The following is a 56,603-nucleotide window of genomic DNA, read 5'->3' as shown; positions in this document are numbered from 1 at the left end:
CTGAGCGATGCTTACCGCATTACCGACAAGCAGGAACGTTACGCGCAGATTGATGCTATCAAATCTGACGTTATCGCGACCCTGATTGCCGAAGACGACACCCTGGACGCTAACGACCTGGGCGACATCCTGCACGGTATCGAGAAAACCGCTGTACGTAGCCGCGTACTGGCAGGCGAACCGCGTATCGATGGTCGTGAGAAAGACATGATCCGTGGTCTGGACGTGCGCACCGGCGTACTGCCACGTACTCACGGTTCCGCACTGTTCACCCGTGGTGAAACTCAGGCGCTGGTAACGGCGACTCTGGGTACCGCACGTGACGCACAGAACATCGACGAGCTGATGGGCGATCGCACCGACAGCTTCCTGTTCCACTACAACTTCCCTCCGTACTCCGTGGGCGAAACCGGTATGGTTGGCTCACCGAAGCGTCGTGAAATTGGTCATGGCCGTCTGGCGAAGCGTGGCGTGCTGGCAGTGATGCCTACCACCGACGAATTCCCGTACACCGTTCGTGTGGTTTCTGAAATCACCGAATCTAACGGTTCTTCTTCCATGGCTTCCGTATGTGGTGCTTCTCTGGCACTGATGGATGCAGGCGTACCGATTAAATCTGCAGTAGCAGGTATCGCGATGGGTCTGGTGAAAGAAGGCGAGAACTTCGTGGTTCTGTCCGACATTCTCGGCGACGAAGATCACTTGGGCGATATGGACTTCAAAGTTGCGGGTTCCCGCGAAGGTATCTCTGCACTGCAGATGGATATCAAAATTGAAGGCATCACCAAAGAAATCATGCAGGTTGCTCTGAACCAGGCCAAAGGTGCGCGTCTGCACATTCTGGGCGTGATGGAACAGGCTATCAACGCACCGCGTGGTGACATCTCTGAATTCGCACCGCGTATTCACACCATCAAGATCAGCCCGGACAAGATCAAAGACGTTATCGGTAAAGGTGGTTCTGTTATCCGTGCGCTGACCGAAGAAACCGGCACCACCATCGAAATCGAAGATGACGGTACCGTGAAAATCGCAGCGACCGACGGTGACAAAGCGCAGTACGCTATTCGCCGTATCGAAGAGATCACCGCTGAAATCGAAGTGGGCCGCATCTACAACGGTAAAGTCACTCGTATCGTAGACTTCGGTGCATTCGTTGCTATCGGTGGCGGTAAAGAAGGTCTGGTCCACATTTCTCAGATTGCCGACAAGCGTGTTGAGAAAGTGACTGACTATCTGCAGATGGGTCAGGAAGTACCGGTTAAAGTTCTGGAAGTTGATCGCCAGGGCCGCGTACGTCTGAGCATTAAAGAAGCGACTGAGCAGACTCAGCCAGCCGCCGCGCCAGAAGCGCCGGCAGCGGAACAGGGCGAGTAAGGTTGCCATTAGCCCTCCGCTTTTACGGAGGGCGCATTCCGGGCAGGACGCTTGTTAGCAGCCGGGGAACAGGACGTTCATCCAATTGTTGTCTTCGGGAGTGGGAAATGAAGCCTTTTTTGCGCTGGTGTTTCGTTGCGACAGCACTCACGCTGGCAGGATGCAGTAATTCTGCCTGGCGCAAGAGTGAAGTCCTGGCGGTGCCATTGCAACCGACTTTACAGCAAGAAGTGATTCTGGCACGTATGGAACAAATTCTTGCCAGTCGGGCTTTAACCGATGATGAACGCGCACAGCTTTTATATGAGCGCGGAGTGTTGTATGATAGTCTCGGTTTGAGAGCATTAGCGCGTAACGATTTCTCGCAAGCGTTGGCAATCAGACCCGATATGCCTGAAGTATTCAATTACTTAGGCATTTATTTAACGCAGGCAGGCAATTTTGATGCTGCCTATGAAGCGTTTGATTCTGTACTTGAGCTTGATCCAACTTACAATTACGCATATCTGAACCGCGGCATCGCGCTTTATTACGGTGGTCGCGCAAAGTTAGCGCAAGATGATCTGCTGGCGTTTTATCAAGACGATCCCAATGATCCTTTCCGTAGTCTGTGGCTTTATATCGTTGAGCGGAAGCTCGATGAGAAGCAGGCTGTCGTAGCACTCAAGCAGCGCTATGAAAAATCGGACAAAGAGCAATGGGGATGGAACATTGTCGAGTTCTACCTCGGTGACATTAGCGAAGCAACGCTGATGGAAAGACTGAAGGCAGACGCAACGGATAACACCTCGCTCGCTGAGCATCTCAGTGAAACAAACTTCTATTTAGGTAAGTACTACCTAAGTCTGGGGGACAAGGACAGCGCTACGGCACTGTTCAAACTGGCGGTTGCTAACAACGTTCATAACTTTGTTGAGCACCGATACGCATTGTTGGAATTAGCGCTCTTGGGCCAGGAGCAAGACGACCTGGCAGAATCGGACCAGCAATAGCTGACGAACAACTCAGCCCATAATCTTTTTTGATTGCCATCATCTTTACGGGTGAGGGCTTTATTGTTCGTTAATTCACCAAATTTGAGCCGGTTCACACTTTTCAATGAAAATTGCAGGTCAATTTCACGATGAGTTATGTAGACTGGCCGCCATCTACGAGGCACGTGTACTACATGACTGATACCATCGAGACTACTACTATCGAAACTACTTTTTCTGATCTGGGGCTGAACGTCTCCATCCTTAAAGCCCTGAACGATCTGGGTTACGAAAAACCTTCTCCAATCCAGGCAGAGTGTATCCCACATCTGCTCGGTGGCCGTGACGTACTGGGTATGGCCCAGACCGGTAGCGGCAAAACTGCAGCGTTCTCTTTACCGCTGCTGCATAACCTTGATCCAGAGCTGAAAGCACCACAGATTCTGGTGCTGGCACCGACCCGCGAACTGGCGGTTCAGGTTGCTGAAGCCATGACGGATTTCTCTAAACACATGCACGGCGTAAACGTGGTTGCCCTTTACGGTGGCCAGCGTTATGACGTACAGCTGCGCGCCCTGCGTCAGGGTCCACAAATTGTCGTGGGTACCCCGGGCCGTCTGCTCGATCACTTAAAACGTGGCACGCTGAACCTGTCCAGCCTGAAAGGTCTGGTCCTGGATGAAGCGGATGAAATGCTGCGTATGGGCTTCATCGAAGACGTTGAAACCATTATGGCGCAGATCCCAGAAGGTCATCAGACCGCGCTGTTCTCTGCGACCATGCCAGAAGCGATTCGTCGTATTACCCGTCGCTTCATGAAAGAACCACAGGAAGTCCGCATTCAGTCAAGCGTGACGACCCGTCCTGACATCAGCCAGAGCTACTGGACTGTATGGGGCATGCGTAAAAACGAAGCACTGGTTCGTTTCCTGGAAGCGGAAGATTTTGATGCGGCGATTATCTTCGTACGTACCAAAAACGCGACTCTGGAAGTGGCTGAAGCGCTGGAACAAAGCGGCTATAACAGCGCAGCGCTGAACGGCGACATGAACCAGTCCCTGCGTGAGCAGACTCTGGATCGTCTGAAAGATGGTCGTCTGGACATCCTGATTGCTACCGACGTTGCGGCCCGTGGCCTGGACGTTGAGCGTATTAGTCTGGTTGTTAACTACGACATCCCGATGGATTCAGAATCCTACGTTCACCGTATTGGCCGTACCGGTCGTGCGGGTCGTGCGGGTCGTGCGCTGCTGTTCGTTGAGAACCGCGAGCGTCGTCTGCTGCGCAACATCGAACGCACTATGAAGCTGACCATTCCAGAAGTTGAACTGCCAACCCGTGAACTGCTGAGTGAGCGTCGTCTGGCTAAGTTCTCCGCTAAAATCCAGCAGCAGCTGGAAAGCAGCGACCTGGACATCTACCGCGGCCTGCTGGCAAAAATTCAGCCTTCTGCTGAAGAAGAGCTGGATATGGAAACCCTGGCTGCAGCACTGTTGAAAATGGCTCAGGGCGAACGTCCACTGATTCTGCCACCAGATGCACCGATGCGTCCTAAGCGTGAGTTCCGCGATCGTGACGAGCGTTTCGACCGCAATGACCGTGCACCTCGCGGTGACCGTAACGACCGTGGCCCACGTGGCGACCGTCCAGAGCGCAGCGGCGAAGACCGTCCACGTCGCGAACGCCGTGACGTTGGTGATATGCAGCTGTACCGCATTGAAGTGGGCCGTGATGATGGCGTTGAAGTTCGTCACATCGTTGGCGCTATCGCTAACGAAGGCGACATCAGCAGCCGTTACATCGGTAACATCAAGCTGTTCGGTACCCACTCGACTATCGAGCTGCCGAAAGGTATGCCGGGCGAAGTGCTTCAGCACTTCACTCGTACCCGCATCCTGAACAAACCGATGAACATGCAGCTGGTCGGTGATGCCGTGCCGCACACCGGTGGTGGCGAGCGTCGTGGCGGCCCTGCTGGTGGTCGTGGTGGTTTCGGCGAGCGTCGTGAAGGCGGTCGTAGCGAAGGTCGTCGTTTCAGCGGCGAACGTCGTGAAGGTGGTGCAGGCCGTTTCAGCGGTGAGCGTCGCGAAGGTGGCCGTGCGCCGCGTCGTGATGATGCGCCAGTACGTCGTCGTCCTACCGAAGCGTAATTGCCGAGTTTAAAACTACGGTTATGTACGTAAAGTAAACGATACAGCCCCGGTATTTATTATCGGGGCTTTTTTTATTTCAATTGTACTCGTGTACTGGTACAGTGCTGCGCATTAACACGGATATGAATTCTTTTTCTGGAGAGCAGGCGCTATGGCGACATTGACCACCACAGCAACCCGGCCGTCATTGATTGGCGGAGTGGTGATTATCGGCGGAACGATTATCGGGGCGGGAATGTTCTCGCTGCCAGTGGTAATGTCCGGGGCGTGGTTCTTCTGGTCGCTGGCGGCGCTGGTGTTTACCTGGTTCTGTATGCTGCATTCCGGGCTGATGATCCTTGAGGCGAACCTCAACTACCGGATTGGTTCCAGTTTTGACACTATCACCAAAGATTTACTGGGCAAGCGCTGGAATATCATTAACGGACTGTCGATTGCCTTCGTACTCTACATTCTGACCTACGCCTATATCTCGGCGAGCGGGTCAATTCTGCATCACACCTTCAGCGAAATGTCCCTGAACGTGCCCCCGCGTCTGGCGGGACTGGGCTTCGCGTTGCTGGTAGCGTTTGTGGTATGGCTCAGCACCAAAGCGGTCAGCCGCATGACGGCTATCGTGCTGGGGGCGAAGGTCATCACCTTCTTCCTGACGTTTGGCAGCCTGCTCGGGCATGTGGGATCCCCAACGTTGTTTAACGTGGCTGAACAACACGCGACGTACCTGCCGTATTTACTGATGACGCTGCCATTCTGTCTGGCGTCGTTTGGCTATCACGGCAACGTGCCGAGCCTGATGAAATACTACGGTAAAGATCCGCGCACCATCGTGAAGTGCCTGGTCTACGGCACGTTGCTGGCGCTGGGTCTGTACGTTATCTGGTTGTTGGGCACGATGGGCAATATTCCACGTCCCGAATTTGTCGGGATCGCGCAGAAGGGCGGGAACATTGATGTGCTGGTGCAGGCGTTAAGCGGGGTGTTGAACAGCCGTAGTCTCGATCTTCTGCTGGTAGTGTTCTCAAACTTTGCGGTGGCGAGCTCTTTCCTTGGCGTAACGTTGGGCCTGTTCGATTACCTGGCCGATCTGTTTAAGTTCGATGATGCGCCGCTCGGGCGTTTTAAAACTGCGCTGCTGACGTTTGTGCCGCCGGTGGTGGGGGGCTTACTGTGGCCAAACGGTTTCCTGTATGCAATTGGTTATGCTGGCCTGGCAGCCACGATCTGGGCGGCGATTGTTCCGGCGCTGCTGGCACGTAAGTCTCGCAAACGCTTTGGCAGCCCGCAGTTCCGCGTCTGGGGTGGCAAACCGATGATTGCCCTGATCCTGATATTCGGGGTGGGTAACGCGGTGGTGCATTTCCTGTCGAGCTTTAATGTATTGCCGGTGTATCAGTAATCGTTTATGCCCGGCAGTCCACACAATGCTGGCCGGGCCTACGTGGCAATAAATCGGTAGGCCGGGCAAACGAAATGCCGGCGGGCAACAAACAAAAATTACCCCAACAGTTCCTCTTTCACCTGCATCGCTAAATCAAACGAATGCAGGCGTGCCTGATGATCAAAGATCTGCCCGTTAACCATGATTTCGTCAGCCTGCGTTTCACGTAGCACCGATTCCAGCCCATGACGGACTTTCGCTTTGTCACCCACCAGAGACATGCCCAGCGCCTGATCGACCCCGTATTTTTCCGACGGAGACCAGAAGTGGTCCATATTCTCAATCGGCGGCGGCAGCTGCCCGGTTTCGCCCCGGCGCAGTTTGGCGAATGCCTGTTGCATTGAGGTGAACAGAAACTCCGCGTCGCGGTTGCTGTCGGCGGCAATGATGTTGATGCACACCATCGCGTGCGGTTTGGCCAGACGCTCCGACGGCTTGAACTGGGTGCGATACAGTTGCAGTGCCTGGAACAGCATATCCGGTGCGAAGTGTGAGGCAAATGCGAACGGCAGGCCTAACTGCGCAGCTAACTGAGCGCTGTACAGGCTTGAACCCAGCAGCCATACCGGGATTTTCTCTCCGTAGCCCGGCACAGGACGTACCTGCGGATTCGGGTCACGCGCATCGAACCAGTCAACCAACTCCGCCACGTCGCGCGGGAAATTATCGATATCCCCGCCCATATGACGGCGCAGGGCACGCATCGTCGGCTGATCGCTACCCGGCGCACGGCCCAACCCCAAATCGATACGGCCAGGGTAAAGCGTATTGAGGGTGCCGAACTGCTCAGCAATGACCAGCGGGGAGTGATTCGGTAACATCACTCCACCGGAACCGAGGTGCAGGGTAGTGGTATTGGCCGCGAGATAGCCAATCAGCACCGACGTTGCGGCGCTGGCAATGCCGGTCATGTTGTGGTGCTCGGCCAGCCAATAGCGATGATAGCCACGCTTCTCTGCGAGGCGGGCGAGATCGAGCGAATGAGAAAAGGCCTCTTTGGCTGAGGAACCTTGAGGGATCGGGGCCAGGTCCAGCACCGAGAAAGCAATATTTTTGTCAGTCATAACGGCTCACTTTGCTACAGCATCGTCATCAGATTGAAGGTCTTCTTCCAGTCTGGCGCAGGATATTCGCGCCAGCCAGAAAAGCTGCAACTTTCATAGTGCATGACAAAGGGATAACTGCTGTTAACAAAGTGAGCTTTTTTTAAGCCTGCAGCTCAAGCCCGGCCAGACGTTTCCAGTAGCCGTTGCAATCGCTATGCGCTTCGAGCGTGAGCGGCGCAGTCCCGTTTTCATTCGCCCGGAAGGCATCAATCATCGCAAAGGTTTCTGTGCCCAGCGGCGACAGGCGCACGATATCAACCAGGCCCGCCATAGACTGAAGCTCGTTGCCAAGGTTGTAAACGTAGCCGCTCATGGTCTGGATGCCGTTGAGAACAAACACCTGCTGATTTTCCTGTGACAGCATGTTGCGCCCGTTCGGGTATTTAATGCAGCAGGTTTCGCATTCGTCTTTTGGTTTATCTTCCGAACGCGCGGTGAAGCAGCGAGCGGAGTAGGCCAGCGGCAGATGGCCGTAGCTCAGCACTTCCACTTCGAATTTATCGCGAATACCTAATTCTTCGCACTGATTCAGCAGATTTACCAGCCAGTCGCGGGAAAGTTCCACCGGCATACACCAACGCATCATGCCCTGTTTTTGCAGGAGGCGAAGCGTCACGGCGTTGTAGCAGTTCAGCGCGTGCCCGGCGACAAACGGTAATTTGCGATCGGCGCAGAGGTTCACCACGCCCAGATCGCTGGCTTCCAGCAGGAAATCCCCATTTTCAACATAGCGCTTCAGCTCGTTGAGTTCGGAAGAGGCCTGCACCAGCGCCAGCGTCGAAAGCACTACCTGCTTGCCGCTTCCGGCCAATGACTTCGCCATATCCAGCCAGTCGCCGACTTTAGTGGCGCGACGTTTACTGCACACGGCTTCACCGAGATAAATCACGTCGGCGCTGCTGTGGGCCGCCTGCTGATAAAAATCTTCCAGCGTCTCTTTTGACCAGTAGTAAAGCACTGGCCCTAATGAATATTTCATCACGTTCCTTACTGCCATTTACGGTGATACGCGCCAAGCGTGGTTTGGGTGCCTTCGGACATCGCGCCCAGCGTGTCCATCCATGCGGCCTGTGGCACGAAGTTCTGCGGATCCGCCATGCAGCGATCGATCGCCTGACGCCACACTTTCGCCACCTGGCTGACATACGCCGGGCTACGCTGGCGGCCTTCGATTTTTACCGAGGCAATATTTGCGGCGAGCAGTTCCGGTAGCAGTTCCAGGGTGTTCAGGCTGGTCGGCTCTTCGAGCACGTGGAAACGCTGGTCATCGACCAGATACCGCCCTTTACACAGCGTCGGATATCCGGCGTTTTCGCCGTCCTGATAACGGTCGATCAACACTTCATTCAGGCGCGACTCCAGTCCCTGCGGCGTTTGCTGCCAGCGCACGTATTTCGCCGGTGAACAGGCTCCTACCGTATTCGGCGATTCTCCCGTTAACCAGGAAGAGAGAAAACAGCGGCCTTCAGCCATAATGCACAGGCTGCCGAAAGCAAAAACTTCCAGTGGAACTGGCGTGGTGCGCGCCAGTTGCTTAACCTGATGAATAGAAAGTACGCGAGGCAGCACCACGCGCGCGACGTCAAAGTGACGATGATAGAAGCGAATGGCTTCTTCATTGGTCGCGGAGGCCTGCACGGAGACATGACGTTCAATGTGCGGGTAGCGCTCGGCGGCGTACTCCAGCATTGCGATGTCAGCGAGGATCAGCGCATCGGCACCGAGCTGAGCCGCCATATCCACCGCGCGTTGCCAGCGGGCGTAACCGTCCGGGTGAGCAAAAGTATTGATGGCGATATGTAGCTTACGGCGATGCTGATGAACAAAGCTGACCGCTTCCTGCAGTTTCTTTTCGGTGAAGTTAAGGCCGGCAAAGTGACGGGCGTTGGTGTCATCTTTCAGTCCGATGTATACCGCGTCGGCACCGTTTTCGATGGCCGCCTTAAGCGCCGGGAGGTTTCCGGCAGGACAGAGCAGCTCCATAATATTTCCTGAGGCAGCGACCCACAGGGCCGCGATTGTTAACGAACTGGGATTTTAGTTAACCCAACGTCGACAATTTTTGATTTGAGGCAGTTAAAAGCGCATTGAGCGTGCCAATAATGCGGCACAGCCTCTTACAGAATTGTTGATTTACGCCGCTATGTTGTTCAACGGATGTGGCAGAATAACCAGACTATTGCATTGAGGGAGTAAAGCTCGTGTTGGATAAACTGCGTTCACGCCTGGTACAGATGGGCCCGACTCTGATGAGCGTCCCGGTGAAAGTCGCGCCGTTCGCGTTAAAACGTCAGGTACTGGAACAGGTGCTAAGCTGGCAGTTCCGCCAGGCACTGGCGGAAGGAGAACTGGATTTTCTGCAAGGCCGCTGGTTAAGCATTGACGTGCGCGACATTGGCCTGCGTTGGTTCACTTCCGTCGAGAATGACCGCCTGATTGTCAGTGATTCCGCAGATGCCGATGTGAGCTTCAGCGCAGATGCCAGCGATTTACTGATGATTGCGGCTCGCAAGCAGGATCCGGATACGCTCTTTTTCCAGCGTCGTTTAGTGATCGAAGGCGACACGGAATTGGGGCTATACGTCAAAAACCTGATGGACGCCATTGAGCTTGAGCAGATGCCGAAAGCGCTGCGTATCATGCTGATGCAACTGGCGGACTTTGTTGAGGCCGGATTACAGAATCCGCCACAAACCAGACACACATCGGTAGGTGAGCCATGCTGATTCGAGTGGAGATTGGGATAGATGCGCCGGGGATTGATGCCCTGCTGCGCCGTTCGTTTGACAGCGAAGGCGAAGCGGATTTGGTGCACTCCCTGCGTGAAGACGGGCTGATTACCCTGGGCCTGGTCGCTACAGATGACGAAGGACAGGTGGTCGGCTATGTGGCCTTCAGCCCGGTTAGCGTCGAAGGCGAAGAGTTGCAGTGGGTCGGACTGGCCCCGCTGGCGGTGGATAAAGCCTGGCAGGGGCAGGGTATTGGCCGTCAGTTGGTGTATGAAGGGCTCGATTCACTCAATGAGTTCGGTTACGCCGCTGTGGTGACGCTGGGCGATCCGGCGCTGTACGGTAAACTGGGCTTCGAACCGGCTGCTCGCTTTGATTTACGCTGCCGCTGGCAGGGTACCGAGGCTGCATTCCAGGTGCGTCCGCTGGCCGATGATGCGCTCAATGGCGTGCATGGTCTGGTGGAATACTGCGACCATTTCAACCGTCTCTGAGGCCCGCTAACATCGCGTCAAATGACGCATCTCCGGCGACGAGGCGCTCTTTCTGGCGCTTCGTCAGCTGCTTGATTTGATATTCCAGTCGCAACGCAAGTGAGCGTTCACCAACTTCACGGGAAAATGCCAGCGTGAGCTCTCCCTTTCCCCGTAACGCCTTCGCCCCCTTCCCGCACTGATGCTGGCACAGACGACGCTCAACGTCGGTTGTAATGCCCGTATAAAGACGGTTATCAGGGCTTCGAATCATATAGACAAACCAGCACACGTTCCGGCTCCTGTGTTAAGGTGACCGCACCATAGCACGCGGGAGAGTAAAAATGGAGTCACTGGCCGCCATCAGTCGATGGCTGGAAAAACAGCACGTTGTCAGCTGGAGTGTGGCAAAAGAAGGCGAGCTGTGGGCCGCCTGCGCATTTTATCTCTACGACCGTGAAAACGTGGCCTTCTACCTGCTCACCGAAGAAACCACCCGCCATGCGCAAATGAGCGGTCCACGGGCCGTTGTTGCCGGCACGGTCAACGGGCAGCCGAAAACGGTAGCCCTGATCCGCGGGGTGCAGTTCCGGGGGCAAATACGGCGAATGGAAGAAAATGAGAGTGCGGCGATACGCGAACGCTACTATCGCCGCTTTCCGATGGCCAGAATGTTGCCGGCCCCCCTGTGGGAAATACGGATTGATGAACTGAAATTCACCGACAACACGCTGGGTTTTGGTAAGAAAATGATTTGGTTGCGAGAATCAGGCATCGAGCAGGCGTAACGCTTCGCGATTAAACGCCGGAAGGTCGTCCGGGGTCCGGCTGGTCACCAGTTGATCTTTATCCACCACCACTTCCTGATCGTAAAACTCACCGCCCGCATTTTTAACGTCTACCACTATCGGCTTCACGGCAGTCAGTTTGCGTCCGCGCAGGACATCGGCGCTAATTAACAACTGCGGGCCGTGGCAGATGGCGAACACCGGTTTACCGCTGTTGATAAAATCACGAGTAAAGGTAACGAAACGCTCGTCACCCCGCAGCTGGTCCGGGGAGTAGCCGCCGGGGAGCAGCAGGGCGTCAAATTCGGCAGGACTGACGTCATCAATGGCTTTATCGATAGCGACACGGGTCTCGCCTTTTTTGCCTTTGACCGTTTTGCCCGCCTGTTTTTCAATGGTAATCACCTGGTGGCCCGCTTTCTTAAATTCAGCGGCGGGAGAGGCAAACTCTGAATCTTCAAACTCGTCGGTTAACAAGACCGCTATTTTCTTGCTCATGGTTCCTCCGTGGTTCTGGCTTCAGAAAGGTAAATTCTCCAGAAAGGGTTAATACTCATTCAGACTATTAAGCCTGGTTCATTCTGGGGCAGTGATCACACGGAAAATTCTGTAAAGGAGACGCTAATGACACATGTACTGATTACCGGGGCAACTGGATTGGTTGGTGGGCACTTACTACGAATGATGGTTCAGGAGCCGCGCATCATCCATATTACCGCCGCTACCCGGCGTCCGTTGCAGGATATTCCCGCCAAGGTCAGCAATCCTTACGACCCGCAACTGACCGACGCGCTGGCGCAGGTGACAGCGCCTGTCGATATCGTTTTCTGCTGTCTTGGCACCACGCGGCGAGAGGCGGGCAGCAAAGAGGCGTTTGTGCATGCCGACTATACGTTGGTGGTGGATACCGCGCTCACCGGTCAGCGTCTCGGAGCCAGCCAGATGCTGGTAGTTAGCGCGATGGGAGCCAATGCCCGTTCGCCATTTTTCTATAATCGGGTGAAAGGCGAAATGGAAGAAGCGTTGATAGCCCAGCAGTGGCCCCGGCTGACGATTGCCCGTCCGTCGATGCTGCTGGGCGATCGTGAAAATCGCCGATTGAACGAGTCGCTGCTGGCACCACTGTTTGGTTTCTTACCGGGGAACTGGAAATCCATCGACGCACGTGACGTGGCGCGTGCGATGCTGAACGATGCGCTTGCCCCTGCGACACAGGGCGTAAACATCCTCTCCTCAGCAAAATTACGTGAAATGGCGGCGAGGCAGGCGTAACATCCTGCCTCACAACATTTTTCTTCTCCGGAGCCTGGTATGACTGGTCAGTCTTCCTCTCGGGCAGCAACCCCACTGACGTGGTGGAAACCTGCACTTTTCTTTCTCGTGGTTATCGTTGGTCTGTGGTACGTGAAGTGGCAGCCGTATTACGGCAAAGCGTTCACCGCGGCGGACACCCACAGCATCGGCAAATCCATTCTGGCGCAGGCGGCTGATAATCCGTGGCGGGCGGCGCTGGACTACGCGATGGTCTATTTTCTCGCGGTCTGGAAAGCCGCAGTGCTGGGGGTCCTGCTGGGATCGCTGATCCAGGTACTGATCCCCCGCGACTGGCTGCTGCGTACCCTTGGACAACCGCGCTTTCGCGGCACCCTGCTCGGCACCTTATTTTCACTGCCCGGCATGATGTGTACCTGCTGTGCGGCTCCGGTGGCGGCGGGTATGCGTCGCCAGCAGGTGTCGATGGGCGGCGCGCTGGCCTTCTGGTTGGGAAATCCCCTGTTAAACCCGGCCACGCTGGTATTCATGGGCTTTGTGCTCGGCTGGCAGTTCACACTGATTCGGCTGGTTGCGGGGTTAGCGACGGTGCTGCTGGTGGCGACGCTGGTGCAAAAATGGGTGCAAGAGCCCACCAGTACCCAGCCTGTTCCGGTGGATACGCCCGTTGATTCGAACGATTCCACGTTCTTTGCCCGTTGGGGGAAAACGCTGTGGACCCTGTTCTGGAACACGATCCCGGTGTATATCGTCGCGGTGCTGGTTCTCGGAGCCGCGCGCGTCTGGCTTTTCCCCCATGCCGATGGTGCTGTGGGCAACACGCTGTTTTGGGTGATCGCGATGGCGGTGGCGGGGGCATTATTTGTCATCCCGACTGCCGCAGAGATCCCGATTGTTCAGACCATGATGCTCGCAGGAATGGGAATGGCTCCTGGTCTGGCGCTGCTGATCACGCTCCCGGCGCTCAGCTTGCCGTCGCTGTTTATGCTGCGCAAAGCGTTTCCGGCTAAAGCGTTGTGGCTCTCAGGGGGATTAGTGGTGGTCTGTGGCGTGATAACCGGCGGAGTGGGTTTGTACGTTTTGTAGGCCCGGCAGGCTTGCGCCGCCGGGCAGGGCGCTTACTTGAGGAAGGTAAAGGCGGTGGTGACGTGTTTCACCCCGCTGACGCGGCTGGCGATATCCGCCGCGGCTTTGCCTTCACGTTCGGTCAGGGAGCCCATCAGGAACACTTCAGCGTTTTCGGTGGTGACTTTCACCGCAGAGGATTTCACCTGATCGCTACCCAGCAGCTGTGAGCGAACTTTGGTGGTTATCCAGGTATCGGAAGACGCGGTGCCCAGCCCAATCGGCTGGCCCTGACGGATTTCGTTAAACACTTCGGACGTGCCTTCGACACCCATTGCGATTTGTTTGGCCTGTGAAGCCAGTTCGGTAGACGGTGCCTGGCCGGTCAGCAGGACTTTACCTTGCCATGCCATGACGTTTACACGCGCTTCTTTCTTCAGTTGTTCATCTTTGTTCAGGGCGCTGTTCACACGCAGTTCAAGCGTGCTGTCATCGACTTGCGTACCCACGGTACGTGGATCGGTGGCCGCTTTGGTGCCGACCGCTGCGGTGCCGACAACGGCTGCCGCGACACATCCCTGAAGCAGCAGCGCGGAAATAAGGACCGCGAGGGGCGAAAATGCCTTCATGAGTACTCCTTAATCGTCCTGGTGTGGGAAAAGGGTGTTATCAATCAGATCGCATAAGCAGTTTACCGTCAGCATATGCATCTCCTGAATGCGTGCGCCACGGTGCGAGGGAATGCGGATTTCCACATCCTGAGGGCCCAACAGGCCAGCCAGCTCACCCCCGTCATAACCCGTCAGCGCCACAATGGTCATATCACGCGTAACGGCAGCTTCAACGGCTTTCACGATATCGCGGCTGTTTCCCCGGGTGGAGATAGCCAGCAGCACGTCGCCCGCATGACCCAGCGCACGGACCTGTTTGGCATACACTTCATCGTGCAAGCGATCGTTGGCAATCGCCGTTAAGACCACATTATCGGTATTAAGTGCAATCGCAGGTAAACCAGGGCGTTCTGTTTCAAAACGGTTGATCATGCAGGCAGCAAAATGCTGTGCGTTGGCGGCTGATGTGCCATTGCCACAACAGAGGATTTTGTTGCCGTTAAGTAAGGACTGCACCAGCGTCATGGCGGCCCGGGAAATAGCGTCCGGAAGCGCTTCTGCTGCTGCGATTTGGGTCTGAATGCTTTCCGTAAAGCAGGCTTTAATTCTGTCGAGCACGATTTCCCTTAAATTCTTGAGTGACGCTATTCGCCAAAGGCGTTTGTTAACCATTCTACCTGACTGCCGGTGAAGGCTACCACATCGAACCGGCAATCCGTAGTCTCAAAGCTCCCATTGTGGCGGGCAAGCCACAAGCGGGCGGTGTGTAATAATTTTACTTGTTTGCTGCGTGTCACACTGGCGGCTGCGCCACCGTAGCGTGCGGAGGTCCGGTAACGAACCTCAACAAATACCGTTACCGCACCCTCTTTCATGATCAGGTCGATTTCGCCGCTGCGCGTCGTGACGTTCGCGGCGATGAAACGCAGTCCTTTGCTTTCGAGCCAGCGACGCGCTTTTAGCTCCCACGCATCGCCGGTCTTTTTACGGCTTAGTTTGCTGCAACCATCTGTCCCTGCTGGTATTTGAGCCATGACAACTTCCTGTTGATCACACAATCCTGAGTGGCGGTCAGATCGCCGGTGTTGCCGTTCAGCTCAAAGCCCGGCACCTGACGCATTTGCGAGAAGTGATTTGCCAGCGTCCAGGCATCCACGCCCATGGCATACAGCCGTGCCAGCGAATAATCGTTACGCACCGCGCTCAGCGCCTGCTGCATCAGGGCCGGATTGCTGCCCGCCAGCATAGGGATTTCGCTGAACTGCAATCCGTCCATTTCGAGACGGAAATCCGGGCCTGCGGTACCCTGCGCACTGCGTGAACTTGCATAAAGGGTCGCGCCACTCTGACTGCCGTTGCGCATTGCAATCATCGGTTTGATGTAGGCTATCTCTTCCGGGGTGGCGACAATATAGGCGGCATCGACTTTACCGCCGCCGGAGATTTGCGCTTCGCTCGGCGGAGCCGGGATAGTCAGGCCGCCAATCGTGACGGCTTCCTGCTGCGGCAGGCTGGCGCTGATTGGACTACCGGTCAGGGCGATCCCGCCCCCGCCATTGACGTTACCACGCAACTCATTCACTGAGCCAAATTTCTGTTCCAGCACCACGCCGCCACCGAGTTTCTGCCACTCTTGCGCAAAGGCGTTCGCTACGCGGTCGCCGAACCCGTTACGCGGGATCAGCACCAGCGGAGCCTGCTTACCCTGATCGTGAATATGGTGCGCCGCATCGCGGGCCTCATCTTCCGGGGAGAGCGCGAAATAGCAGACGTTAGCTTTATTCTGCACGTTTTCTGGCTGGTTGAGCGCCAGCACGTTCAGGCTGGTGTTGCTCTTAACCAGTGACTCGACGTCCGGCTTCAGCAGAGGGCCCACGACCAGGGACACGCCGTCCTGCTGCGCCTGATTCAGGATTTGATCCAGAGGGGCAGCGGTGGTGTCGTAAACCTTTACGTTAGCCGATGGATTGGCGGGAACGGCGGCGACGGCGGGCTGAACAGCAGGGGCTGGAGTTGCCGTTTGCTGAGGTGCCGTAACAGGTGCAACTGTCTGCGTTGCCGCCGGTTCAGTCCCAGGAGCCGTAACCGGCTGGGCCTGCGTGCCGACAGCAGGCTGGCTGGTGGCGGTCAGGTCATTGATTTCAGCCTCAGACGGGCTAACGACAGTATTGTCCTGCACGGTTGCCGCCTGGGCGGTTTGTTCCGGCACAGCGCTGCCGCTTACCGCGCCTGCGCTGCCATTTTTCGCGGCTTCAAAGCCTTGCTGAATGGTGCGCCCGAAGACTGCGGCCTGGCCGTTCAACGGCAGGAGAAGGGCGATTTTTGCCGTGGACGCGGGTTTAAAGCTCTGCACGTTGACTAATTGGGTCGGCAGCATTTTCGCCCCTGGATTCTGCGGATAGCGCGTTTTCCAGTCCTGGATCCCGGCTTTCATCATGTCCGGATCGTTGCGGTTATCGAACCAGACACGTTGCAGATCCAGCCAGCCCTGTAAGACGTTTTCATCCGCGTTGATCACCAGCGCGTTGGCCTGATCTTTGGTCATGGAGGACAGCGCCTGCCAGGTGGCATCGATATTTTTCTGTTTATCTTGCGGCGCGGTCAGCAGCGGTTCCTGCGCAATCAGGGCACGCAGCAGCGGCAGCGACGGCTGGCCGTTCATCGCCACAATCACATCCTGCCAGTAACGGGCCTGCTGATTGCTATCAAGGTCGCCGACCTCAATGTTAGCGAGTAGCGCCTGCGCCCCGGCAAAATCTTTCTGCGACAGCTTGATTTCTACGTCCAGCAGCGACTGTTCCTTACGCTGAGAGACAGTCAAATCCTGCGGCAGTTGACCGTAGAGTTCCTGCGCCTGCTGGCTCTGGCCTTCTTTCAGCAGTGCACGAATGGCGAGTAATTGCCAGTTGGTCTTGCTATCATCTGAACTTTGCTGCATCTGCTGCAGGTAGTAACCGGAATCGGCCTGCGCGCTACCTTCGAGGTGCGCGACACTCTGGTCTGCGCTTTGCTGGGTGCCACAGCCGGCAAAAAGTAACGCAGCCAGCATAACAGGCAGACAGCGCGCGGCTTTAGAACGAAGAAATGTTGACGGTACCATACGTATCCAGTGATATTTTTTTAGCTCAATGCTCAATATTAAATCGGCAATACGGACTAAACAATGAAACAACGCGAAACAGCGGACAATTCTCAGGGTCAGCTCTATATAGTGCCCACGCCAATCGGTAATCTTGGCGACATCACCCAACGTGCGCTGGAAGTGCTGCAAGCTGTTGATCTCATTGCCGCGGAAGACACGCGTCATACCGGTTTATTGCTCCAGCATTTTGCCATTAATGCCCGTATGTTTGCCCTGCACGATCATAACGAGCAGCAAAAGGCCGAAACCCTGCTGGCGAAGCTGAAAGAAGGGCAGAACATCGCGCTGGTTTCCGATGCCGGAACCCCGCTAATCAACGATCCGGGCTATCACCTGGTGCGTACCTGCCGTGAAGCGGGGATCCGCGTGGTGCCGCTCCCAGGCCCGTGTGCGGCTATCGCGGCGCTGAGTGCGGCGGGGCTGCCGTCCGATAAATTCTGCTATGAAGGTTTTCTGCCTGCGAAATCGAAAGGCCGCCGGGATGCGTTACGCGCCCTGGAAAACGAACCGCGTACCCTGATTTTCTACGAATCCACGCACCGTCTGCTGGAAAGCCTGGAAGACATCACCGCCGTGCTCGGCGAATCGCGCTACGTGGTACTCGCCCGCGAACTGACCAAAACCTGGGAAACCATCACCGGCGCGCCGGTCGGTGAACTGCTGGCGTGGGTAAAAGAAGACGAAAACCGTCGCAAAGGCGAAATGGTGCTGATCGTGGAAGGTTTCAAAGTGCAGAGCGACGATGCGCTGCCCGCTGAAGCCCTGCGCACGCTGGCCCTGTTGCAAGCCGAACTGCCCCTTAAGAAAGCCGCCGCCCTCGCCGCCGAAATTCACGGCGTGAAGAAAAACGCGCTATACAAGCACGCCCTGGAGCAGCAAGGGGAGTGATGTTTTGAGCCGCTACCCTTGGTTGGGTAGCGACTCAATTATTCCTTGATCTTGTCACCGAACCAATCAAACCGTCTTTAACTCCACACCTGTTTTTTCGAGGGCTGCAATGTCTTGTTTGCTGATGCTGCTGTCAGTAATGACACAGTTAATCTTGTCCATCGGCAGGACTTGATTGAATCCCCGACGGTTGAATTTGGTGGCGTCCAGTACGGCGACAACGTGGTGTGCGGCTGATGCCATCACGCCGCTTATCGAGTAACCCTCGTTAAAGGTAGTAATCCCGTTGGTGGCATCAATGCCGTCTGCACCAACAAACATGAGGTCGGCACTAATACCTTGTAATGATTGTTCCGCGATAGTGCCGTGCATCGAGTGGGTTTTGTGTCGGACGGTGCCACCACACACCACCAGCGTGATGTCTTTATTTTCAGCCAGAGTAAAGGCGGCGGGTAAACTGTTGGTGATCACCGTGATATTGGTTTTCTTAACCAGCTCTTCGGCAATCAGTAGTGTCGTACTTCCACTGTCGAGGATCACCGTCATGCCTTCGGCGATCATTTTTGCTGCGGCCTGCGCGATGCGCTTTTTAGGATCGCTTGCCAGTTTGTAACGCTCTTCCAACACAACTTCCTGGCTGTCGGCTTCGGCTAAATTGCTGCCTGGCTTTGCCGCACCACCATGGAAACGCGTGACTAAGCCTTTATCTTCCAGTAAACGTAGGTCTGCGCGAATGGTTACCTCTGAAGTACCAAAGGCATTCGAAAGATCCAGAACCAATACGCTTCCCTGGGAGTGAACCAGTTCGACTATTTTGTTCCTTCGTTCAAATGAGTTCATCTTGATATGCCTGACAATTAATTGTGGCTAGTGTAATCGAAGGATAATGAAAGTTGAACGATAAATTTCGAAAGTAGAGGGGAGCCAGCCAGGTCTGCTGGCTCATATTTTTAAGGCAAGCTGAGCAGTATTTTTCCCTGCATGGGTGCGCCGTTTAACGCTTCAACTGCAGTGGCAAAGCTTTGCATATCACCGCGATGGGCGATCAACGGTTCCAGCTGTAGTCGATTTTCCGTTAATAGACGTGCGGCGGTTTCCCATTCTGTTCCAGGCCAAGGGCTGGAGTAGTTCATCCAGCTGCCGAGCAGGGTTAACTCTTTTCTCAGAATTTGCCCGAACACGTTAGCGTTCAGCGTCAGATCCTGATGAAGCGTACCTACCAGCGCCAGCTGAGCGCGGGGGCCAGCGATTTCAATCGCCAGGGCTACGGTTTGCGGCGCGCCTGCTGTTTCCAGAATGAGTTGATCAAATTGACGTTCAGCCAGGGCGGACTGGATCTCTGCCGCACTCATTTCCCGACTGTTTAATGCGTGAGTCGCCCCCAGCGTCCTGGCGAGTGCTAGTTTTTCAGGATTAATATCCACCGCCGTGACGCTTATCGCACCCAGTTCTCGTGCGCACTGCATAGCCAGCAAGCCAATGGTCCCTGCGCCAACGATAATGACGTTTTTGTCCTTGCAGCCCTGAGCAAGATTGAAAGCATGAAGCCCTACGGTGATGGGTTCGATAAATGCCCCATCCTCAATGGGCATCGTCGAAGGTAAACGAAAAAGATTGGCGCGTTTCACGACTACATATTCTGCGTTTCCCCCTTCGCTGCGTGAGCCGACAAATTGATAGGATTTACAGAGTGAGAAGAAGCCGCGCTTACACTGAGGGCAACTAAAGCAGGGGAGCAGAGGCACGCAGGCGACGGCATCGCCGGGTTGCAGATCGGTCACCTCGTTGCCATAGGATTCGACATAGCCGCTAAATTCATGGCCCAGCGTAATCGGATAGTAATGCGCGCCATGACTGAAAATACGCGGAATATCTGATCCGCACAGCCCTGCACTGACGACTTTTACCAGCACGTCATCATCGGTTTTTAATTGTGGAATAGGGCGTTCTTCAACGTGCACTTTTCCCTCAGCGTGGATAACCACTGATTTCATAAGATTCTCCAGAAATGAGCAGGGGAGCGAGGGCTCCCCTGCTATTAAGAAAGGCTTTCCGCCTGCTGAATAGATGCCGCTTTTTCGGCGGCGACAAAGTTACGCGCCCGACGCCAGGTCAGCAGTACGCCCGTCAGATAAACCACGGCGATAATGAGGAAGCCAGTGATGTTCTTCCAGGTGAACAGTTGGATGAGCAACCAGGTAATCGGTGAGCCGCCCTGGTCCATTGATGCGACCATTCCACCGGCCTTTAATGCACCCGCATTTTCGGCAAGCTGGGTATGTAAGCCAATGGTTTGCGTGGCGATCCAGAGAGTGATACCCATGATGATGACGCCTGAAATTAGGGTGCGGAACAGATTGCCTTGGTGCACCGCAACCGCCATCGCGACGAAGAAGCCGATGGTTGCCAGGTCACCAAACGGCAGGACCTGGTTACCCGGAACCAGCACGGCAACCAGAATGGTCAGCGGAATGAAAATCAGGCTCGCAGAGACCACCGAGGTGTGCCCCAACAGCAGAGCGGGATCCAGACCAATCAGGAATTCCTGACCGCCAAACTTCGCTTGCAGGCGCTTACGTGCATGTTTTGCTATCGGTGTTAGGCCATCCATAATCGGTTTGATGACGCGCGGCATCAGCAGCATGACGGCTGCTGTTTTTACCGCCAGTTGCAGAACGGCTTTGATGTCATATCCCGCCAGCAGGCCAATCACCAACCCCATCACAAAGCCAACGGTGACCGGTTCGCCGAAGGGACCAAAGCGTTTCTGTACGTCATCGGCACTGAAGTGGACGCGGTTAAGTCCGGGGATTTTCTCAATGATGGTGTCAACCAGCACGGCTATTGGCCCCAGGTAGGCTGATGAACCATGCGGGATAGCGATGCCTTCCAGCCCGAAAAAGTCGCGGGTGTCTTTCGCAAACCAGTCGCCAAGTTTGTAGACAAAGGCGGCGTGAAGGACGACCCCGAGAATACCAATCCAGTACGAACCCGTGGCAAGGTGCAGCATCGCGCCGGTAAAGGTCATATGCCAGATATTCCAGATATCGACGTTAACGACGCGGGTCATCCGGGTGACCAGCATGACGATGTTCACCCCAATCGCAATCGGAATGGCGACCAGCGCAATTTGCGAGGCCCAGGTCATTGGGGAAGATCCCGGCCAGCCGATATCGACTACATGCAGGTTAATCTGGAACTGTTCGGCCATAGCTTTAGCGGCAGGGCCAATGGAATCCAGCATCAGACCAATCACCAGACCGATGCCGACAAAACCAATGCCGATATGTAACCCTGATTTAAAGCAGTCGCCGAGCTTCATCCCCAGTGCTTTAGAGAAAACGATGATCACCAGAGGCAGCATCACCGTTGGGCCCAAGTCGAGGATATAACGCATTATTTCGCTAAACATGGCGTTACCCCACGAGGATGTTCAGGATTTTTTGCTGCAGAGCTTCGATACCCACGCCGGATACAAACGGCATACCGTGAACCACGGGGATATCACCAAAGGTACGATCGACGCGGGCCGTGGTGCAGATGAGGTCCGCGCCATCCATATAGGTTTCGATTTCTGTCACCCGACACTGCACTAAATCGAGTGTGATGTTGTTCGCTTCACAGAGCTCTTTGATTTCTTCAGCGGCCATAGTGGAGGTTGCTACCGCCCCACCGCAGGCCACAATGATTTTACGTTTCATAGGGTATTCCTTTTATTATTGGTTTCTTATTAATTCTGAATGCAAGGTTGAGGGTCGAGAACGGTTTCCCGGAACAGTGTGGCCAGTTCGGAATCAGGGGCGTTAAGCAAGGCGGCAATGGTCTCCGGATTTTGTAACTCACCAAAAAGACGACGCAGCAGCTTCAACTGCGCAGTCGGATTTTCAACGATCAGGGCAATGATTAACGACGCTTCTATCTCTGTATCATCGTCCGCCTGTTGAAATTTCACCGCACGAGTGGGGCGAATCAGATAAAGCGCGGGTGATCTCGCATGGATGGCTTCGCAGTGCGGGATCGCGACAGCATGATGCTCAAGTGCAATCCCGGTAGGAAATACAGCTTCCCGCTCGAGTAATGCCGCTGGATAGGTGTCATGCACGACACCTTTTGCCAGCATTTCTTCACCAATGTGGGCCAGCACCTGCTGGCGTGAACTGAAGTCAATTCCGGTACGAACAAAGAGTTGGCTCATAGAATCTCCGGGGTCAGGCTGCCTGGGCTGTGCAGCCAAAACGATAGGCCCTGAGCACGTCCTGAATTTTGTCAATAATCAGGTTGTGCGGGGTGGGGGCGAGGGAATTATCGGCCAGGCGCTCAAACTGAACCGGCATAAACTGACTGATTAATCCCAACGGTAATGACACCTCATTCAGATTGGCGATAAGTTTCTCCACGCTTTGTCTGATACGAGGATGAGGCCAGTAATAGCGGATTCGGTCAGAGAGACTGAAATGAATATCAACCATGGCCTGGCTCCATGTAGGGTGATAATACTTCTTCCAGTAACCCGGTTCGTTGAGCATCACCTCATCAATCACGTCGAGCACGTGACTGCGGTTTTCCGGGGAGATCAGTTCGTTTTCCATCTGTGCCAGCGCAAAAATAGCTTCTCGCAGCGCGAAGGTCAGCGCCGGGCCGACTTTCAGAATGGCGTAGTGATCGCGCACCAGGGCGTGGTAAGCCTGACGGGTTTGATAGTCGGTGGAATGGGCCTCGTAGACCATTGGGGTTTGCTTGATCCAGCCAGACAGTGCTTCAGCCGCGTGCGGTTGGTAGTGAATAATCTGCGTATGATCGAATTCAACGCCGGGCTGGACAACGATCGCAATCACTCGCGTTAATGCTTCTTCCAGATCTAAGGCTCGGAATGCAATTTGATGCGTTTCTAGTGTGCGCGCGGCATCTTTTTCTCGGGTGACGTGCACCGTACCAATCGTGCTGGCTTCACCTCCGGGAACGGGAACCTCCGTTCCGATGACGTAGGTGAGTAAACGTTTCTGTGCTTCTGTCGCTGTGGCTTCCGCTGCCTGGCAGAGTACGGCTGCGCGTTCGGCGACGACAGTAGGATCAAGCGGTGTAGGGTCGTCAGCACAGGACATCGAGGCATCGAGATGGATTTTGCTGAACCCCGCGGCGACATAGGCTTTGATGAGATCGACGGATTTTTTCATCGCCACGGCTGCAGATTCATGTTGCCAGCAGTTTGGTCCGAGATGATCACCGCCAAGAATGAGTCTGTCGAGCGGGAAGCCAACATCCTGAGCAATCTGATGCACAAAATCGCGAAAATCCGCCGGTTTCATTCCGGTGTAGCCGCCATCCTGGTTGACCTGATTAGAGGTGGCTTCGATCAATACTTTATTGTCGCTATTCAGATCGAAGCGTAATGCGGCTTCTATGACCAACGGATGCGCCGAACAGACGGAGCAAATCCCCAAATGTTCCCCGCGTTTATGACGGGCGATTATCTCTTTCACGTTACTCTCCGATAGTGTTGCACTACTGCTAATGGTTTAAATTTCAAAATGGATCGAGCAGGCCTTGACGTGGCTGAGCTAGAGTTTTCCTTCGCTGCCACAATCCAATATGACTTTCCTGACGACCTGCTTCATCGCGGCTTTGGCGGGGATCATGTAATGCCGGGGATCGTTGGCATCGGGATGAAGGCTCAAATAGTCTTTGAGCGCATTGGCGAACGCGATTTTAAGTTCGGTTGCGACGTTAACTTTGCAAATGCCCAGCCCGATCGCCCGGCGGATGTCTTCTGTAGCAAGTCCTGACGCACCGTGCAGCACCAGCGGAACCTCGACGTGCTGACGAATTTCCGCCAGACGGTCAAAATCAAGTTTGGGTTCTCCAACGTACAGCCCATGAGCGGTGCCAATCGCGACGGCCAACGAGTCGATGCCTGTTTTTTCGACGAACTCGCGAGCCTGAAGGGGATGGGTATAAAGGGCGTCTTTAGCGTCAACGGTCAGGTCATCTTCTTGCCCGCCCAGGCGTCCCAGCTCGGCCTCCACGCTCACGTCGTAGCGATGGCAGTTGTCAGTCACTCTTTTAACCAGGGCGATGTTCTCGGCAAATACGTGATGCGAACCATCAATCATGACTGAACGCACACCGGCTTTTACTTTTTGCTCGATGTCAGTCGAACTTTCATGATGGTCGAGGTGAATGGCCAGAGGATGGTTGTAGCTTCTGGCTAGTTCAGCGGCAATTGCCACAACATTCCCCGTACCGGCATAGCTGAATGTTCCCGGCGTTCCCGCCACAATCAGCGGAGAGTGAAGCTCTGACGCGGTTTCTACCACGACCTGTAGCGTTTCAAGGTTGTGAATATTGAAGGCTGGGACGGCATAACCTTCACGTTGAGCCTTCTTTAGCATCGCTTTGGTCGAAATGATGAACATTCTTCCTCCGAATTCTTTCGTTTATCATCTTCGAAATAAACTATAGGCTTTCGGAATGTTGTTTTGTGATTTGGATCGAATAAACAAAATAATCGAAAGAAATAGAAGGGTTGTGAAAGTTTGGCGCTGAGCTTCCGTTACAGGCTCTGATTCACCAGCCAGCGGGAAAAATCATCCATGGCCGGGGTTTGGGGGCGGGATTGCAGCCGCGTCAGCCAATAGCTGCCGAGGTGAATGTGGTCATCAAACGGTTGGACGATGCGCTCGCTATTAAGCAGGTGAGTGAACATGTTCACCGGGGCGATGGCGATGCCCATTCCCGCCTGCGCGGCTTCCAGCATGGTGACCGAGGAATCAAAGACCATCACCTCATGGGTCGGGGAAGGCGGCTGTGCCCCGACGGCCTCAAACCAGGTATTCCATTCATCGGGGCGATACGAGCGCAGCAGCGTGAAGCGTAGTATGTCGGCTGGCGTGTGGAGTTCAGCGGCCAGCGCCGGGCTGCACAGCGGCCCCAGCGGCGCAGGGCATAAAAATGTCGCATCGGTCCCGTGCCAGGCACCGTTGCCATAGCGAAGCGTGTAATCCAGCCCTTCAGCCGCCGGGTCGACGCGGTTGTTATGGGTGGAAAGATGTAAATCGATATAGGGGTAGCTGCGGCGAAAATCCGCCAGCCGGGGCAGCAGAAAGCCGGTAGCGAATGTCCCCACGACACCAACCTTCAGTTTCTCCCGCTCGTGCGAGACCGCAAATCGGTCCAGCATCCCCGCGATCCGGTCAAACGAATCGTTCAATACCGGCAGCAGGCTTTCGCCTTCCGTCGTCAGCCGCAGCCCGCGTGAAACACGGACAAACAGCTGGCAGTTCAGGTGATCCTCAAGGGCTTTGACCTGCTGGCTGATAGCCGAGTGCGTGACGTTAAGCTCAATGGCAGCATGCGTGAAACTAAGATGTCGGGCCGCCGCTTCGAAGGCACGTAGCGAATTAAGGGGGATGTAACTCCGGGTCATGGGCTATCCGTTAGAAAATCTTAAGGCTACTGCTAAATTTAACCGTTTGTGACCGGCAGTCAAATCCCGCAGACTGAGCTTGTCTGAAGGGCCCGGACATTCAATCGTGTGACTTATGGAAGAATTTCAATGATGAAAAAAACACTCTGCTGTGCGCTGGTTCTCAGCGCGTCGTTTTCCGGTTTTGCTGCACAAAAAACATTAAATGACAAACAGTTAGAAGACGCTGTTAATCAAACCCTGAAGCCGCTAATCAACGCTCAGGCTATCCCCGGTATGGCAGTGGCGGTGATCTATCAGGGTAAGCCGCACTACTTTACCTATGGCGTGGCTGATGTCTCCAAAAAACAGCCGGTGACGACGCAGACAATTTTTGAGCTGGGTTCCATCAGTAAAACTTTCACCGGTGTGCTGGGCGGTAATGCGCTGGCACGTGGTGAAGTGAAGCTTAGCGATCCGGCCACAAAATACTGGCCTGAGTTAACCGGCAAGCAGTGGCAGGGGATTACGCTGCTGGATCTGGCTACCTACACGGCGGGTGGATTGCCATTGCAGGTTCCCGACGAGGTCAACGATCAAGCGGCGCTGCTGAAGTTCTACCAGAACTGGCAGCCGGAATGGGCACCGGGCACCCGCCGGGTGTATGCCAACTCGAGCATCGGTCTGTTTGGTGCGCTAATGGTCAAACCGTCCGGTATGGGCTTTGAAGAGGCAATGACGAAGCGCGTATTACAGCCGCTAAACCTCAACCATACCTGGATTAACGTTCCGGCCAGTGAAGAAAAACAGTACGCCTGGGGCTATCGTGATGGCAAGCCGATGCACGTCGGGCCTGGGATGCTGGATGCCGAGTCCTACGGCGTGAAATCGACCGTGGAAGACATTGCGAGCTGGGTGCAGGCCAACATGAATCCGCAGCAGGTGAGCGACCCGATGCTGAAACAGGGCATCGAACAGGCACAATCTCGCTACTGGCGCAGCGGCAGCATGTATCAGGGGCTGGGCTGGGAAATGCTCAACTGGCCGGTAGCCACCACCACCGTGATTAACGGCAGCGACAATAAGGTCGCGTTGGCGGCACAGCCAGTCTCGGCGATTGAACCACCGGTGCCGGCAGTGAAGGCATCGTGGGTGCACAAAACTGGATCGACCAATGGCTTTGGTGCCTACGTGGCCTTTATCCCGGAGAAGCAGATTGGTATTGTGATGCTGGCTAACAAGATGTATCCCAATACAGAGCGCGTAAAAGCGGCGTACACCATCCTCGACAAGCTGTAGGTCAAGGGTGACAAAGCGGCGCGAACCCTCTATACTTCGCGCCGAAGCTGACCAGACAGTCGCCGCTTCGTCGTCGTCCTCTTTCGGGGGGAGACGGGCGAAGGGGAGGAAAGTCCGGGCTCCATAGGGCAGGGTGCCAGGTAACGCCTGGGGGGGAAACCCACGACCAGTGCAACAGAGAGCAAACCGCCGATGGCCCGCGCAAGCGGGATCAGGTAAGGGTGAAAGGGTGCGGTAAGAGCGCACCGCGCGACTGGCAACAGTTCGTGGCACGGTAAACTCCACCCGGAGCAAGGCCAAATAGGGGTTCACAAGGTACGGCCCGTACTGAACCCGGGTAGGCTGCTTGAGCCAGTGAGCGATTGCTGGCCTAGATGAATGACTGTCCACGACAGAACCCGGCTTATCGGTCAGCTTCAACTTCTTCTAAAACCCCGCCTCGGCGGGGTTTTTGCTTTTAAGAGCAGGAATTATATATATCATCGTATGCCCGGCAAGCTTGCGCCGCCGGGCAAAAAACTCGGCACCCTATTTTTAATAATAAACAACTTAGAAATAGCGCCTCGCCGACCCTGTGTTATTCTTTCATGCTGAAATATAGTTATTACTCTTACGCAGTTCATCCCTCTGTTCGGTTTGTTATCTCTTTATCTGCTCATGATCTGCCTTAAACAATAGCGCTGCCTGGTGCCTTATTATGTTACGTTTTTTTAAAACATCTTCTTGCTCTCTGACCGGAGCTATCAGGACTTTATTCATTGCATTTTATTGCATGGTATTCGCTATTGTTTCAACGGTTGTCTATCTGGATAGACAGAGTCTACTGGATACCATGAGCCACAACTTGTTTGTCTCTAAAACAAGTATGCTGAAAGCCTCCGTTGAGAACTATATTAATATCCCACGGCAGGCTGACTCCGTGTTAAGGGATGAATTAGAACATACTAAAACCGATAACATTCCGGTGAGTGAAGTATATGCCGACATCATTAACACGATGAATGATGTCTACAAGGGCAGCATCAATCTGAACCTGTTGCAGTTTGGCAATCTACAGGGTGACTATATTGGTGTTAGCCACCACAGCACAGGCGCAAAAGAGGAATACCTGACCCTTAAAGATGCGTCTACCCATCACATTCTCACCTCGTATGCCGGACTCTCAACGCGTTCAACGGTGTCGATGCAGAACCCGCATTACGACATCATGCACCGACCGTGGTATCAGTCGCCCAATGAAAATAGGAAACCGTTCTGGACTCCCGTTTATCGTGATCTCAATACCGGCAGAGAGTTGGGCATTGCCTACAGCGTGCCAGCTTACAATAGCAAGGGTCATTACATTGGTGTGATTGCCAGTGAACTGCATTTACAGAATCTGAACAAAATGCTCATAGACTTACTCCCTTATCGGGACAGCCATTTGCTGATAATGGATGAGCATCATCAGATTATTGCTTCTTCAGTACGTGCTCTGAGGACACCGGCAAAGTCGGACATGGCGTTACCATCGTTGACGAAAAACACCTCTCCGGTGATTACAAATATCGGTAAAATGCTGCTGGATGCCGCCCCAAATGAAGTTATCAATACCCCTCTCAGGGACGCTCGTTATTATGCCAGTCGTATTCCGATAACCGATGATTCAGGCCAATTGAAATGGCAGGCGGTGCTAATAGTTCCGGCTTCGTCGATCGTCAGCAGTGTGAATCTGCATGATAATTTTATGATTGTGGGGCTAATCCTGACGTTCATGCTCAGTGCGACATTGGTTCACGTGGTGCTGGCGCGGATAACCGCCCCGCTGAGCCATATGGTGCAGCGCACCAAAGTAATGGAGTCCGGTCAGTGGCCTCAAGGACCTGCCTCTTATCAATTTAAGGAAATAGCCGAGCTGGAATCCAGTTTTACCCATTTGTCGCAGCGACTCTCAGACAGTTTCGAGCAGATGCGTAAAAAAATAGAATATGACCCGGTGAGCGGGCTGTATACACGCAGTGGTTTATTGAATGATGAGCGTATTTATCAGCATCATAACCTTATTGCGCTAGTCCATGTGACCAATATGAAATCAATCATGAACACCTTGGGCAATAAGTATGCCGACGAGTTTATGACTGAATTTATGCAGCAGGCACAAACCGTGCTTCCAACGAATATCATTGTTGCACGCGACAATATTGATAAATTCATTATTGTCTTTCCTGGTATGAATCAGAAAAGTGATTATGAAAAATATATCGGGATTATTAATTCATTATTTTCTTTAAACCGTCAGTCGGGGAAAAATGAGAATACGAACATCCTGTTCACCGGTAATGCCGGGATGGTACTTCGGGAAATAACACCGGACTCGATTACCGACATCTTAATGCATGCCTGGATAGCGCTGCGCCATGCTGAGAAAATAGGCAATGCGCAAACTCGGTTGTATACCCCCGAAATGCTGGAAACCGAGCTGACGAATATCCATCTGCACGACTCGTTCAGCGGGGCGATGGCCAGCAATGAGATCTATTTGGTTATCCAGCCTATCGTGGGGAAAGACGACAGTACCTCCTGTAACGAAGGGGAGTGTCTTGTACGCTGGCGTTCGGAAAAACTGGGTGACATTCCTCCAGATGTGTTCATCCCGGTGGCGGAAGAAAGCGGGTTAATTATTCCACTGGGGCGCTGGATTATTGAAGAGGCCTGTCGGGAACTGGCGGCAATGATCCACCGCGGAGCCCCGGCGAATTTCCGATTGCACATCAATATCTCGGCTATCCAGCTGTTACAGCAGGGTTTTGCCTGGCATTTATTGGACACCATCCAGCTGAACGGGCTAACTAACGAAAATATCTGTATTGAGATTACCGAGAGCGTGCTGGACCGCGATATGCATCAGGCCGGCCAGGTGCTGAACTACCTACGTCGCCATCATATTCTTATTTGTCTGGATGACTTCGGCGCAGGTTTCTCGAGTCTGTCCTATCTGCATAATATTCATTTCGACATGATTAAAATCTCAAGGCATCTCATTTCTAATCGCCTCAAGAATGAGAAAAGCCTGTCTGTTTTCAATTCATTGCTGATTCTGGCCAAAGGTTTTCAGGTGCCGTTAATCGCTATGGGTATTGAGGATGCTGCAATGCGAGAACATTATTTCACCCTCGGCTGCGAACGGGTTCAGGGATACCACCTCGCCAACCCAGTGCCGTTTTCCTCCTGGTTTAATGACATCACCCGCCAGGAGGCTCCTGATGTTCCGCGAGTTTAAGCAACACCCGATTTCTTTTGCCAAAACCTTAATCAGCCTGCTACTGGTCTGCACTATCGTGATGATTGCGCTGTTTTTCTTTCTCCAGCGTCAGGAGACCAGCGGCTGGTATACCGAAATGACTGAAAAAACGCTTTGCGAGAGAAGTCAGTACATCACTCACCGGATAGAAATGTATCTGGATAAGCCGCGACAGGCCGGAATGCTAATGGCCGACCTGGTGAAGGCGTATGGGGACATCCATTCTCCGGATGTCGAAACACAGCTGAAAGAGGTGTTGAGCAATGATTTTTCGCACCCGGATTCTATTTCGCGCCTCGGGCTGGCGACTGCAGAAGGGAAGTATGTCGCCTTTGAAAGGGATAACCGTTCCGGCAACCTGTTCCTGATAAAAACCTCGCCGACAGTTAATGACCAGTTAAATATTTACCGCACCGCGTCCGAGCATTCAGAGGTGGTCAATCATGTGGCAAATTATAACATTTTCTCGCGCGGCTGGTTTATTCAGGCGATGACCAAAGACACCCCTTTCTGGACCCGAAATTATTACCATATGTCGACCAATCAGGGACAGGTGATGAGCTGGCGGCTGCCGTTATATAACAATAGCCGGAGGTTTTTGGGGGTTATTTTCTCCGACATCAATCCGGCGGTGATGAGCCAGTTACTGGCAACGTTTGCACCTACTAAAGACAGCACGTTGCTGTTGATTGATTCTGGACGAAATATCATTGCCTCCTCCCGTCCTGAATATGAGGTTCCAGCCACAGATGTGCATCAAGGCCAGTATGTCAGCCTGCCGAACATAGACACCTTCCCGGCGTTAAAAACAATGCTACAGGGGATGAACGAGCAATCACGCTCCACTCAGTTAGTCACTTATCACGATGAAGATTATTTTGTGACAGTGCACCCGGTGCGCGATGGGGCCGGGTTGTTTAACGGCACAATGGTGATGATCGCCCCGAATGTGCATCCTTTTAGCCTGTTCAAAACCAGACACTCTTTGGCGCTCATTTTGATGCCAGCTCTGGCGCTGCTCTTTATGTTACTGATGATTATGCTGGTGCGGCAGTTTTTCCACCCGCTGCATCAACTGGTGCAGAAAACGCAACTGCTTGGGAAGCAATCGTGGAAGCCTGTGGAAAAAGACACGTTGTTTACAGAGATAGCAGTACTTGAAAAGGAACTCAGCAGCGCATCGGGTTTGATAACCGTGATGCTGAATGAACAAAAGCAGCGAATTGAGAAAGATAAAGATACCGGGCTACTCACCCGCGAAGGCTTTTTGCATGAGCCAATGCTGCTCGACGATCGCAATTTATTGTTGATGATCCACGTAACCAATTTCCACGATATGCGCAGTACGTTGGGCCAACGGTACGCCACGAAATTCATCCGTTTTTTTGCAGAGAGTCTGGTTCAACTGGCCCCGACGGGGAGCGTTTTCTGCCGTTACTCTGAAGACTTCGTCATCGTGGTGTTCCCGGGCCATAATGAGCAAAAAGATCTCGATACTTATTGGGGGCTGGTTTCTTCACTGTTCCAGGATACGCCCGCCAGACATCTTTATGATGAACAGCAAGAGACATTTCACGTTTTCACCGGTTATGCCGGAGCAGTCCTCGAGACCATCACCGCGGAAAACCTGCTGGAGTGCATGATGAACGCGGGGCTGGCGTTACAACAAATTCGTACCGGGTCCAACCGCGAATATGTCTTGTTCCAGCCAGAAATGCGCGAAAACGAACTCAATAATATCCGCATGTTCCAGGCCCTGCGTGAGGATTTGGTAAACGACGGTTTTCATCTGGTGCTTCAACCGATTGTTGATCTGGATTATGCGCAGACCTTTACGGAAGGGGAATGCCTTATCCGCTGGCAATCCGCAGAGCTGGGCTTTGTACCGCCAGACGTGTTTATCGGGCTTGCGGAGCGCACTGGCACCATCATCAAACTGGGGCGCTGGATTATTGAAGAAGCGTGCCGTGAGCTTGCCGCGTTTATCGCTCGTGGTGCGCCCGACAACTTTAAGCTTCACATCAATATTTCCGCCGTGCAGTTACAACAGCCCGATTTCTCTGAACATTTGCTGGCAAGCATTCAGCGTAACGAGCTGATTAACAGCAATATCTGCCTGGAAATTACCGAAAGTGTTTTACTGCAAAACAGTCATGAGGTGATTGACACCCTCAACTATCTGCGTCGTCTTGGGCTGTCCGTAGCGATTGACGATTTTGGTAGCGGTTATTCCAGTTTGTCGTATCTCCATCTTTTGCCGTTCGATTGTCTGAAAATCGACCGCGATTTTGTGAGTGGCATCATTGATGACCAAAAGAGTGAAGCCATTATTGCCTCGGTGATTATGTTGTCGCAGTCCTTTGGCGTGCCGCTGGTGGCAGAAGGGGTTGAGAGCGCAGAGATGGGCGAAAAATTGCAGGGTATGGGCTGCGAAAAAGCCCAGGGCTATCACTACTCCCGCCCTCAGCCTTTCACGGCCTGGGAACCTAACGACGGTACAATTACGGTGAACGCCAAATGAAGAATACACATCAGCTAAAATCAGAAAAGAAAATTTTTGTGATCGTGCTTTTGGTGATGTTGGTCATCGTCAATGCGTTTACGCTTTTTATTGCATTCTCAAGTGCTAAAACCAATATTGAACTGGTGACTTCGCGGGTGGTTGACGTAATTAATCAGGATACGCAAAACAACCGCAGTATTGCCTCTGATTTGGGAGCCATGCTGCAACTGCCGGATCGTTTATTGAACCAAAATCTGGGCATTGATATCAAAAGATTAATCGGATCGCTTAATGAGACCCCGGGTGACCGCGAGTTTCCGGTCTGGAAGGCAGATATCGATATGTTGCACCGCAAGAAATTCACCATTCTGCGTACCTTCTGGCGCAATTTTAGCAATGCTAATAAGTCGCGATTCACCACTTATTATACCGACGGCGATACCGGTTACTACTACATGTTTAACGGCGAGAAAGCGGTAAAAATTAAAGGGAGCAATCCCCATTTCCGTATAACAGGATATATCGATACCACCTCTAAGATGCTAAAAAATAATCATGGATTTGTGATTCCGGAGCTGTTTTATAGCAATGTGTATGAGGATGCGATCACCCATTTACCGACCATCACCATTGGTAGTCCAGTGGTAATTAATAATTTCAGCGTGCAGAGCAGCAAAATGTCGGGGATTATCGCTACCGATTACACTCGCCCCGATCTTTCGGGTTTATTCCGGGATGCCTTTACACAACTCAATTTACAACATGCGGGCTACGATATTGGTGTTCACAGTCAGAAAGGAAATGATGTGCCGATGAATATCTTTCCTGATAACACGTCGTGGCTGAGCTTTGCTCTCGGCGATATCAAACTCATGAATGGCTTTTGCCTGAGCGCCCGGGTTCACTTTACTGAACTGCTAAGGATCAAGCTTTCAGGACTGATTATCGCCAATATGGTCATGCTGTTTTTCTTCCTGATCTTCATTCGATCGCACAAACGTATCGAATCGATGATGGTTAAGCTGACGACTGACACCTTAACACAGGCACTGTCACGGGAAGGGGGCAAGATAGTGACCGATAATATCTCCAATGGGCGCAACACGATTCTGGTGACGATGGATTTGAATGATTTTAAAGTCATTAATGACACCTGGGGCCACCATGCGGGGGATGAAGCGCTGGTCTTCTTTGCCAATTATCTTTTGCAATCAGTCCGTCAAGGCGATTACTTAATCCGAATGGGGGGGGATGAGTTTGTCCTGTTATTACAACATACGACGCTCGAACAGGCGCGTCGGTTAATGGACCAACGTATGGCTGAGCTGCGCGCTTTCCCGTTTGAAGATACTTCTATCCCGTTATCTTTCTCTTACGGCATCAGCGAATGGCAACATGATTTTACTGAGAGCTTTAAAAAAGCGGATGAAAACCTGTATCAAATGAAGAAGCAGCGAAAGCAGAAAAATAATGAATCATACGCTTGAATGCAGAGCAGCCACATTGCTGCGGCCTTTTTCGTTTACATTCAAATATCTATACATACTCTTTCATACATCTTTATCTCATATTGACGAATAATACCTCGTCTACTTTTAAGGAAATGAACAATGAACAAAATGACGCGTATTGCCCTGCTGACAGCTTCCCTGATTGGCTTCACCGGTATTGCTCAGGCCGCCAATACTGATGTGGCTCCTGCACCTGCCCAGGATCCGATTGTTCAGCACCTGAAGCTGAGCAACGACCAGGTAACCAAAATCAAAAGCCTGCACGATGCGATGGAAAAGAACGTTGAACGGGTTTCCATGAAAGACGTGAAAGATGGTGCGTTATTTGACGTTATCCAGTCGGGCAAATGGAATGAGGAAGCGGTAAAATCACAGCTGGAAGCGTTCAGTAAAATTGAGCAGCAGACCCGCTACTATCGCGTGAAATACTACTTCGACCTTAACCAGGTCTTGACTCCGGAACAGCGCAAGCAGATCCGTGATGATCTTGCACAGTCTCTCGAGAACTAAGCAAAACGGATAATACGACCCCGGTGATTCGTCATCGGGGTCTTTTTTTGTCTGAAAATCGGACTGTGATCGGCCTCTCACATACGCTTGCGATAGAATAACTTTCTCAAATCCATGCTATAGATGAAATAATTTCCCTTTTTTCCCCTGATTACGCTGCGAATGGCGATTTTTTTCTCCGCGCCTGCGCGTATGATTTCTTCATTCTAAAAACTCGCCTGCACCACGCACCGTATATCGCCCAGATGCGGTTCGAAAATAATAAAACCTCTACCTACAAGCGAGATCTTTATGGAAACGACTACACCAAGCAGCGTCGTTGTGGATGATGTCATGCCCGGTCGTCGGGGCAATATGACGGAAAGCGAATGGCAGGCAGCAATTAAATTCGACAGTACCGATACCGGTTGGATCATTATGAGTATCGGTATGGCTATTGGAGCCGGAATTGTTTTTCTACCGGTTCAGGTGGGATTAATGGGGCTGTGGGTATTTTTGCTCTCATCTATTATTGGTTATCCGGCAATGTATTTATTCCAGCGGCTGTTTATCAACACCCTGGCGGAATCGCCGGAGTGCAAAGATTACCCGAGTGTGATTAGCGGTTATCTCGGTAAAAACTGGGGCATTCTGTTAGGTGCGCTCTATTTTGTGATGTTGGTTATCTGGATGTTTGTTTATTCCACAGCAATTACCAACGACAGCGCCTCGTATTTGCACACTTTTGGCGTGACGGACGGCTTGCTTTCCGACAACCCGTTCTATGGCCTGGCCCTGATCTGTATTCTGGTGGCGATTTCCTCCCGGGGTGAACAACTGCTGTTCAAGGTCTCAAGCCTGATGGTGCTGACCAAGCTCCTGGTGGTGGCCGCGCTGGGTGTGTCGATGATAGGTCTCTGGCATCTGTATAACGCTGGTTCATTGCCGCCGATAGGGTTGTTGATCAAAAACGCCATTATTACGCTGCCCTTTACCCTGACCTCGATCCTGTTTATTCAGACCTTAAGCCCGATGGTTATCTCCTATCGTTCTCGTGAGAAATCGCGCGAAGTGGCGCGGTATAAAGCGTTGCGGGCGATGAATATTGCCTTTGGTATTTTGTTCGTCACGGTCTTTTTTTATGCAGTGTCTTTCACGCTTGCGATGGGGCATGACGAGGCAGTAAAAGCGTATGAGCAAAATATCTCCGCATTAGCCATTGCCGCCCAGTTTATTAGCGGAGAGGGTGCCGGATGGGTAAAAGTCGTCAGCGTTATCTTAAATATTTTTGCCGTGATGACCGCCTTCTTCGGCGTTTATCTCGGCTTCCGAGAAGCCACCCAAGGCATTGTGATGAACCTGCTACGCCGTAAATATCCGGCCGAGCGTATTAATGAAAAATATGTCCAGGGCGGGATTATGGTATTTGCCATTTTGCTGTCCTGGAGTGCGATTGTCCTGAATGCGCCAGTGTTGAGTTTTACGTCCATTTGTAGCCCCATTTTCGGCATGGTTGGCTGTTTAATCCCGGCCTGGCTGGTCTACAAGGTGCCTGCGTTGCATAAGTATAAAGGCCTGTCGCTGAAGATAATCATCATTACCGGTTTGCTGTTGTGCGTATCGCCATTTCTTGCCTTCTCCTGAGGCGAGGCTGTGTGTTCCCTGAGTAAGAGTTAAGGTCGAAAGTATGTTGAACCCTGAATGTTCTCCGTTATGGAAAAAGTTAATCCGCGCCGTACGGGCAGAAGTGAAGCCTGCGCTGGGTTGTACCGAGCCGGTATCTCTGGCGCTGGCGGGCGCAGTAGCCGCTGCGCAACTGGAAGGCGAGGTTGAGCGCATTGAAGCCTGGGTTTCCCCAAATTTGATGAAAAATGGAATGGGCGTCACCGTGCCAGGCACCGGTATGGTCGGGCTGCCTATTGCGGTGGCGCTGGGTGCGCTGGGGGGGGATGCGGATGCCGGACTGGAGGTGCTGCAAAAGGCCAGCCAGGACGATACTGCACAGGCAAAACGGCTGCTGGAGCAGGGTAAGGTGTGCCTCCGGGTGCAGGAACCCTGCGACCAGTTGCTCTACGCCCGGGCCAAAGTGTGGTGTAAAGATCGCTGGGCCAGTGCCACTATCGCCGGAGGCCACACCCGCATCGTCAACCTCGAAAAGCAGGGCGAAATCCTGTTTGCTCATCAGCCTGCCGCCGGGGAACAGAAGGAAGATGACCTGCTTGAGGTGATGTCCCGCACGTCGCTTGCCGAGATCCTCAATTTTATTGAGCATGTCCCGCTGGAAGAAATCCGTTTCATCCTCGAGGCAGCCAGGCTCAACGACGCACTTTCTCAGGAGGGATTGCAGGGCAAATGGGGATTACACATCGGTGCGACGCTGGAAAAACAACGCCAGTGTGGGCTGATGGGCCACGGTCTGGCCTCGGAGATCGTGATTCGTACCACCGCCGCATCGGACGCACGGATGGGCGGCGCTTCATTGCCCGCCATGAGTAATTCCGGCTCGGGGAATCAGGGGATCGCTGCCACCCTGCCGGTCGTGGTGGTGGCCGAACACTTTCATGCGAATGAAGAGCGCCTGGCCAGGGCGCTGATGCTCTCGCACCTGAGCGCTATCTACATCCACGCTCAGCTGCCGCGTTTATCGGCGCTGTGTGCTGCCACCACGGCCTCAATGGGGGCCGCGGCGGGCATGAGCTGGCTGATTGACGGGCGCTATGAGACGTTGGCGAAGGCGATCAGCAGCATGATTGGTGACGTTAGCGGGATGATTTGTGACGGCGCATCGAATAGCTGTGCGATGAAAGTGTCAACCAGCGTGTCGTCGGCGTGGAAGTCGGTGTTAATGGCGCTGGATAACACCGCCGTGACCGGCAATGAGGGGATTGTGGCGCACGATGTGGAGGATTCGGTGGCCAATCTCTGCGCCTTGGCCTGCCAGTCAATGCAGCAGACAGACCGGCAAATCATCGACATTATGTCGCACAAAGCCCGCTAGTCGGGCGAACATCAGGCTGGCTTTCTGCGCCCGCCTGATTTTTTACGATCATACCGGTAAATCTATTAGCAGCGCGCGAAGCGTTGTATCCGCCACCAGCGTAATGTTGGCCTCGTCGCGAATAAACGCCCCATCCCCGCACGTCAATCCTTCACGTTCTGCCTGTGGGGTCACCGCATGGACGGTGCCGTGGATCGACTGCAAATAGGCGCGTGGGCCGTGAAGCTGGAAGCTGAGCTGCTCGCCTTTCTCTAGTTGGATGTGGTGGACCCACACCTGCTGGCGCAACTGCATGCTACCAGAACTTGCATCGGGCGACGCCATAAGCTGCTGGGCGGTATCGGTCAGGGTCAGTTTCTGCACCGACGGATTTTCCCGCTCCGGGCAGGCGTCAAGCCACAGTTGCATCCGGGTGAGCGTTTTGTCTTTGCTGAGATTGTGCTCGCTATAGCTGATGCCCGGCTGGGTCGCAATCAACAGCGCTTCGCCCGCTTTGGCCTGAACGTGATTCCCTTCACTGTCGCGATATTCGGCTTCACCTTCCAGGATAAGATTCAGGATATCAACTTTCGGATACGTTCTCGGCTGGAACGAAGCGCCTGGGGCAAGCACTTCCTGATTCAGCACGCGCAGGGAGGCATATCCCAGCAGTTTCGGATCGAAGTAGTGTCCAAAGGAGAAGGTGTATCGGGCCTGCAGCCAGCCAAAATCGGCCTTGCCACACTGTTTGGCGGTTCGGGTAGTAATCATATTCTTGACCTCTCTTTACACTAAAACAATGGTAAAGCTATGGACGCTGCATTGTTAGCCAGATATTCTGCCGGGTATGTTCAAATTTCCTGAATGAGAACGCCATGGCTAAAGAGAGAGCATTGACGCTGGAAGCGTTAAGAGTAATGGACGCTATCGACAGGCGCGGCAGTTTTGCCGCCGCCGCGGATGAGCTGGGCCGCGTCCCGTCAGCGTTAAGCTACACCATGCAGAAGCTGGAAGAAGAACTGGACGTGGTGCTGTTCGACCGCTCAGGTCATCGCACAAAATTCACCAACGTTGGCCGAATGTTGCTGGAGCGCGGGCGCGTACTGCTGGAGGCCGCCGATAAGTTGACCACCGACGCCGAGGCGCTGGCGCGCGGCTGGGAAACGCATTTGACGCTGGTGGCCGAAGCGCTGGTGCCCACGCCGGAGCTTTTTCCGCTCGTGGAAAAGCTGGGACTCAAAGCCAATACTCAGCTGTCGATTATCACCGAAGTGCTGGCGGGTGCCTGGGAACGACTTGAGCAAGGGCGCGCCGACATCGTTATCGCCCCGGATATGCATTTCCGTTCATCCTCAGAGATAAACTCCCGCAAGCTATATTCGATTCTGAACGTCTATGTGGCCTCGCCGGATCACCCGATTCATCAGGAGCCGGAGCCGTTATCAGAAGTGACACGCGTGAAATATCGCGGGGTGGCGGTGGCGGATACCGCCCGCGAGCGTCCGGTGCTCACCGTGCAGCTACTCGACAAGCAGCCGCGTCTGACGGTCAGCACCATTGAAGATAAGCGTCAGGCGCTGTTAGCCGGGCTGGGTGTGGCGACCATGCCGTATCCGCTGGTTGAGCAGGATATCGCCGAGGGACGACTGCGCGTCGTGAGTCCGGAATACACCAACGAAGTTGATATCATTATGGCGTGGCGGCGTGACAGCATGGGCGAAGCGAAAGCCTGGTGCCTGCGCGAAATTCCGAAGCTGTTTGCCAAAAAATAGGGTTGCCGAGGGCAAAACGTAGGCCTGGTCAGCGGAGCGCCACCAGGCTCATTTACGTTAAGGGAGCTGCTTCGGATCTGGCCCGAAACGGTTCTCGCCCGGCGTGCCGGTCTGACAGTTGAAGACCAGGATAACCAGCCAGCCGACGATCGGGATCAGCAGTAATAATAACCACCATGCCGATCGGTCAGTATCGTGCAGGCGTCTGAACTGTACCGCCCACGTTGGGATCAGCACTAACAGGCCATAAATACTCGTCAGCACGCCTTCGCCGCTGGTGTGCTCCCAGCCGAGTATTTTGTCGATAATGCTCAGCACCCCCGCCAGAACGAAGCTCACCAGCACGAACATCCAATATTCTTTCCGGCGCGCACGGCCACCAAACCCGATGTAATTCTTGAGTACTTTTAGATACCAGTCCATTTTTCCTACCCCAATAATTAGTCAATCACTTGTTTTTTAAGCGATCGAGGTAAGGATAGATGCAATTTATGAATTAAAAAAGGGCATCTATTGATGCCCTTAATAATTAGCGGAAACGCACATCGCGACCGTGAGGTTCGTCGAGATCTTGCCACGGCCCAATCGAAATGATGCCGGTCGGGTTGATGGTTTTATGGCTGCGGTAATAGTGATGGCGAATATGGTCAAAATTAACCGTCTCAGCCACGCCCGGCAGCTGATAAATATCGCGCAGGAAACCGTACAGGTTCAGGTAATCGCTGATGCGGTGCTTATCGCATTTAAAGTGGGTGACATACACCGGGTCGAAGCGAATCAGCGTGGTCCACAGGCGAATATCCGCTTCGGTCAGCTGATTGCCGGTCAGATAACGGCGCTGGCCGAGGATTTGCTCGACGCGGGCCAGGGCTTCAAACACCTGCGTCACGGCGTCGTCGTAAGCTTCCTGGCTGGTGGCGAACCCGGCTTTATACACCCCGTTATTGATGCTGTCGTAAATCCAGCCGTTCAGCTCGTCAATTTGCGGACGCAGCGCCTGCGGATAATAATCGCCCGCCCGCGCGCCAAGTCCGTCAAAGGCTGTATTCAGCATTCGAATGATTTCAGCAGATTCATTGCTGACGATAGTGTGATTCTTTTTGTCCCATAGCACCGGCACGGTGACGCGTCCACTGTACTGCGGGTCAGCATGCAGATACAGCTGATAGAGAAATTCGTTTTGATACAGGCTATCGCCGGTGGTGCCGGGGAAACTGTCGTCAAAGGTCCAGCCGTTTTCATACATCAGCGGGCTGACGACAGACACATCGATGAATGACTCCAGTCCTTTCAGGGTGCGCATAATCAGCGTGCGATGCGCCCACGGACAGGCCAGGGATACGTATAAATGGTAGCGATCTTTCTCGGCGGCAAATCCGCCTTCTCCGGAGGGGCCTGGTGCGCCATCGGCGGTCAGCCAGTTGCGAAACGCCGAAACAGAACGCTTGAATCGTCCCCCGGTTGATTTAGTGTCATACCAGGTGTCATGCCAGACGCCGTCAATCAGTTGTCCCATGGTGCTCTCTCCTTCAAAAATGACAAAAGCGAGGGAATTCCCTCGCTTTACGCTTCAGTCAGTATAGCGGGCTTACCACTTTTTGTTCAGCACGCGGTCGATACTGAACGCGCCCGGACCGGTGATAGCCAGCAGCAGGAATCCGCCTGCGATGGTCAGGTTTTTCATGAACATCAGCGAGTTAACGCCTTCCGCAAAGTTGCTGTGGAAGAGAAATGCGGTCAGCAGCGTAAAACCGGCGGTGAACAGCGCGGTGGTACGGGTCAGGAAACCGAACAGAATTGCCAGACCGCCGCCGAACTCAAGCAGGATGGTCAGCGGCAGCAATGCGCCCGGAACACCCATCGCTTCCATATATTGTTGGGTACCTGCATAACCGGTGATTTTGCCCCAGCCCGCAGTGATAAACAGAATTGGCATCAGAATACGCGCTACCAGGATACCAACATCTTCTAATTTTTTCATTTTACTCTCCATCAAACCACACGGGCGGCATTATTGATTTATTGTGCAAATCCGCGGAGATACCGCGTCGTTGCTGTCGATGGAAGGAGTGTAGTCGTGACGCTGCGGGATTGTTAGCAAGGAAAACTGTCGATCTTCTTCAAAGATATTGAGTATTGGCGGGGCAAGGGGCAAGAAAAGAGAAAGGCCCGGCAGAGCAGGGCCATGAGCGATTAGCTACGATACTGTTGTTGGCGAAGGGTACTTTTGACCAGCCGCCACGCGCTCCAGGCTCCGAACCCACGGCGGGCCCAGCGCACCAGAAAGCGTGGATGGCGTACCGACCAGATAGCCATTACGCTGCTGCCGACCAGCGCCCAAGAGCGCAGGCTCAGCAGCGTGTTCCAGCCACGATCGTAGACACCGGTTGCCTCATGCCAGTCGCGGCGGCTGGCGGACAGGTCCAGCCGCTGCTGCTGGATTTGGCTTAGCAGATACGCCTTACGCTGCTGTAGCTCGAGTTTGCTACTCACGCTCGTCGTCCTCAAGCAGCGACCGATCGTTTGCCAGCTCGTTGCGGGTATGACGTAGCAGCGTTGAGCGCCGCGCTTTTCGCAGCGTCCAGATACCGCCAATCAGCGCCAGCAACAGCAGCACGACGGTGGTGGCAATCATGGCATTCAGTCGGTATTGCGGATCGATGGCCCAGATAATCAGCACCATCAAACTCATCAGTCCGAATGCCGCGAACAGCATGGTCAGGCCGAGCATCAGCAGCATTTGGAAGAGATTCGCTTTCTCCTCTTCCAGTTCGACAACGGCCAGCCGCAGACGGGTTTCCACCATCTCGACCATAATGGTCACAATCCGTTGGCCAATGCCGAAGACGCTTTTACCCGGCCCGTGTGCGTGATGTGAATCTGCCATAATTAACGACGCGACAGCAGCACACCCAGCACCAGCCCGACGGCTGCACCGATACCTACGCCAGTCCATGGATTATCACGTACATACTCGTCAGCGCGTGCGGCAGCTTCACGAGTTTGTTTGGCCAGCGCGTCGCTGGTGTCGCCTAAGCGAGTACGGCTCTCTTTCAGCGCGCGCTCTGCTTTGCTGCGCAGTTTGCCCAGCTCTTCTTTCGATTTGTCTGTGGAGGAGTTCAGCACCTCTTCCAGGGTATCCGCCAGGGATTTCAGTTCGGTACGCAGATGTTCTGAGGTGTTATCTTTAGACATGATATTTCTCCAATGTTAGACGTCAGATTTCCATTAACTCAATAGTCACGAGACTCAAGCGCTTTCAGTTGATCCTGCGCTTCAGTGAGCTTGTGTTCACGTTTACTGATTTTGTCCTCATCACCTTTGGCTTTCGCCTCGTCGAGGTCGTGACGACGCTCGGCGATTTCATCTTTCTGTTTCGCTATCTTCTTCTGGTGGTCGGCGCGAAGTTGGTTGTCGCTACAGTTATCTTTCACTTCGCGTAACGCTTTGTTCAGACCGTCAATGCGGCTCTGATTTTTGTGTTTTTCCGCGTAGTGAATTTCACGCTGAATATCCTGTTCTTTCTCCTGGCACAGCGTCGTTGCGAAGGTGCCAGTGCTCAGCGTAACAAGGCCCAAAGCCAGAAAAATGCGGTATTTCATAGGTGAAACCTTCCCTTGTGTCGTGGGCAAATTCTGACGCTGCCCCACCCAGTCGATATAATGATGATGATGACTTCCGCTTACTCAATGATAGTAAGTAAACGCGAAATCACCAAAGTCTGTGAAAAGATTCAGAATCCTGGAAGGAGGTTAACCGAACCGGTGCGGGGTATCTCGAAGGCGGGAGAGCCACTGCGGAGCCAGTGTGTCATCGTCATCCTGAAGCGCGACGATATAACCCTGGGGCAGGGTTCTGTCGAGCACCTCTTTGGCGGCGGCGCTCTGATCGCTGGATTCAAATTTAATCACTAATGCATCGTTCTGCGGGGTGATGCTTTTAAAGCGGATGCCGTTGGCATCCAGATGATGCCAGATGGAGAAACCATCCGGCATGCTGGAATTGGCGTTTACCGGGCGAATGGCAAGCGTTGATTCCTGTTGTTGAATGGCGGCCCAGAACCACAGCAGCGCGCACAGCACAAGCAGTGCGCCGAGGCTCAGGCTGAATCGGCGAAAGGTGACGTTCCGGAATCCCATGTTTAGCTCCGGTTACCGTATTTTTTCTTCAGCAGTACCACGATAGAACCGATAAGGCCGAACACCAGCAGCACCACCGGCAGCAGCATCAGGCAGGACATCAGCGCATCTTCATATTTCAGGAACACCGGGGTTTTCCCCAGCAGGTAGCCAAGCGAAGTCAGAATCAGCACCCACAGCAGGCCGCTCATCCAGTTGAAGAACTGGAAACGTGCGCTGCTCAGGCCAGACAACCCGGCGATGGTGGGTAACAGGGTGCGCACGAAGGCAATAAAGCGCCCGACCAGCAGCGCGGATAAACCGTGCTTATGGAACAGGTGATGCGCCCGCTGGTGGTAATGAGCGGGTAGATGCGACAGCCAGTTTTGCACGATCCGCGTATTCCCCAGCCAGCGACCCTGAATGTAGCTCACCCAGCAACCGAGGCTGGCGGCGGTGGTCAGCAGCAGCAACGTTTGCGGGAAGCCCATCGCACCTTTGGCTATCAACACGCCAACCAGTACCAGCAGGCTGTCGCCCGGCAAAAAGGCGGCAGGCAACAATCCGTTCTCTAAGAATAGGATCATAAATAAGACGAAATAGAGCATGCCTATCATGGAGGGGTTAGCGAGGGTTTCGAAATCCTGGCTCCACAAGGCATTCAGTAATTGGGTTAACAGTTCCATTCACGATTCCTGGTACATCGATTAATGTCATGCCTGAACGCGTTGTTCTGCCTGGACGTCAGTCGTTATTGATTAATTATGGACGCTGGCAACACGTTCCGAACTTATCCATGTTTTCGCGGGCGGGGAAGGTCCTTACCGGCGACGACAAAATGCATCTAAGTGTAACAAAGCCATGGGTTATACGTCACAGAAATTGCAGTTTGTTGCAGGTTGATTTTGCTTTCTGATGCGGGGAGAGGCGAGGGTTTTTACACAGGCTGACACTATAGTGGGTTTGCTTACCCTCGGTATGGCACCGAGGGTGAGGAAAATCTTATTTTAGGCCGTTGGCAGCGGTATCGAGATGCACCACCGGGTTTTCCGCGAACAGGTACCGGTCGGCGTTGAATTCAAAATCATCGCTGGTTTCGTTGAACAGCATCAGTTTGGTATTTTCCAGGTGCTGCCACATCGCCAGTTTGGCGGCATGCGGATCTTTACGGATCAGCGCTTTTAAAATCTGGTCGTGATCGTCACACCAGTTATCCACCGTACGCAGATCGATATGGTCATGCAGTTTTTTCCAGTACGGGTTGTGCACACGCTGGGTCCACATTTTCTCGACGATGGCGGCCAGGGCTGTGTTTTGCGTGGCCAGGGCCACCTGCACGTGAAACTGTAAATCCCATTCGGAGTCGCGGAAACACTTCTCTTTACGCGCGTTGTCCTGGATTTCCATCAGCTTCATGATGTCCTGCTTGGTGACCTGGGTCGCGGCAAACTCAGCAATATTACTTTCGATAAGCTGGCGGGCCTGAAGCAGTTCGAACGGGCCATAGTTGGCAAATTCGAGGGATTCATCCGGGGCCTGATAGTGCTTCGCGGTGCTGGAAATGACATGGATGCCAGAACCCTTGCGCACCTCAACGTAGCCTTCGACTTCCAGCATAATGATGGCTTCACGGACAACCGTGCGGCTGACGTTCTTCTCATCGGCAATAAAACGTTCTGCAGGCAGTTTATCGCCCACCAGATAAACGCCTTGCTCGATGCGATCTTTCAGCTCAGCGGCAAGCTGTTGATATAAACGGCGTGGTTCCGTGATTTCCATATTCGCTCCAGGCAGGGTACGGCATGAGAGATTTGTTATACCACTTTTAGCGAAATCTCACCACCCAATCATAGCAAAAAGCCGCCCATCGGGCGGCGTAGATATCAGGTGTGACAAGGCTTAGCTTTGTGTCGCTGTACCGCCGACGGGCTGGAGCGTATCGGCTGCCGGTTTGTTCTGTAGCACGGTCCAGATAACCACCGCGCCGAGCAGGTCGAACACCGCCAGTACCGCGAACAGCGGGCTGAAGCCCAGGGTATCGGCCAGCGCACCGACGACCAGTGCAAACAGGGTACTTGCCGTCCAGGCCGCCATACCGGTCAGGCCGTTAGCCGTGGCCACTTCATTACGACCAAACACGTCAGAAGAGAGCGTAATCAGTGCGCCTGACAGGGCCTGGTGAGCAAAGCCACCGACGCACAGCAGGGCAATCGCAGCGTACGGGCTGGTGAACAGGCCAATCATACCCGGGCCAATCATCAGGACCGCACCCATGGTGACCACCAGTTTACGGGACACGATCAGGTTCACGCCAAACTTACGCTGGAACAGTGGAGGCAGGTAGCCGCCAACGATACAGCCGAGGTCAGCAAACAGCATTGGCATCCAGGCAAACATCGCGATGTGTTTCAGGTCAAAGCCGTAGACTTTAAACATGAACAGCGGGATCCATGCGTTGAACGTGCCCCAGGCCGGTTCTGCCAGGAAACGTGGCAGTGCGATGCCCCAGAACTGGCGGTTACGGATGATCTGCCAGGCTGACATTTTTTTGCCGTTGTCGGTCTGATGCTGCGCTTCCTGACCACCAATAATGTAGTCGCGTTCCTCTTCGGTCAGTTTTTTCTGGTCACGTGGATGCTTGTAGAACATCAGCCAGGCCATTGCCCAGGCGAAGCTCAGTACGCCGGAGATAATGAACGCCATCTGCCAGCTGTGCATGACGATAGCCCACACCACCAGCGGAGGCGCAATCATGGCACCGATGGAGGAGCCGACGTTGAAGTAGCCGACGGCCACAGAACGCTCTTTCGCCGGGAACCACTCCGAGCTGGCCTTCAGGCCTGCCGGGATCATCGCCGCTTCTGCGGCACCGACAGCACCACGTGCAACGGCCAGTCCGCCCCAGCTGCCTGCCAGCGCGGTCGCACCACAGAAGCAGGCCCATAGCACGGCAAACATCGCATAGCCGATTTTGGTGCCTAACAGGTCAAGTACATAGCCTGCAACCGGCTGCATGATGGTGTAAGCCGCTGAATAGGCCGCGATAATATAAGAGTATTGCTGCGTGGAAATATGCAGTTCTTGCATAAAGGTCGGCGCAGCGGCCGCCACGGTATTACGGGTGAGGTACCCCAGCACGGTACCTAAGGTCACCAGTGCAATCATGTACCAACGTAACCCTTTAATTTTACGCATCTAAAACCTCGTCATTTTGTTTTATCCACGCACTGCGCGGTCATCTTCCTCGGCGGAGGGAGGATGTTTAAGTAACGGGGGGCGTAACAGTTAAACCTGTAACGGCCCGAACCTTGCCATGAGTCATCTTGTGAATTCGGTATCCGTACCGGGTAGTTCCGATGTATGTATCATCGATAATTCATTGAGTGCGCTGATAGGTTGCGACGGGGCAAAAGATAACTTGTCATACAACTTTAAAAGGTGAGAACCGTCACAAAAGTTGGAATAAACGTAGGGTCTTTATCGCCAGCCCGCAAAGCCAAGAGCGGTGCGGGTTGGCACGTGGTTTACTTCTTTCTGGGTACTTTTTTTGTCTGCTTTTATTGATCTGACTCACGAAAAATTCTTCGGCGACTGGAAATTGGTGTGATAACTTTGCAGCATTGCAGTTAAGCATCTGACGCACTCTTTAAGAGGAAGACGATAATGACTCCGTTTATGACCGAAGATTTCCTGCTCGACACCGAATTTGCCCGCCGTCTGTACCATGACTACGCCAAAGATCAGCCGATTTTCGACTACCACTGCCACTTACCCCCGCAGCAGGTTGCCGAAAATTACCGTTTCAAAAACCTGTATGACATCTGGCTGAAAGGTGACCACTACAAATGGCGTGCAATGCGCACCAACGGCGTGGCTGAACGTCTGTGTACCGGCGATGCCTCCGACCGTGAAAAATTCGATGCGTGGGCCGCCACCGTGCCGCACACCATTGGTAACCCGCTGTATCACTGGACGCACCTCGAACTGCGCCGTCCGTTTGGCATTACCGGTAAACTGCTGTCGCCGTCTACCGCCGATGAAATCTGGAACCAGTGCAACGATCTGCTGGCACAGGACACCTTCTCTGCGCGTGGGATCATGAAGCAGATGAACGTCAAGATGGTTGGCACCACCGACGATCCGATCGATTCGCTGGAGCATCACGCGATCGTGGCAAAAGACACCACCTTCGACGTCAAAGTGCTGCCGAGCTGGCGTCCGGATAAAGCGTTCAATATTGAACAAGCGACCTTTAGCGACTACATGGCGAAGCTCGGCGAAGTCTCTGACACCGACATCCGTCGTTTCGGTGATCTGCAAACCGCGCTGGGCCGTCGTCTGGATCACTTTGCAGCCCATGGTTGTAAAGTGTCGGATCATGCGCTGGACGTGGTGCTGTTTGCCGAAGCGTCTGAAGCTGAACTGGACGCTATTCTGGCGCGTCGTCTGTCAGGCGAAACCCTGAGTGAGCACGAAGTGGCCCAATTCAAAACCGCCGTTCTGGTGTGGCTGGGTGGGGAATACGCCCGTCGCGGTTGGGTGCAGCAATATCACATCGGTGCGCTGCGCAATAACAACCAGCGCCAGTTCAAACTGCTGGGCGCAGACGTTGGCTTTGACTCAATCAATGACCGTCCGCTGGCGGAAGAGCTGTCAAAACTGCTGAGTAAGCAGAACGAAGAAAACCTGCTGCCGAAAACCATTCTGTACTGTCTGAACCCGCGTGATAACGAAGTGCTGGGCACCATGATCGGTAACTTCCAGGGCGAAGGGATGCCGGGCAAAATGCAGTTCGGTTCCGGCTGGTGGTTCAACGATCAGAAAGACGGCATGGAACGTCAAATGACCCAGCTGGCGCAGCTAGGTCTGCTGAGCCGCTTTGTCGGTATGCTGACCGACAGCCGCAGCTTCCTGTCTTATACCCGTCATGAATACTTCCGCCGCATTCTGTGCCAGATGATGGGTCGTTGGGTGGCAGCGGGTGAAGCGCCAGCGGATATTCAGCTGCTGGGCGAGATGGTGAAAAATATCTGCTTTAACAATGCGCGTGACTACTTCGCCATTGAACTGAACTAATCCGCAACAGATGCGGGCATCGAGGCTGGTTGATATGCAATACATCAAGATCCATTCGCTGGACAACGTCATCGTCGCGCTGGCTGACATCGCGGCGGGGCAGGAAGTGACCGTGGACGGTCAGACGGTACGGTTGCAGTCCGACGTCGTGCGCGGACATAAGTTTGCTCTGTGTGCGATTGCGAAGGGTGAAAACGTCGTCAAATATGGTCTGCCTATTGGTCATGCGCTAACGGACATTGCGCCCGGGGAACATATTCACTCCCACAACACGCGGACCAATCTCAGCGATTTAGACGAGTACAGCTATCAACCCGAATTACACAGTGAACTGAGTCAGGCAGGCGATCGCGATGTTCAGCTTTATCGCCGCGCCAACGGGGAAGTGGGCGTCCGCAATGAACTGTGGATCCTGCCAACCGTCGGCTGTGTAAACGGTATTGCCCGTCAAATTCAGAACCGTTTCCTGAAAGAGACGAATGATGCCGAAGGCACCGACGGTGTGTTCCTGTTCAGCCATACCTACGGCTGTTCCCAGCTCGGCGACGACCACATCAACACCCGCACCATGCTGCAAAACATGGTGCGTCACCCGAACGCCGGGGCGGTGCTGGTGATTGGTCTCGGGTGTGAAAACAACCAGGTCGATGCCTTCCGCGAAACGCTGGGCGAATTCGATGCCGACCGCGTGCACTTTATGATCTGCCAGAAGCAGGATGATGAAGTGGAAGCGGGCCTTGAGCACCTGCATCAACTGTACGACGTGATGCGCCACGATAAACGCGAACCGGGCAAACTCAGCGAGCTGAAGTTTGGTCTGGAGTGCGGTGGGTCTGATGGCCTGTCCGGCATTACCGCCAACCCGATGCTTGGCCGTTTCTCTGATTATGTGATTGGCAATGGTGGCACCACGGTGCTGACAGAAGTGCCGGAAATGTTCGGCGCGGAGCAGATCCTGATGAGTCACTGCCGCGATGAAGCTACGTTTGAAAAGACCGTCACCATGGTCAACGATTTCAAACAGTACTTCATCGCCCACAATCAGCCGATTTATGAGAACCCATCGCCGGGCAACAAGGCTGGCGGCATTACTACCCTGGAAGAGAAATCGCTCGGCTGCACGCAGAAAGCGGGTTCCAGCCAGGTGGTTGATGTACTGCGCTATGGCGAACGCCTGAAAACCCACGGTCTGAATCTGCTGAGCGCCCCGGGGAATGATGCGGTGGCGACCAGCGCCCTGGCCGGGGCGGGCTGTCACATGGTGCTATTCAGCACCGGACGCGGCACCCCGTATGGCGGTTTTGTGCCCACGGTGAAAATCGCCACCAACAGCGAGCTGGCGGCGAAGAAAAAGCACTGGATCGACTTCGATGCCGGGCAACTTATCCACGGTAAAGCGATGCCAGAGCTGCTGACCGAATTCGTCGACAGCATCGTCGACTTTGCCAACGGTAAGCAAACCTGTAACGAAAAGAATGATTTCCGTGAACTGGCTATCTTTAAGTCTGGCGTCACGCTTTAAACCTCGTTAAGCTAAAACGGCGTTTCATATTCTGAAGCGCCGTTTCTTTTTCTGCGTCATCCAAAGGACTTCACATGACCGCGTATTGGCTAGCCCAGGGCGTCGGCGTCATCGCCTTTCTGGTGGGCATCACGACGTTCATCAACCGCGACGAGCGACGATTTAAAAAACAGCTCTCCCTCTACAGCGCCATTATCGGCGTGCATTTTTTCCTGATGGGCGCGTTTCCCGCAGGCTCCAGCGCGATGCTCAACGCCGTCCGAACCCTGATAACCCTGCGCACCCGTAGCCTATGGGTGATGGCGCTGTTTATCGTTCTGACCGGCGGGATTGGCCTCGCCAAATTTCATCATCCGATGGAGCTGCTGCCAGTGGCGGGCACGCTGGTCAGTACCTGGGCGCTGTTCCGCTGCCAGGGCCTGACGATGCGCTGCATCATTTGGTGCTCCACGGCCTGTTGGGTTATCCACAACTTCTGGCTGGGATCGATTGGCGGCACGCTGATTGAGGGGAGTTTTCTGGTGATGAATGGCCTGAACATCATTCGCTTCTGGCGGATGCAGAAACGCGGAATTGACCCATTTAAAGCGGAAACAAAACGACAGGAAGACTTGCAGGAAGAAAGCCCTTCCGCACGTTAGCAGAAGGGCTAAAAACGCAGGGGATTAACTGCGCAGCCCAACGCGTGCCAGGCGCTCGTCTTCGGCCTGACAGGCCGCTGCGGTAAACAGCACGTCGGTGGAGGAGTTAAGCGCGGTTTCGCAGGAATCCTGTAACACGCCGATGATAAAGCCGACGGCCACCACCTGCATCGCCACGTCGTTTGGAATGCCGAACATGTTACAGGCCAGCGGGATCAGCAGCAGGGAACCCCCCGCCACGCCGGATGCACCACAGGCACACAGCGCCGCAACCACGCTCAGCAGCAGAGCGGTCGGTAAATCTACCGGAATACCGAGGGTGTGGACCGCCGCCAGCGTCAGTACGGTGATGGTGATTGCCGCCCCGGCCATGTTGATGGTCGCGCCCAGCGGGATCGACACCGAATAGGTATCGCGGTCGAGATTCAGTTTTTCGGCCAGCGCCATATTCACCGGAATATTCGCGGCAGAGCTGCGGGTAAAGAAGGCGTACACGCCGCTCTCACGCAGGCACATCAGCACCAGCGGATAAGGGTTGCGGCGGATCTTCCAGAACACCAGCAGCGGGTTAATCACCAGCGCCACCAGCAGCATACAGCCGATCAGTACTACCAGCAGTTGCGCATAACCCCACAGCGTTTCAAACCCGGTGGTGGCCAGCGTCGAAGAGACCAGACCGAAAATGCCGATCGGCGCAAAGCGAATCACCACTTTCACCATAAAGGTGACGGCGTTAGACAGGTCATTAACCAGATTTTTGGTGGTTTCGTTTCCGTGACGCAGCGCGAAGCCCAGTCCCACGGCCCAGACAAGAATGCCGATATAGTTAGCATTCAGCAGTGCGTCAATCGGGTTAGACACCATGCTCATCAGCAGGCCACGCAGCACTTCCACAATGCCAGACGGCGGTGTGATATCGCCCGCGCTGGTGCTCAGGTGCAACGTAGAAGGGAACACGAAGCTGAACAGTACCGCGGTCAGCGCGGCGGCAAAGGTACCCAGCAGATACAGGAACAGGATCGGGCGAATACTGGTTTTCTGGCCGTGCTGATGGTTTGCGATCGAGGCCATCACCAGCATCAGTACCAGCACCGGGGCGACGGCTTTTAGTGCGCCGACGAACAGGGTGCCAAACAGGCCAACGGCTTCTGCGGCAGGTTTAGAAATCCACGCCAGCAGAATACCCAGAATCAGGCCCACCAGAATTTGTTTTACCAGGCTGCCGGCAGCGAGGCGCTGCAGCAAGCCAGAGGGGCGTTGCGTAGTCATTTAACTTTTCCTTCAGTCGTATTGTGGTTCCATCCCGGCGGCTCTTCGGTCGCATTTCACAGGATGTAACAAATGTTTGCCTGGATGAGTATAAAGATGTTCAGGCTATGAGGAAGGGGAACGTGCTGATAATTTCGTCCGTGTCTTATTTTTTAACTATCAGATAACAATAAATTGACATAAACCACAAAAAAATGGCCCGGCGTTTCCGGGCCATTAGGCTTATTCAGCGAGTTTCTTTTTATCGTGCTGGTGGTTCACCCACAGGTTAATCAGCAGCGTCACTATCAAGATCCCAAACACCACGCCGAGCGAGATAGCGATAGGGATGTGGAAGAAGTCGATAATCAGCATCTTGATCCCGATAAACACCAGAATCACCGACAGACCATACTTCAGCATCGAGAAGCGCTCTGCCACGCCCGCCAGCAGGAAATACATCGCACGCAGGCCGAGGATAGCAAACAGGTTTGACGTCAGTACGATGAACGGGTCAGTGGTCACCGCGAAGATAGCCGGGATGCTGTCTACTGCGAAAATCACGTCGCTCAGTTCAACGAGGATCAGCACCAGCAGCAGCGGCGTGGCGAACAGCAGGCCGTTTTTGCGTACGAAGAAATGCTCACCTTCGATTTTATCGGTCATCCGCAGATGGCTGCGGATCCAGCGCACCAGCGGCTTATCGCCAATACCCGCATCGTCTTCCTTCGCCAGCGCCATTTTCACGCCGGTGAACAACAGGAACGCACCGAAAACATACAGCAGCCATTCAAACTGAGAAATCAGCCAGCTACCGGTGAAGATCATGATAGTACGCAGCACGATCGCGCCCAGAACACCATAAACCAGCACCCGACGCTGCAACGCCGCAGGCACCGCAAAGTAACTGAACAGCATCAGCCAGACGAAGACGTTATCAACCGCCAGGGCTTTTTCAATCAGATAACCGGTGAGGAACGCCAGCGCCTGCGGATCGGCCACCGCGCGGCCCTGCGTCTGCGTGAGATACCACCAGAAGGCGAGGTTAAACAGCAGTGACAACGTGACCCACACCAGCGACCAGCTGGCCGCCTGTTTCATGGTCATGGAGTGCGCGCCGCGCCGCCCTTGTAACAGCAGGTCGATCGCCAACATAATGACGACCACCACAGCAAATCCGCCCCATAACAGCGGGGTTCCGACAGTATTCATAATCTACCCTTTAAGCAAAAAAAAACGGCTAACGTCCAAAAGACGATAGCCGTTGCAGGATTTTTTGCTCGGACCTCGCCTTTCGGCAAGGTCTCACTTACAACAAAAAAGAAATCTACAGTAAATTTCTTTTCTGTTGCCCGGCGACCGGATGCTTTCGCATCGTAATGACGATCCACCGGCAAACAAGTTACTCCCCTTTGCGTGTGTCAAAATATTACAGGCCATTGATGGCGTCAATGGCCTGTAACCCGTGTTTTACACAGCTTTACGCGGGCAGGCTCTGGTTCACACCGTCAGCCGGGAACACCACCCCGGTCTGGCGACGAATTTCAGTCGACAGTTTTGCGGTCGTGCGGCTGACCGCCAGCCCCGGATGATTGACTTCATTCTCTTCCACCAGACGTGCAAACACTTCTGCTTCATACAGCATGGTGTTGATATGCTGTGGCTGAGTCAGGTCCTGCGCTTTCCCGCCGCGCGGCACGAAGGACACTTTCTGGCACTCGGAAATTTTCTCGATAATCAGCGAGCCTTCTTCGCCCTGGATTTCGCTTGGCAGCACCGAATCGCTGACCTTGGAGTGTTGCAGCGTCACGCTGAAATCACCGTAATCGAGAACCACCACGCCGTGTGCATCGACGCCGCTTTCCAGCAATGTGGCACTGGCTTGCACGCCGTGCGGTTCGCCCCACAGCGCCACCGCAGAAGCGAGGCAGTAGAAACCGATATCCATAATCGAGCCGTTCGAGAACGCCGGGTTAAAGGTATTCGGGTTTTCGCCATCGAGATAACGTTGATAGCGCGAGGAGTACTGACAGTAGTTGATCAACGCCTTGCGCACTTTGCCCACTTTGCCGAGTGCCTGCTGGAGCTGAAGGAAGTTCGGCAGGCTCGCGGTTTTGAACGCTTCGAACAGCACCACCTGGTTCTCACGCGCCAGCGCAATAGCTGCTTCCACTTCCGCAATATTAGATGCCAGCGGCTTCTCACAGATCACATGTTTTTTGTGGCGGAGGAAAAGTTGGGTTTGCGGGAAGTGCAGGGAGTTCGGGCTGGCAATATACACCGCATCAATCACATCGCTTTGCGCCATCTCCTCAAGCGAAGTGAAGAGAGTCTCCACCATATAATCGCGGGCGAAATCCTGGGCCTGTTCAAGGCTGCGGGAATAGACGGCGGTGAGCTTATATTTGCCCGTTTCATGGGCGGCATCGACAAACTGACGGGTGATCCAGTTTGTGCCAATGACTGCGAAACGTATCATGAGAATTGACGTACTCCGAAAAAGGGACCTTCGGCCACTTTAGCACGCCACCATGACAAAACCAGTGCGCGCTTACGCAGATCCGGGTAGCGAAAGTTGAGTCAGCCACAGCCGGGTATCAAACTCTAGCTGGTGATACTGTGGTTCCATATGGCAGCACAGCTGATAGAAGGCTTTGTTATGATCTTTTTCCTTCAGATGCGCCAGTTCATGCACCACGATCATCCGCAAAAAGGCTTCCGGCGACTGGCGAAAAACGGTGGCGACGCGGATTTCGGCCTTCGCTTTCAGCTTCCCGCCTTGCACGCGCGAAACCGCGGTATGCAGTCCCAGCGCATTTTTCAGCACGTGGATTTTGTTGTCGAACATCACCTTATTGATCGGCGGCGCGCTGCGCATATAACGGTTTTTCAGGTTTTGCGTAAATTCCCACAGCGCCTTGTCATTGGTGATGTCGTGCTTCTCCGGATAGCGCTTTTGCAGCACCTCGCCGAGGCGCTGTTCTGCAATCAGGGTGCGAACCTGGGCAAGGAGTTGCTCGGGATAACCGCTTAAATACGTCAGTTCGCTCATGTATGTCTCGAAATAGAGAAAAAAGGGGTATACTCACGCCCCCAATCGGGGATATCACCGAATTTTACCATCCAGGAGGGCCGATGAGCCAATCAGACAACGGTTTTCGTTCACTGACATTAAAACGTTTCCCGGAAACGGACGACGTTAGCCCGCTGCAAGCGTGGGAAGCGGCAGACGAATATCTGCTGCAACAGTTGGACGGTACCGACATCAGCGGCCCGGTCCTCGTCTTTAACGATACCTTCGGCGCACTGGCCTGTGCGCTGGCGGAACACCAGCCGTACAGCATCGGCGATTCGTACCTGAGCGAACTGGCGACCCGCGAGAATCTGCGCCACAACGACATCCCGGAAAACAGCGTGACCTTCCGCGACAGCACCGGTGAATACCCTGCGGCTCCGGCTGTGGTGCTGATTAAGATCCCGAAAACGCTGGCGTTACTGGAACAGCAGCTGCGTGCCCTGCGCCAAGTGGTGACCCCGGAAACCCGCATTATCGGCGGCGCAAAAGCGCGTGACGTTCACAACTCCACGCTGGAGCTGTTCGAGAAAATCCTCGGCCCAACCACCACCACGCTGGCGTGGAAAAAGGCGCGTCTGATTAACTGCACCTTCAACGCTCCGGCGCTGGAAGATGTTTCTCAGGTGCTCAGCTGGCCGCTGGAAGGAACCAACTGGACCATCCACAACCACGCGAACGTATTCTCTCGCACCGGGTTGGATATTGGCGCTCGCTTCTTTATGGAGCACTTGCCGAGCGATCTGGAAGGTGAAATCGTTGATCTTGGCTGCGGTAACGGCGTTGTTGGCCTGAGCCTGTTGGAACGTAACCCGCTGGCGAACGTGGTGTTTGTTGACGAATCGCCGATGGCCGTCAGTTCAAGCCGTATGAACGTCGAAGCCAATATGCCTGAAGCACTGGATCGCTGCGAGTTCATGATTAACAATGCGCTGTCCGGCGTCGAACCGTTCCGCTTCAATGCGGTGCTGTGCAACCCGCCGTTCCATCAGCAGCATGCTCTGACCGATAACATCGCGTGGGAAATGTTCCACCACGCGCGCCGCTGCCTGAAAATCAACGGCGAACTGGTTATCGTCGCCAACCGACATCTCGACTATTTCCACAAGCTGAAGAAGATTTTTGGCAACTGCACAACCATCGCCACCAATCAGAAATTTGTTATCCTCAAAGCGGTGAAATTAGGGCGTAATCGCTAACTGCGAATGATCGTCACCCGACAGCGATATTGCTGTCGGGTAATTCAGGAACCCTGCTCGCAAAATCTCAAATCCCCTGGCTACTTTCTGCAAATTCGCTGGTAACTAACCCTCCCGCAGGTCTACGTTAAGCGCGTCTTTTAAGATGTCATGTGTTGCCATACTGGCAACTTATGGTTACTCTTTACTCAATTCGTCAACGGATGTGATGAAGAATGCACTTAATCGCTTTTAAGGCTTTAACGGATGCCGCACGGAAATATCCACAGCATGAGCAGGAATTGTTGGAGTTGGGTTCCCTAATCCATAAAGGATATTTTAAAACACCACAAAGCCTGAGAGCGATGCTCCCATCGCTGGATAATTTCAAATATCTTGATAAATACTACGTACTTAATGTTGGGCGCAATGAGCTTCGTTTGGTTGCACTCATCTTTTTTGAAAGCCAAAAATTTTATGTTCGCCACATTTTCACTC

At 53.8% G+C, this 56,603-nt stretch carries 57 protein-coding genes and 1 other RNA gene (2 of these 58 cut by a window edge); 25 read left to right on the top strand and 33 right to left on the bottom strand.

Annotation, left to right across the window (positions count from 1 at the left end; all coding sequences use genetic code 11):
• The 5 genes from pnp to mtr all read left to right on the top strand — a co-directional run.
• Positions 1-1,377, top strand: the 3' portion of a protein-coding gene (gene pnp, locus SIK69_RS11605) for a polyribonucleotide nucleotidyltransferase (protein WP_319627379.1). 759 nt of this gene lie to the left of the window's left edge; 1,377 of the gene's 2,136 nt are visible here — the last part of the coding sequence; the start codon falls outside the window, past its left edge; its stop codon occupies positions 1,375-1,377.
• A gap of 107 nt (positions 1,378-1,484) precedes the next feature.
• On the top strand, positions 1,485-2,369 hold the full coding sequence (nlpI, locus tag SIK69_RS11600) for a lipoprotein NlpI (RefSeq protein WP_319627378.1): 885 nt from the start codon (positions 1,485-1,487) through the stop codon (positions 2,367-2,369).
• Between the two features lie 106 nt (positions 2,370-2,475).
• Positions 2,476-2,553, top strand: a complete 78-nt coding sequence (gene yrbN, locus SIK69_RS11595) for a protein YrbN (RefSeq protein WP_110510645.1) — start codon at positions 2,476-2,478, stop codon at positions 2,551-2,553.
• Positions 2,546-4,501 (top strand): DEAD/DEAH family ATP-dependent RNA helicase, encoded by a 1,956-nt coding sequence (locus SIK69_RS11590; RefSeq protein ID WP_319786145.1) that lies wholly within the window; start codon positions 2,546-2,548, stop codon positions 4,499-4,501. The genes yrbN and SIK69_RS11590 overlap by 8 nt, the downstream gene beginning before the upstream one ends.
• Before the next feature lie 154 nt (positions 4,502-4,655).
• On the top strand, positions 4,656-5,900 hold the full coding sequence (mtr, locus tag SIK69_RS11585) for a tryptophan permease (protein WP_319627376.1): 1,245 nt from the start codon (positions 4,656-4,658) through the stop codon (positions 5,898-5,900).
• Between the two features lie 98 nt (positions 5,901-5,998).
• Here mtr and SIK69_RS11580 read toward each other — a convergent pair whose 3' ends face one another.
• From SIK69_RS11580 to ubiU, 3 genes are all read right to left on the bottom strand, one after another.
• The gene (locus SIK69_RS11580; protein ID WP_319627375.1) at positions 5,999-7,006 is read right to left on the bottom strand and encodes a luciferase-like monooxygenase; all 1,008 of its coding nucleotides are present in this window, start codon (positions 7,004-7,006) and stop codon (positions 5,999-6,001) included.
• A gap of 142 nt (positions 7,007-7,148) precedes the next feature.
• Complete coding sequence (locus SIK69_RS11575; protein WP_445582683.1) at positions 7,149-8,027, bottom strand: U32 family peptidase; 879 nt, start codon at positions 8,025-8,027, stop codon at positions 7,149-7,151.
• A gap of 8 nt (positions 8,028-8,035) precedes the next feature.
• Positions 8,036-9,031 carry a ubiquinone anaerobic biosynthesis protein UbiU gene (gene ubiU / locus SIK69_RS11570; RefSeq protein ID WP_319786143.1) on the bottom strand — a complete coding sequence of 332 codons (996 nt, stop codon included), beginning with the start codon at positions 9,029-9,031 and terminating at the stop codon, positions 8,036-8,038.
• A gap of 218 nt (positions 9,032-9,249) precedes the next feature.
• On the opposite strand from ubiU, the gene ubiT reads away from it, so the two are divergent.
• On the top strand, positions 9,250-9,774 hold the full coding sequence (gene ubiT / locus SIK69_RS11565; RefSeq protein WP_319627372.1) for a ubiquinone anaerobic biosynthesis accessory factor UbiT: 525 nt from the start codon (positions 9,250-9,252) through the stop codon (positions 9,772-9,774).
• Entirely contained in the window at positions 9,768-10,271 is a 504-nt protein-coding gene (locus SIK69_RS11560) for a GNAT family N-acetyltransferase (protein WP_319627371.1), read from the top strand. Before ubiT ends, SIK69_RS11560 begins: the two co-directional genes overlap by 7 nt.
• Here SIK69_RS11560 and SIK69_RS11555 read toward each other — a convergent pair.
• The gene (locus tag SIK69_RS11555; RefSeq protein WP_374941375.1) at positions 10,258-10,542 is read right to left on the bottom strand and encodes a GIY-YIG nuclease family protein; all 285 of its coding nucleotides are present in this window, start codon (positions 10,540-10,542) and stop codon (positions 10,258-10,260) included. The two genes, SIK69_RS11560 and SIK69_RS11555, sit on opposite strands and share 14 nt — an antisense overlap.
• 52 nt (positions 10,543-10,594) lie before the next feature.
• Between SIK69_RS11555 and SIK69_RS11550 the strand changes: the two genes are divergently transcribed.
• Complete coding sequence (locus SIK69_RS11550; protein ID WP_319786141.1) at positions 10,595-11,038, top strand: YhbP family protein; 444 nt, start codon at positions 10,595-10,597, stop codon at positions 11,036-11,038.
• Here SIK69_RS11550 and SIK69_RS11545 read toward each other — a convergent pair.
• Positions 11,018-11,536: a type 1 glutamine amidotransferase domain-containing protein gene (locus tag SIK69_RS11545; protein ID WP_319786140.1), complete on the bottom strand. Its 519-nt coding sequence runs from the start codon at positions 11,534-11,536 to the stop codon at positions 11,018-11,020. The two genes, SIK69_RS11550 and SIK69_RS11545, sit on opposite strands and share 21 nt — an antisense overlap.
• Positions 11,537-11,662: 126 nt before the next feature.
• On the opposite strand from SIK69_RS11545, the gene SIK69_RS11540 reads away from it, so the two are divergent.
• On the top strand, positions 11,663-12,310 hold the full coding sequence (locus SIK69_RS11540) for an NAD(P)H-binding protein (RefSeq protein WP_319786139.1): 648 nt from the start codon (positions 11,663-11,665) through the stop codon (positions 12,308-12,310).
• Positions 12,311-12,349: 39 nt separating this feature from the next.
• Positions 12,350-13,396, top strand: a complete 1,047-nt coding sequence (locus SIK69_RS11535) for a permease (protein ID WP_319786138.1) — start codon at positions 12,350-12,352, stop codon at positions 13,394-13,396.
• A gap of 32 nt (positions 13,397-13,428) precedes the next feature.
• Here SIK69_RS11535 and dolP read toward each other — a convergent pair whose 3' ends face one another.
• From dolP to SIK69_RS11515, 4 genes are read right to left on the bottom strand one after another with little or no spacing between them, the layout of a single operon-like run.
• The gene (dolP, locus tag SIK69_RS11530; RefSeq protein WP_319627365.1) at positions 13,429-14,004 is read right to left on the bottom strand and encodes a division/outer membrane stress-associated lipid-binding lipoprotein; all 576 of its coding nucleotides are present in this window, start codon (positions 14,002-14,004) and stop codon (positions 13,429-13,431) included.
• A gap of 9 nt (positions 14,005-14,013) precedes the next feature.
• Complete coding sequence (diaA, locus tag SIK69_RS11525; RefSeq protein ID WP_110510535.1) at positions 14,014-14,604, bottom strand: DnaA initiator-associating protein DiaA; 591 nt, start codon at positions 14,602-14,604, stop codon at positions 14,014-14,016.
• 26 nt (positions 14,605-14,630) lie between these two features.
• Complete coding sequence (locus SIK69_RS11520; protein ID WP_319786137.1) at positions 14,631-15,020, bottom strand: YraN family protein; 390 nt, start codon at positions 15,018-15,020, stop codon at positions 14,631-14,633.
• Positions 14,978-17,086, bottom strand: coding sequence for a penicillin-binding protein activator (locus SIK69_RS11515; RefSeq protein WP_319786136.1), 2,109 nt, complete (start codon positions 17,084-17,086; stop codon positions 14,978-14,980). The genes SIK69_RS11520 and SIK69_RS11515 overlap by 43 nt, the downstream gene beginning before the upstream one ends.
• Before the next feature lie 63 nt (positions 17,087-17,149).
• Here SIK69_RS11515 and rsmI point away from each other — a divergent pair, with 63 nt between their 5' ends.
• Positions 17,150-18,016, top strand: coding sequence for a 16S rRNA (cytidine(1402)-2'-O)-methyltransferase (rsmI, locus tag SIK69_RS11510; RefSeq protein ID WP_319627362.1), 867 nt, complete (start codon positions 17,150-17,152; stop codon positions 18,014-18,016).
• Positions 18,017-18,082: 66 nt separating this feature from the next.
• On the opposite strand, the gene SIK69_RS11505 is transcribed toward rsmI, so the two are convergent.
• From SIK69_RS11505 to ampR, 8 genes are all read right to left on the bottom strand, one after another.
• Positions 18,083-18,856 (bottom strand): DeoR/GlpR family DNA-binding transcription regulator, encoded by a 774-nt coding sequence (locus tag SIK69_RS11505; RefSeq protein WP_319786135.1) that lies wholly within the window; start codon positions 18,854-18,856, stop codon positions 18,083-18,085.
• Between the two features lie 110 nt (positions 18,857-18,966).
• Positions 18,967-20,010, bottom strand: coding sequence for a galactitol-1-phosphate 5-dehydrogenase (gene gatD / locus SIK69_RS11500; protein ID WP_319786134.1), 1,044 nt, complete (start codon positions 20,008-20,010; stop codon positions 18,967-18,969).
• Positions 20,011-20,054: 44 nt separating this feature from the next.
• On the bottom strand, positions 20,055-21,428 hold the full coding sequence (locus SIK69_RS11495) for a galactitol-specific PTS transporter subunit IIC (RefSeq protein ID WP_319786133.1): 1,374 nt from the start codon (positions 21,426-21,428) through the stop codon (positions 20,055-20,057).
• Positions 21,429-21,432: 4 nt separating this feature from the next.
• Entirely contained in the window at positions 21,433-21,717 is a 285-nt protein-coding gene (gene gatB, locus SIK69_RS11490; RefSeq protein WP_319786132.1) for a PTS galactitol transporter subunit IIB, read from the bottom strand.
• Positions 21,718-21,746: 29 nt separating this feature from the next.
• Positions 21,747-22,211 (bottom strand): PTS galactitol transporter subunit IIA, encoded by a 465-nt coding sequence (gatA, locus tag SIK69_RS11485; protein ID WP_319786131.1) that lies wholly within the window; start codon positions 22,209-22,211, stop codon positions 21,747-21,749.
• A 13-nt stretch (positions 22,212-22,224) separates the two neighbouring features.
• On the bottom strand, positions 22,225-23,496 hold the full coding sequence (gene gatZ, locus SIK69_RS11480; RefSeq protein ID WP_319786130.1) for a tagatose-bisphosphate aldolase subunit GatZ: 1,272 nt from the start codon (positions 23,494-23,496) through the stop codon (positions 22,225-22,227).
• A 78-nt stretch (positions 23,497-23,574) separates the two neighbouring features.
• Positions 23,575-24,429 (bottom strand): tagatose bisphosphate family class II aldolase, encoded by an 855-nt coding sequence (locus SIK69_RS11475; RefSeq protein ID WP_319786129.1) that lies wholly within the window; start codon positions 24,427-24,429, stop codon positions 23,575-23,577.
• A 137-nt stretch (positions 24,430-24,566) separates the two neighbouring features.
• Complete coding sequence (ampR, locus tag SIK69_RS11470; protein ID WP_319786128.1) at positions 24,567-25,439, bottom strand: LysR family transcriptional regulator AmpR; 873 nt, start codon at positions 25,437-25,439, stop codon at positions 24,567-24,569.
• A gap of 129 nt (positions 25,440-25,568) precedes the next feature.
• Here ampR and ampC point away from each other — a divergent pair, with 129 nt between their 5' ends.
• The 8 genes from ampC to SIK69_RS11430 all read left to right on the top strand — a co-directional run bounded on the left by ampC (position 25,569) and on the right by SIK69_RS11430 (position 37,498).
• Positions 25,569-26,717 carry a CMY2/MIR/ACT/EC family class C beta-lactamase gene (gene ampC / locus SIK69_RS11465; protein WP_319786127.1) on the top strand — a complete coding sequence of 383 codons (1,149 nt, stop codon included), beginning with the start codon at positions 25,569-25,571 and terminating at the stop codon, positions 26,715-26,717.
• Between the two features lie 43 nt (positions 26,718-26,760).
• Positions 26,761-27,139: RNase P RNA component class A (rnpB, locus tag SIK69_RS11460), an RNA gene on the top strand.
• Positions 27,140-27,414: 275 nt separating this feature from the next.
• Positions 27,415-29,976, top strand: a complete 2,562-nt coding sequence (locus SIK69_RS11455) for an EAL domain-containing protein (RefSeq protein ID WP_319786126.1) — start codon at positions 27,415-27,417, stop codon at positions 29,974-29,976.
• Entirely contained in the window at positions 29,960-32,518 is a 2,559-nt protein-coding gene (locus SIK69_RS11450; RefSeq protein WP_319786125.1) for a bifunctional diguanylate cyclase/phosphodiesterase, read from the top strand. Before SIK69_RS11455 ends, SIK69_RS11450 begins: the two co-directional genes overlap by 17 nt.
• Positions 32,515-33,987 carry a GGDEF domain-containing protein gene (locus SIK69_RS11445; protein WP_319786124.1) on the top strand — a complete coding sequence of 491 codons (1,473 nt, stop codon included), beginning with the start codon at positions 32,515-32,517 and terminating at the stop codon, positions 33,985-33,987. Before SIK69_RS11450 ends, SIK69_RS11445 begins: the two co-directional genes overlap by 4 nt.
• A gap of 123 nt (positions 33,988-34,110) precedes the next feature.
• Positions 34,111-34,521, top strand: a complete 411-nt coding sequence (locus SIK69_RS11440) for a Spy/CpxP family protein refolding chaperone (RefSeq protein WP_319786122.1) — start codon at positions 34,111-34,113, stop codon at positions 34,519-34,521.
• Positions 34,522-34,812: 291 nt separating this feature from the next.
• Entirely contained in the window at positions 34,813-36,144 is a 1,332-nt protein-coding gene (locus tag SIK69_RS11435) for an SLC5/6 family protein (protein WP_374941323.1), read from the top strand.
• A gap of 43 nt (positions 36,145-36,187) precedes the next feature.
• Positions 36,188-37,498 (top strand): L-cysteine desulfidase family protein, encoded by a 1,311-nt coding sequence (locus SIK69_RS11430; RefSeq protein ID WP_319786121.1) that lies wholly within the window; start codon positions 36,188-36,190, stop codon positions 37,496-37,498.
• Positions 37,499-37,546: 48 nt separating this feature from the next.
• Here the strand turns inward: SIK69_RS11430 and SIK69_RS11425 are convergent, their stop codons facing one another.
• Positions 37,547-38,248, bottom strand: coding sequence for a pirin family protein (locus tag SIK69_RS11425; RefSeq protein ID WP_319628751.1), 702 nt, complete (start codon positions 38,246-38,248; stop codon positions 37,547-37,549).
• Positions 38,249-38,352: 104 nt separating this feature from the next.
• On the opposite strand from SIK69_RS11425, the gene SIK69_RS11420 reads away from it, so the two are divergent.
• A complete protein-coding gene (locus tag SIK69_RS11420) occupies positions 38,353-39,249 on the top strand; it encodes a LysR family transcriptional regulator (protein ID WP_319628750.1) in 897 nt (298 codons plus the stop codon).
• A gap of 57 nt (positions 39,250-39,306) precedes the next feature.
• Here SIK69_RS11420 and SIK69_RS11415 read toward each other — a convergent pair whose 3' ends face one another.
• The 11 genes from SIK69_RS11415 to SIK69_RS11365 form a co-directional block, all read right to left on the bottom strand.
• Positions 39,307-39,672 carry a DUF805 domain-containing protein gene (locus SIK69_RS11415; RefSeq protein ID WP_319628749.1) on the bottom strand — a complete coding sequence of 122 codons (366 nt, stop codon included), beginning with the start codon at positions 39,670-39,672 and terminating at the stop codon, positions 39,307-39,309.
• Between the two features lie 106 nt (positions 39,673-39,778).
• Positions 39,779-40,765 carry a glutathione S-transferase family protein gene (locus tag SIK69_RS11410; RefSeq protein WP_319786120.1) on the bottom strand — a complete coding sequence of 329 codons (987 nt, stop codon included), beginning with the start codon at positions 40,763-40,765 and terminating at the stop codon, positions 39,779-39,781.
• 72 nt (positions 40,766-40,837) lie between these two features.
• Positions 40,838-41,230, bottom strand: a complete 393-nt coding sequence (locus tag SIK69_RS11405) for a DoxX family protein (RefSeq protein ID WP_319628747.1) — start codon at positions 41,228-41,230, stop codon at positions 40,838-40,840.
• A 212-nt stretch (positions 41,231-41,442) separates the two neighbouring features.
• The gene (locus SIK69_RS11400) at positions 41,443-41,742 is read right to left on the bottom strand and encodes a YqjK-like family protein (protein ID WP_319628746.1); all 300 of its coding nucleotides are present in this window, start codon (positions 41,740-41,742) and stop codon (positions 41,443-41,445) included.
• Positions 41,735-42,136, bottom strand: a complete 402-nt coding sequence (locus SIK69_RS11395; RefSeq protein ID WP_319628745.1) for a phage holin family protein — start codon at positions 42,134-42,136, stop codon at positions 41,735-41,737. The genes SIK69_RS11400 and SIK69_RS11395 overlap by 8 nt, the downstream gene beginning before the upstream one ends.
• 2 nt (positions 42,137-42,138) lie before the next feature.
• Positions 42,139-42,444 carry an ElaB/YgaM/YqjD family protein gene (locus SIK69_RS11390; protein WP_319628744.1) on the bottom strand — a complete coding sequence of 102 codons (306 nt, stop codon included), beginning with the start codon at positions 42,442-42,444 and terminating at the stop codon, positions 42,139-42,141.
• A gap of 38 nt (positions 42,445-42,482) precedes the next feature.
• A complete protein-coding gene (locus tag SIK69_RS11385; RefSeq protein ID WP_319628743.1) occupies positions 42,483-42,851 on the bottom strand; it encodes a DUF1090 domain-containing protein in 369 nt (122 codons plus the stop codon).
• A 150-nt stretch (positions 42,852-43,001) separates the two neighbouring features.
• On the bottom strand, positions 43,002-43,388 hold the full coding sequence (mzrA, locus tag SIK69_RS11380; RefSeq protein ID WP_319628742.1) for an EnvZ/OmpR regulon moderator MzrA: 387 nt from the start codon (positions 43,386-43,388) through the stop codon (positions 43,002-43,004).
• 2 nt (positions 43,389-43,390) lie between these two features.
• Positions 43,391-44,053 carry a DedA family general envelope maintenance protein YqjA gene (gene yqjA / locus SIK69_RS11375; protein ID WP_319628741.1) on the bottom strand — a complete coding sequence of 221 codons (663 nt, stop codon included), beginning with the start codon at positions 44,051-44,053 and terminating at the stop codon, positions 43,391-43,393.
• Between the two features lie 316 nt (positions 44,054-44,369).
• Complete coding sequence (exuR, locus tag SIK69_RS11370) at positions 44,370-45,146, bottom strand: transcriptional regulator ExuR (RefSeq protein WP_319628740.1); 777 nt, start codon at positions 45,144-45,146, stop codon at positions 44,370-44,372.
• Between the two features lie 120 nt (positions 45,147-45,266).
• Positions 45,267-46,562 carry an MFS transporter gene (locus SIK69_RS11365; RefSeq protein WP_319628739.1) on the bottom strand — a complete coding sequence of 432 codons (1,296 nt, stop codon included), beginning with the start codon at positions 46,560-46,562 and terminating at the stop codon, positions 45,267-45,269.
• Between the two features lie 468 nt (positions 46,563-47,030).
• On the opposite strand from SIK69_RS11365, the gene uxaC reads away from it, so the two are divergent.
• The 3 genes from uxaC to SIK69_RS11350 all read left to right on the top strand — a co-directional run bounded on the left by uxaC (position 47,031) and on the right by SIK69_RS11350 (position 50,606).
• Positions 47,031-48,443, top strand: coding sequence for a glucuronate isomerase (uxaC, locus tag SIK69_RS11360; RefSeq protein ID WP_319628738.1), 1,413 nt, complete (start codon positions 47,031-47,033; stop codon positions 48,441-48,443).
• Between the two features lie 34 nt (positions 48,444-48,477).
• Positions 48,478-49,965: a UxaA family hydrolase gene (locus SIK69_RS11355; RefSeq protein WP_319628737.1), complete on the top strand. Its 1,488-nt coding sequence runs from the start codon at positions 48,478-48,480 to the stop codon at positions 49,963-49,965.
• A 74-nt stretch (positions 49,966-50,039) separates the two neighbouring features.
• Positions 50,040-50,606, top strand: a complete 567-nt coding sequence (locus tag SIK69_RS11350; protein ID WP_319628736.1) for a YgjV family protein — start codon at positions 50,040-50,042, stop codon at positions 50,604-50,606.
• 24 nt (positions 50,607-50,630) lie between these two features.
• Here the strand turns inward: SIK69_RS11350 and sstT are convergent, their stop codons facing one another.
• The 4 genes from sstT to SIK69_RS11330 all read right to left on the bottom strand — a co-directional run bounded on the left by sstT (position 50,631) and on the right by SIK69_RS11330 (position 54,906).
• Positions 50,631-51,875, bottom strand: a complete 1,245-nt coding sequence (gene sstT, locus SIK69_RS11345; RefSeq protein WP_319628735.1) for a serine/threonine transporter SstT — start codon at positions 51,873-51,875, stop codon at positions 50,631-50,633.
• A 222-nt stretch (positions 51,876-52,097) separates the two neighbouring features.
• Positions 52,098-53,066: a TerC family protein gene (locus SIK69_RS11340; RefSeq protein ID WP_319628734.1), complete on the bottom strand. Its 969-nt coding sequence runs from the start codon at positions 53,064-53,066 to the stop codon at positions 52,098-52,100.
• A gap of 268 nt (positions 53,067-53,334) precedes the next feature.
• Complete coding sequence (locus SIK69_RS11335) at positions 53,335-54,333, bottom strand: Gfo/Idh/MocA family protein (protein ID WP_319628732.1); 999 nt, start codon at positions 54,331-54,333, stop codon at positions 53,335-53,337.
• Between the two features lie 72 nt (positions 54,334-54,405).
• Positions 54,406-54,906, bottom strand: coding sequence for a M48 metallopeptidase family protein (locus tag SIK69_RS11330; protein WP_319628731.1), 501 nt, complete (start codon positions 54,904-54,906; stop codon positions 54,406-54,408).
• Between the two features lie 83 nt (positions 54,907-54,989).
• Here SIK69_RS11330 and rlmG point away from each other — a divergent pair, with 83 nt between their 5' ends.
• Both rlmG and SIK69_RS11320 read left to right on the top strand, forming a co-directional pair.
• Positions 54,990-56,126, top strand: a complete 1,137-nt coding sequence (rlmG, locus tag SIK69_RS11325) for a 23S rRNA (guanine(1835)-N(2))-methyltransferase RlmG (protein WP_319628730.1) — start codon at positions 54,990-54,992, stop codon at positions 56,124-56,126.
• Positions 56,127-56,341: 215 nt separating this feature from the next.
• A protein-coding gene (locus tag SIK69_RS11320; RefSeq protein ID WP_319786119.1) for a type II toxin-antitoxin system HigB family toxin crosses the window boundary here: on the top strand, positions 56,342-56,603 show its 5' portion. It continues 53 nt past the right edge of the window; the window shows 262 of its 315 coding nt (coding positions 1-262); it begins with the start codon at positions 56,342-56,344; the stop codon falls past the right edge of the window.

Origin of the sequence: Scandinavium lactucae, assembly GCF_033843265.1 — a bacterium.
GTDB lineage: Bacteria > Pseudomonadota > Gammaproteobacteria > Enterobacterales > Enterobacteriaceae > Scandinavium > Scandinavium lactucae.
Note: the sequence above shows the minus strand (reverse complement) of the source record. Positions and strands in the feature narration are given on the sequence as shown.

Bases quoted from the DNA above. Each gene is read 5' to 3' on its own strand.
- SIK69_RS11455 (WP_319786126.1), top strand. From the start codon at position 27,415: ATGTTACGTTTTTTTAAAACATCTTCTTGCTCTCTGACCGGAGCTATC.
- SIK69_RS11430 (WP_319786121.1), top strand. From the start codon at position 36,188: ATGTTGAACCCTGAATGTTCTCCGTTATGGAAAAAGTTAATCCGCGCC.
- gatA (WP_319786131.1), bottom strand. From the start codon at position 22,211: ATGAGCCAACTCTTTGTTCGTACCGGAATTGACTTCAGTTCACGCCAG.
- SIK69_RS11425 (WP_319628751.1), bottom strand. From the start codon at position 38,248: ATGATTACTACCCGAACCGCCAAACAGTGTGGCAAGGCCGATTTTGGC.
- dolP (WP_319627365.1), bottom strand. From the start codon at position 14,004: ATGAAGGCATTTTCGCCCCTCGCGGTCCTTATTTCCGCGCTGCTGCTT.
- SIK69_RS11450 (WP_319786125.1), top strand. From the start codon at position 29,960: ATGTTCCGCGAGTTTAAGCAACACCCGATTTCTTTTGCCAAAACCTTA.
- yrbN (WP_110510645.1), top strand. From the start codon at position 2,476: ATGAAAATTGCAGGTCAATTTCACGATGAGTTATGTAGACTGGCCGCC.
- SIK69_RS11395 (WP_319628745.1), bottom strand. From the start codon at position 42,136: ATGGCAGATTCACATCACGCACACGGGCCGGGTAAAAGCGTCTTCGGC.
- SIK69_RS11420 (WP_319628750.1), top strand. From the start codon at position 38,353: ATGGCTAAAGAGAGAGCATTGACGCTGGAAGCGTTAAGAGTAATGGAC.
- SIK69_RS11355 (WP_319628737.1), top strand. From the start codon at position 48,478: ATGCAATACATCAAGATCCATTCGCTGGACAACGTCATCGTCGCGCTG.
- SIK69_RS11515 (WP_319786136.1), bottom strand. From the start codon at position 17,086: ATGGTACCGTCAACATTTCTTCGTTCTAAAGCCGCGCGCTGTCTGCCT.
- yqjA (WP_319628741.1), bottom strand. From the start codon at position 44,053: ATGGAACTGTTAACCCAATTACTGAATGCCTTGTGGAGCCAGGATTTC.
- ubiU (WP_319786143.1), bottom strand. From the start codon at position 9,031: ATGGAGCTGCTCTGTCCTGCCGGAAACCTCCCGGCGCTTAAGGCGGCC.
- SIK69_RS11405 (WP_319628747.1), bottom strand. From the start codon at position 41,230: ATGAAAAAATTAGAAGATGTTGGTATCCTGGTAGCGCGTATTCTGATG.
- SIK69_RS11330 (WP_319628731.1), bottom strand. From the start codon at position 54,906: ATGAGCGAACTGACGTATTTAAGCGGTTATCCCGAGCAACTCCTTGCC.
- SIK69_RS11340 (WP_319628734.1), bottom strand. From the start codon at position 53,066: ATGAATACTGTCGGAACCCCGCTGTTATGGGGCGGATTTGCTGTGGTG.
- SIK69_RS11590 (WP_319786145.1), top strand. From the start codon at position 2,546: ATGACTGATACCATCGAGACTACTACTATCGAAACTACTTTTTCTGAT.
- SIK69_RS11415 (WP_319628749.1), bottom strand. From the start codon at position 39,672: ATGGACTGGTATCTAAAAGTACTCAAGAATTACATCGGGTTTGGTGGC.
- SIK69_RS11575 (WP_445582683.1), bottom strand. From the start codon at position 8,027: ATGAAATATTCATTAGGGCCAGTGCTTTACTACTGGTCAAAAGAGACG.
- mtr (WP_319627376.1), top strand. From the start codon at position 4,656: ATGGCGACATTGACCACCACAGCAACCCGGCCGTCATTGATTGGCGGA.
- SIK69_RS11350 (WP_319628736.1), top strand. From the start codon at position 50,040: ATGACCGCGTATTGGCTAGCCCAGGGCGTCGGCGTCATCGCCTTTCTG.
- SIK69_RS11545 (WP_319786140.1), bottom strand. From the start codon at position 11,536: ATGAGCAAGAAAATAGCGGTCTTGTTAACCGACGAGTTTGAAGATTCA.
- SIK69_RS11410 (WP_319786120.1), bottom strand. From the start codon at position 40,765: ATGGGACAACTGATTGACGGCGTCTGGCATGACACCTGGTATGACACT.
- SIK69_RS11520 (WP_319786137.1), bottom strand. From the start codon at position 15,020: ATGGCTCAAATACCAGCAGGGACAGATGGTTGCAGCAAACTAAGCCGT.
- rsmI (WP_319627362.1), top strand. From the start codon at position 17,150: ATGAAACAACGCGAAACAGCGGACAATTCTCAGGGTCAGCTCTATATA.
- SIK69_RS11550 (WP_319786141.1), top strand. From the start codon at position 10,595: ATGGAGTCACTGGCCGCCATCAGTCGATGGCTGGAAAAACAGCACGTT.
- SIK69_RS11540 (WP_319786139.1), top strand. From the start codon at position 11,663: ATGACACATGTACTGATTACCGGGGCAACTGGATTGGTTGGTGGGCAC.
- SIK69_RS11385 (WP_319628743.1), bottom strand. From the start codon at position 42,851: ATGAAATACCGCATTTTTCTGGCTTTGGGCCTTGTTACGCTGAGCACT.
- nlpI (WP_319627378.1), top strand. From the start codon at position 1,485: ATGAAGCCTTTTTTGCGCTGGTGTTTCGTTGCGACAGCACTCACGCTG.
- SIK69_RS11435 (WP_374941323.1), top strand. From the start codon at position 34,813: ATGGAAACGACTACACCAAGCAGCGTCGTTGTGGATGATGTCATGCCC.
- SIK69_RS11365 (WP_319628739.1), bottom strand. From the start codon at position 46,562: ATGCGTAAAATTAAAGGGTTACGTTGGTACATGATTGCACTGGTGACC.
- exuR (WP_319628740.1), bottom strand. From the start codon at position 45,146: ATGGAAATCACGGAACCACGCCGTTTATATCAACAGCTTGCCGCTGAG.
- ampC (WP_319786127.1), top strand. From the start codon at position 25,569: ATGATGAAAAAAACACTCTGCTGTGCGCTGGTTCTCAGCGCGTCGTTT.
- sstT (WP_319628735.1), bottom strand. From the start codon at position 51,875: ATGACTACGCAACGCCCCTCTGGCTTGCTGCAGCGCCTCGCTGCCGGC.
- SIK69_RS11495 (WP_319786133.1), bottom strand. From the start codon at position 21,428: ATGTTTAGCGAAATAATGCGTTATATCCTCGACTTGGGCCCAACGGTG.
- SIK69_RS11475 (WP_319786129.1), bottom strand. From the start codon at position 24,429: ATGTTCATCATTTCGACCAAAGCGATGCTAAAGAAGGCTCAACGTGAA.
- SIK69_RS11445 (WP_319786124.1), top strand. From the start codon at position 32,515: ATGAAGAATACACATCAGCTAAAATCAGAAAAGAAAATTTTTGTGATC.
- SIK69_RS11505 (WP_319786135.1), bottom strand. From the start codon at position 18,856: ATGAACTCATTTGAACGAAGGAACAAAATAGTCGAACTGGTTCACTCC.
- SIK69_RS11390 (WP_319628744.1), bottom strand. From the start codon at position 42,444: ATGTCTAAAGATAACACCTCAGAACATCTGCGTACCGAACTGAAATCC.
- SIK69_RS11535 (WP_319786138.1), top strand. From the start codon at position 12,350: ATGACTGGTCAGTCTTCCTCTCGGGCAGCAACCCCACTGACGTGGTGG.
- SIK69_RS11560 (WP_319627371.1), top strand. From the start codon at position 9,768: ATGCTGATTCGAGTGGAGATTGGGATAGATGCGCCGGGGATTGATGCC.
- ampR (WP_319786128.1), bottom strand. From the start codon at position 25,439: ATGACCCGGAGTTACATCCCCCTTAATTCGCTACGTGCCTTCGAAGCG.
- SIK69_RS11440 (WP_319786122.1), top strand. From the start codon at position 34,111: ATGAACAAAATGACGCGTATTGCCCTGCTGACAGCTTCCCTGATTGGC.
- uxaC (WP_319628738.1), top strand. From the start codon at position 47,031: ATGACTCCGTTTATGACCGAAGATTTCCTGCTCGACACCGAATTTGCC.
- SIK69_RS11580 (WP_319627375.1), bottom strand. From the start codon at position 7,006: ATGACTGACAAAAATATTGCTTTCTCGGTGCTGGACCTGGCCCCGATC.
- gatD (WP_319786134.1), bottom strand. From the start codon at position 20,010: ATGAAATCAGTGGTTATCCACGCTGAGGGAAAAGTGCACGTTGAAGAA.
- mzrA (WP_319628742.1), bottom strand. From the start codon at position 43,388: ATGGGATTCCGGAACGTCACCTTTCGCCGATTCAGCCTGAGCCTCGGC.
- SIK69_RS11335 (WP_319628732.1), bottom strand. From the start codon at position 54,333: ATGATACGTTTCGCAGTCATTGGCACAAACTGGATCACCCGTCAGTTT.
- gatB (WP_319786132.1), bottom strand. From the start codon at position 21,717: ATGAAACGTAAAATCATTGTGGCCTGCGGTGGGGCGGTAGCAACCTCC.
- rlmG (WP_319628730.1), top strand. From the start codon at position 54,990: ATGAGCCAATCAGACAACGGTTTTCGTTCACTGACATTAAAACGTTTC.